The sequence below is a fragment of the Pseudomonas sp. PF05 genome (assembly GCF_056521845.1).
This window is the reverse complement of the sequence record NZ_JBWLPW010000003.1, coordinates 57,672-113,323: the sequence shown is the minus strand read 5'-3', so window position 1 is coordinate 113,323 and position 55,652 is coordinate 57,672. Positions and strand designations below refer to the sequence as shown.

Below are 55,652 nucleotides of genomic sequence, written 5' to 3'. Positions count from 1 at the left end.
GGCGCCGGCCGGCCCGGCTCGCGGCGGTTTGTATTGCAGTGTATCTGGCGCGCGACGGATACACAGCGATGCAAAAAGCCACCTGGCTCGATACAGGCGCGATACCTGCGCGGCATTCAATGGCGTCCATCGAGGCAACACGACAGGCCTCGGCAGATAAACCCATTGAATCGAGGAATCGCCATGAACAGCAAAGCCATCTACGCCGCCTGCCTTTTCGCTGCACTGAACATTTGCACGCTGTCGGCCCGGGCCGAAAGCACCGTGCAGGCACAGACCTACACCTACGGCACCCACCTGGACATCCAGAAGGTGCTGTCCCTTAGCGAAGACGCCAACCCTGTCTGCGGTGTGGTGAATGCCCAGATGACCTACCTGGATTCGGCAGGCCACAAGCAGGCGCTGGACTACCGCAAGCTTTCCGATAACTGCAATGACGGTAACTGAGTCGCCGTGGAAGCCAACTTGTGACAGTAAACCTGTGGGAGCAAAGCTTGCTCGCGATAAACGATGACGCGGTGATTGCCAGAAATCGAGGCGTCTGCATCGCGAGCAAGCTTTGCTCCCACAGAGGCGCTGCCCGATTGGGTGTGTTCTGTCTATCTACCTACCATTGAGGTGTTGCCATGCTTCTGATCGCTTTTCTCGGCGGGATTCTGACGATCCTCAGCCCCTGTATTCTTCCCGTGGTGCCGTTTCTGTTCGCCCGGGCCGATCGCTCCCGTGGCTCGGTGCTGCTGACCCTTGGCGGCATGGTGCTGACGTTTGCCCTGGTCTCCAGCCTGGCAGTGGTCAGCAGCGAGTGGGTGCTGCGTGCCAGCAGTGTTGGCCGGCAAGTCGCCTTGGTGGTGATGGTGGTGTTTGCCTTGTCACTGATTTTCAGTCGGGTCGGCATCTGGTTGGCGCGGCCACTGGTCAGCCTGGGCAATCGCCTGGACGCCGGCGCCGGGCGGATGGCCGGGCCTGTTGCGTCGGTGCTGATCGGGGTCGCCACCGGGCTGCTCTGGGCACCGTGCGCCGGACCGATACTTGGGGTGATCCTGACCGGGGCCATGCTGCAAGGCGCCAGTGCACAAACCAGCCTGCTGTTGCTCGCCTACGGCCTGGGCAGCGCCTTGTCCCTGGGGACGCTGATCCTGGCCGGGCGCGGACTGGTCGGGCGCCTGAAACTCTCGCTGCCGATCACCACCTGGCTGCGCCGGGGAACGGGAGCGGTGGTGTTGCTGGCGGCCGTGGCGATTGGCACCGGGGCGGATGACCGCTTGTTGGCGGCGACTTCCTCCCAACAATCGGCCACCCTGGAAAAAAGCCTGCTGGAGAACGTGCCCAAGGCCATCGACTATGTGGTGAGCAAAGCCGGCGCCAGTTCCATGCCGGCCCTCCAGTCCCAGGGCGCCATGCCTGCGCTGGACGGCGCGGTGCAGTGGTTGAACTCACCCCCGCTGAGCAGCGAGTCACTCAAGGGCAAGGTGGTGCTGGTGGACTTCTGGACCTACGACTGCATCAACTGCCAGCACACCTTGCCCTATGTGAACGGTTGGGCGAAGAAGTATGAAAAGGACGGGCTGGTGGTAATCGGTGTCCACACCCCGGAGTACGGCTACGAGAAGATCATCGACAACGTCCGCGAGCAGGTGCGCAAGCTGGACATCCACTACCCGGTGGCGATCGACAATCAGTATGCGATCTGGCGTGCTTTCAACAATCAGTACTGGCCGGCCCATTACTTCATCGATGCCAAGGGGCAGGTGCGCTACAGCCATTTTGGCGAAGGACGCTATGGCGAGCAGGAGCAGGTGATCCAGCAGTTGTTGCAGGAGGCGAAGGCGGGCCAATAACTCATGGCGAGGGGCTTGCTTGTGGTGGGCCCTGTAGGAGCTGGCGAAGCCTGCGATCTTTTGATCTTTGATCTTTTGATCTTTGATCTTTGATCTTTTGATCTTTCGCTTGGGATTCAAGTGTCTGGGGAAAGATCGCAGCCTCGTTGCACTCGACAGCTCCTACACGGCTCCTACACAGTTCCGGCATAGTTCCGGCATAGTTCCTACGCGGCTCCTACGCAACTTCAGCGGACTCGGAGGGAGTAGGGCTTGTGCAAAATGCTGGCCCCTTGCTCATTTACATAAGGTCAAACTTCTTTCTTTTCAGAAAGTTGGGCGACAAACCTATGCGTATTTCTATGTGGGTCGTGGCGACGTTTCTCTTGTTCGCCGTCTCGCTTGAGGCCCAGGCCAGGGCGCTGACGCAAAACCAGAAGTCGGTGTGCCGCTGGGGTTCGGACATCGCGGCAGGGGCGCAGGCGTCGAAGCTTTCCGGCGTAAGCCTGTATGGCGCGCGCAAGAGGCTGCAAGTGCGCAAGTTTCCTCGGCCCTGGATGCGCATGACCGCCCTGGGCATTACCGAGCAGACCTACAACAGCGCCTCGCGTCTCAAGCCGGTCGCGGTCAAGCAGACTTACTACGAACAATGTGTCCGTCATGAATTGGCGCGCCGATAGGCCTTCAGGCCGGGCTGCGGCCAGGCATTTCGATGCCATGCAGGTTTACCCGTCGATACAGGGTTGCCCGGGAAATGCCCAGGGCCCGGGCGGCGGCGGTGGGTTTCCAGCGGTGGCGCACCAAGGCATCGAGCAGTGCCTGGCGTTCCGGGCTGGCGCTTGGCTCCGGCCCGTGATCGGCGGCGTCCTTGCGGTGCATTGACTCGGGCAGGTGACTGAGCTGGACCACACTGGCTTCGCACACCGCGCACGCATAACGCAGCACATGGCGCAGTTGGCGGACATTGCCCGGCCAGTGATAACCGAGCAGGCATTCCAGGGCCGCGCTGCTCAATTGCACGGTTGTCCCGCACAGCGCCGACTCCTCGGCCAGAATTCGATTGATCAACGCCAGTCGGTCGCTGCGTTCGCGCAACGGTGGCAGTTGGAAGCGCGCGCCGCCCAGGCGGAAATACAAATCCTCGCGAAACTCGCCGGCGGCCACCAGTGTCTCCAGGTCGCGGTGGGTGGCGCAGATCACCTGGATGTCCACGGCCTTGCGCCGGGACGCGCCCAGCGGCGCCACTTCACCCTCGGCCAAGACGCGCAGCAGGCGGGTCTGCAAGGCCAGCGGCATGTCGCCGATTTCATCCAGGAACAAGGTGCCGCCATCGGCCTGTTGCAACAGGCCCTGCATGCCTTTGGCCGAGGCGCCGGTGAAGGCGCCGGCGACGTAGCCGAACAATTCGCTCTCGATCAGGCTTTCGGGAATCGCGGCGCAGTTCAATGCCACGAAAGGGCGATCACGGCGCTGGCTGGCCTGGTGCAACTGACGGGCGAACACTTCCTTGCCGGAGCCGGTTTCGCCCTGGATCAGCACCGGCAGGTTGCGATCCTTGACCCGCACCGCCAGGCGCAGGCTGTCGGCCAGGCGTGGATCGATTTCCAACGGGGTCATCGCCACCCGCGCACGTGAACCGGCCCGCTGGCGTGGCGCGCTCAAGCGCCCGTGCATGGCGTGATCGAGCGAGCAGAGGCTTTCGTCCCGGGCACGGTGCAGCAACTGCTGGTCGAACACCTGGCCGATGTGTTGCGGCAACTGCCCGTAATGTTGCAGCAGGTACTGGCGGGCGGCCGGGTTCAAGGCTTGCAGGCAACCGTCGTCGTCCCAGGCGAACAGGAAGTCCGGCTGGCTGTCGACGTAGCCGGCGTTGCGATGGGCCCGCAGTACCCAGTAGCCCTGGGCGCTGCTCATGAAAAACGCCTGTTCGATCTCCCGGGCGCTCTGCACCACCATTTGCCGGATCAGGTGCTGCGAGCGCCGATCATCCGGCGAGCGCACCGCCGAGACGTCCAGCACCCCGAGCAATTCACCCTGGGGGTCGAAGACCGGCGCGGCGGAGCAGGTCAGGCCAATGAACGCCGCCCGGAAATGGTCGCGCTTGTGCACCGTCACCGGGGCCTTGGCCGTGAGCACCGCCGCCACGCCGCAGGTGCCTTCTTCGCCCTCCGACCAACAGGTGCCCAGGTACAAACCGGCCTTGCGGCAGTCATTGCGAATCGTGGTTTCCACCCGGTAGTCGATGGTCTGGCCCTGGGCGTCGGTCAGTAGCACGCAGTAGTCGGCATCGCGGACCCGGCCATGCAGGCGCGCCACTTCTTCGCTGGCGATATTGAGGAACAGCTCGGAGCGCTCGCGGCATTGCTTGAGCACGTCCTGGGACAGGATGCGCGGGCCCTGCAGCGAACCGGGATCCAGGTGATGTTGCTCCATGGACCGGCGCCAGGAGTCGAGGATCAGGTCCGGGACGGGCAGTTGTGGCAATTGGTTCGCGTTTTTCACCACGCGACTGACGCAATCCACGTGCGCCCGGGAGTGAGCGGAAAGCATAGGGGCCTCCGATTCAGCTTCTTATCGTTGTGCGCACATTAAGCGCCGTTCGCCGGGTGCAGACAAGCTCGACGGGTTCTACGGGCGGTGTGAGACGCCACGTCTCAGGGTCTCGCCGCAACCTTGTGCAGGCTGACATGGGGCGTCTCACCGGGGCTCGCTTCGCTTCATCACAAATCCCATAGGGACCGCTCTGGCCCGGGCCTTGAGCAGGTTTTTTTCACAACTGGCACCGCCCTTGCTCTACCTCTGGGGCCCGCTCGACGGGTCATCCAATAATAACAACGAGGTGTCTATGGTTTCCTGCCCAGGCCGTGTGCCTGCCCCCTCCACGGTGGTGTCATGAGTCGCCGGCCATTGACCGTGGGCATCATCGCCAACCCCGCATCGGGCCGTGACGTGCGGCGCCTGACCGCCAATGCCGGGCTGTTTTCCAGCACCGACAAGGTCTCGGTGATCCAGCGCTTGCTGGCCGCTTTCGGCGCCACCGGCATCGAGCAGGTGTTGATGCCCACCGACATGATTGGCATGGCCGCCGCCGTGCTGAAGAACAGCCACAGCCGCCAGGCCCGCAGCAGCCACTGGCCGGCCCTGGAGTTTCTCGACCTGACCCTGCGCCAGACCGTCGAAGACACCCGCCGGGCCGCGCGTCTGATGGCCGAGCGCGAGGTGGCGCTGATCGCCGTGCTGGGTGGCGACGGCACCCACAAGGCGGTGGCCGCTGAAGTGGGGGACATTCCATTGCTGACCCTGTCCACCGGCACCAACAACGCCTTTCCCGAACTGCGCGAGGCCACCAGTGCCGGGCTGGCCGGTGGGTTGTACGCCAGTGGCCGGATCCCGGCGCAGATCGGCCTGCGTCGCAACAAGCGCTTGCTGGTCTGTGACGCCGGACGTGGCTTGCGCGAAGTCGCCCTGGTGGACGTCGCCGTGTCGCCGCTGCGGTTTGTCGGCGCCCGGGCCATCAGTCGCGCACAGGACCTGGCCGAAGTCTTCGTGACCTTCGCCGAACCGCAGTCCATCGGCTTGTCGGCGCTGTGCGGCTTGTGGTTCCCGGTGTCACGCCAGGCACCGGGTGGCGCCTGGATGCGCCTGGACCCGCGATCGCCCGAAGCGCTGCTGGTGCCGCTCGCGCCGGGCCTGCTGCAGGGCTGTGGCGTGCTTGCAGCAGGGCCCCTGGAACCTGGCATCGCCCACGGCCTGTCGCTGTCCAGCGGCACCCTGGCCCTGGATGGCGAACGGGAAATCGAATTCAACGCGCAGGACCGGCTCACGGTCACCCTCGATGCCGGCGGCCCGCTGAGCATCGACGTCAACGCGGTGCTGGCCTACGCCGCGCAACAGCGTTTGCTGGCCATCGGCCGCGAACACCCGCAGCACCCTCTGAATCTTCTAGAAGACACCCCAGGAGAATAAAAATGTCGACACCGCTCACCCACGATCAACTGCTGCACGCCTACCAGGTGATGCGCACCATCCGCGCCTTCGAAGAGCGCCTGCACGTGGAGTTCGCCACCGGCGAGATTCCCGGTTTCGTCCACCTGTATGCCGGCGAAGAAGCCTCGGCCGCCGGCGTCATGGCCCACCTGGGCGATGACGATTGCATCGCCTCCAACCACCGTGGTCACGGCCATTGCATCGCCAAGGGCGTGGACGTCTACGGGATGATGGCCGAGATCTACGGCAAGAAGACCGGCGTCTGCCAAGGCAAGGGCGGCTCGATGCACATTGCCGACTTCGAGAAGGGCATGCTCGGCGCCAATGGCATCGTCGGTGCCGGCGCGCCGCTGGTGGTCGGCGCTGCCCTGGCGGCACGGCTCAAGGGCACCGACAGCGTCGCCGTGGTGTTTTTCGGCGACGGCGGCTCCAACGAGGGTGCGGTGTTCGAAGCCATGAACATGGCCTCGGTGTGGAACCTGCCGTGCCTGTTCATCGCCGAAAACAACGGCTACGCCGAAGCCACCGCCTCCAATTGGTCGGTGGCCTGCGACCACATCGCCGACCGCGCGGCGGGGTTCGGCATGCCCGGGGTGACGGTGGACGGCTTTGATTTCTTTGCCGTGCATGAGGCCGCCGGGGCCGCCGTCGAACGCGCCCGTGCCGGGGAAGGGCCGTCGCTGATCGAGGTCAAGCTGACCCGCTACTACGGCCACTTCGAAGGCGACGCCCAGACCTATAGGGCGCCCGACGAGGTCAAGCATTTTCGCGAGAACCAGGACTGCCTGATGCAGTTCCGCGAGCGCACCACCCGGGCCGGCTTGCTCACCGTCGAGCAGTTGGACCAGATCGACAAGGAAGTGGACCTGCTGATCGAAAACGCCGTGTACAAGGCCAAGTCCGATCCCAAGCCTTGCGCGGCGGACCTGCTGACCGACGTCTACGTCAGCTATCCCTGAACGCCCTTCGAAAAAACAAGAATAGAGAATTTCATCATGGCGAGAAAAATCAGCTATCAGCAGGCAATCAACGAAGCCCTGGCCCAGGAAATGCGCCGCGACTCCAGCGTCTTCATCATGGGTGAGGACGTGGCCGGTGGTGCCGGCGCGCCCGGTGAAAACGACGCCTGGGGCGGCGTGCTCGGCGTTACCAAGGGGCTTTACGACCAGTTCCCCGGCCGCGTGCTGGACACGCCGTTGTCGGAAATCGGTTATGTCGGTGCGGCAGTCGGGGCCGCCACCTGCGGCGTGCGCCCGGTGTGCGAACTGATGTTCGTCGACTTTGCCGGCTGCTGCCTGGACCAGATCCTCAACCAGGCGGCGAAGTTTCGCTACATGTTCGGCGGCAAGGCCTCCACGCCGTTGGTGATCCGCACCATGGTCGGCGCCGGCCTGCGCGCCGCCGCCCAGCATTCGCAGATGCTCACGTCCTTGTGGACGCACATTCCGGGGCTGAAAGTGGTGTGCCCGTCATCGCCTTACGACGCCAAGGGCCTGTTGATCCAGGCGATCCGCGACAACGACCCGGTGATCTTCTGCGAGCACAAATTGCTCTACAGCATGCAGGGCGAGGTGCCGGAAGAGCTCTACACCATTCCCTTTGGCGAGGCCAATTTCCTGCGCGACGGTAAGGACGTGACGCTGGTGTCGTACGGGCGCATGGTCAACACCGCGATGGACGCGGCGCGCAGCCTGGCCGGGCGGGGCATCGACTGCGAAGTGATCGACCTGCGCACCACCAGCCCGCTGGACGAGGACAGCATCCTGGAAAGCGTCGAGAAAACCGGACGCTTGGTGGTGATCGACGAGGCCAACCCACGCTGTTCCATGGCCACCGATATTTCGGCGCTGGTGGCACAAAAAGCCTTTGCCGCGCTCAAGGCGCCGATCGAGATGGTCACCGCGCCGCACACCCCGGTGCCGTTCTCCGATGCGCTGGAAGACCTGTACATCCCTGATGCGGCGAAAATCGAACAAGCCGTGCTCAACGTGATCGAGTGGAGCAAGCGCTGATGAGCCAGATTCATACCCTGACCATGCCCAAGTGGGGCCTGTCGATGACCGAGGGCCGGGTCGATGCCTGGCTCAAGGAAGAGGGCCAGGCCATCACCAAGGGCGATGAAGTGATGGACGTCGAGACGGACAAGATTTCCAGCAGCGTCGAAGCGCCGTTTTCCGGAATCCTGCGTCGCCAGATCGCCCGGCAGGACGAAACCCTGGCGGTCGGCGCCTTGCTCGGCATCGTGGTCGACGGCGAAGCCAGCGATGCCGAGATCGATGCGGTCATCGAACAGTTCCAGTCGACCTTTGTGCCCGGCGATGCGGCCGACGAAGACAGTGGGCCGAAACCGCAGAAAGTCGAGTTGGACGGCCGGGTGATCCGCTATTTCGAGCGGGGCGAGGGCGGCACGCCGCTGGTGCTGGTGCATGGTTTCGGCGGCGACCTGAACAACTGGTTGTTCAACCATGAGGCGTTGGCGGCCGGGCGTCGGGTCATTGCCCTGGACCTGCCGGGCCATGGCGAATCTTCCAAAACCCTGCAACGCGGCGACCTGGACGAACTGAGCGGCGTGGTGCTGGCCTTGCTCGATCACCTGGACATCAACGCTGTGCATCTGGTGGGGCATTCCATGGGTGGGGCGGTGTCGCTGAACGCTGCACGCCTGATGCCCCAGCGAGTCCGGTCGCTGACCTTGATCGGCAGCGCCGGGCTAGGCGCGCAGATCAATGGCAGCTACCTGCAAGGTTTTGTCGAAGCGGCCAACCGCAATGCCCTCAAGCCGCAACTGGTGCAACTGTTCTCCAATGCCGAACTGGTGAACCGGCAGATGCTCGACGACATGCTCAAGTACAAGCGCCTGGAGGGTGTGGACGCGGCGCTGCTGCAACTGTCAGCGACGCTGTTCGCCGACGGCCGCCAACAGGTGGACTTGCGCGAAGTGGTGCAGGGCGGCGACGTACCGACCCTGGTGATCTGGGGCAGCGACGACGCGATCATCCCGGCGGCCCATAGCGAGGGGCTGAGTGCCCAGATCGAGGTGCTGTCCGGTCAGGGCCACATGGTGCAAATGGAAGCGGCCGAGCAGGTCAACCGGCTGATCCACGGGTTCATCGAGCAGCACTGATCAAGCGGGCGGCGACATGCGTCGTCGTCCCTATAAATTCTGGAGGCAACGTTATGAACGTTTCAATCAAGCCGACCCGCAGCATGCGCGCCGCTGTCTGGCATGGCCGCAACGACATTCGCGTCGAAGACGTGCCACTGCCGATTTCGCCGCCCGCCGGTTGGGTGCAGATCCGCGTGCAATGGTGCGGCATCTGCGGCTCCGACCTGCACGAGTACGTAGCCGGGCCAGTGTTCATTCCGGTGGACGCGCCGCACCCGCTGACCGGGATCAAGGGCCAGTGCATCCTCGGCCATGAGTTCTGCGGCGAGATCGTCGAACTGGGCGCCGGCGTCGAGGGCTTCAGTGTCGGTGAACCGGTGGCGGCGGACGCCTGCCAGCACTGCGGCACCTGCTATTACTGCACCCATGGGCTCTACAACATTTGCGAGAACCTGGCCTTCACCGGGCTGATGAACAACGGGGCGTTCGCGGAACTGGTCAACGTACCGGCCAACCTGCTCTACAAACTGCCCGCCGATTTCCCTGCCGAGGCCGGTGCGTTGATCGAGCCATTGGCGGTGGGCATGCATGCAGTGAAAAAGGCCGGGAGCCTGCTGGGCCAGAACGTCGTGGTGGTGGGTGCCGGCACCATCGGCCTGTGCACCATCATGTGCGCCAAGGCCGCCGGGGCGGCCCAGGTGATCGCCTTGGAAATGTCCGGTGCACGCAAGGCCAAGGCCCTGGAAGTCGGGGCCAGCCACGTGATCGACCCGAACGAATGCGACGCCCTGGCCGAAGTCCGCCGCCTGACCGCTGGCCTGGGGGCCGATGTCAGTTTCGAATGCATCGGCAACAAGCACACCGCCAAACTGGCCATCGACCTGATCCGCAAGGCCGGCAAGTGTGTGTTGGTGGGCATTTTCGAGGAACCGAGCGAGTTCAACTTCTTTGAACTGGTCTCCACCGAGAAGCAAGTGCTTGGCGCGCTGGCCTACAACGGCGAATTCGCCGATGTGATTGCCTTCATCGCCGATGGGCGCCTGGACATCTCGCCGCTGGTGACCGGACGCATCCAGCTGGAGCAGATTGTCGGCCAGGGCTTCGAGGAGTTGGTCAATAACAAGGAGCACAACGTGAAAATTATCGTGTCTCCCGCACGGATCTAAGAGCGCCTGACGTGGGCGATTTGGCGATGGCCGGCAGTGGCCATCGCATTTTTTTCCGGCCAGTGGAGACTGTCAGTCCGGCCGATAGTCTTGCCAGACGGTCCTTTCGTTGAGTTGCAGTGGCTGCTCTTCCTCTTGCCGAAACCTACGATCGCAGTCGAGGAAGAACTCATCGAGCTGCGGTGGCTTGATGCCGGTTCCGCTGAGCATCGAATGCACCTGGCCGCGGTGATGGATCTGATGTTCGAACAGGTGCAACAGCAGCCGGTCGATGCGCTCGCGCACCACATCGTCGACCCGCACCAGCTCCACGGAGCGGGCGAGGTCTTTCTCCCGCAGGGCTTCGCAGAACGCCACCAGCCGCTGGTCGGTCTGGGTTTGGCTTTGCTTCAGTGGGGCAAAGGCCAGGGTTTCGGAAAAGTCCTTTATCTGCCCATCGCGGTCGCCTTCCAGGGCGGTGAGGTAATAGCGGTCCACTTCCAGGATGTGGCAAAGCGTGGCTTGGATGGACGGGAAGAACCCCGTGCGCGACGCTTCGTATTCGGCCTCGCTCAACTGCGCGCAAGCGCCGAGTAGCCTGTGGTTGGCCCATCGGTTGTTCAGGGCCTGGGCCAGGAAATAATTCATGGGAAGCCTCATCAAAACGGTGTGGGAGCGAGCTTGCTCGCGAAGACGGCGGTACATCCAGCATAGTCATGTCAGACAGACCGCTTTCGCGAGCAAGTCGGATCGCCGCACCGCCGCTCCCACAGGGGGTTCTTCATCTGCCTTGCGGGTTAGGTCGGACCTTAAAGCCCCACATCCGGCAACATCGGCCGATTCGCCAGGGCCTTGGCCATGATCTGCTCCACATACGCCCGGTCCGCTTGCGGCAGGGCCAGGCGCGGTGGGCGGGTGAGGGCGCTGCCGCGGCCGGCGATGGCTTCGCACAGCTTGATGCATTGCACCAGGTCGGCGCGGGCGTCCAGGTGCAGGATCGGCATCAGCCATTCATAGATCGGCATCGCCTCGGCAAAGCGTCCGGCGCGGGCCAGGCGGAAAATGGTCTCGCCTTCCTTCGGGAACACGTTGGACATGCCCGAAACCCAACCTTCGGCCCCCACGGCGAGGCTTTCCAGCACCACGTCATCGAGGCCGGCGAACAACACAAAACGGTCGCCGACTTCGTTGCGCACGTCGATGAAGCGCCGGGTGTCACCGGAGGAATCCTTGAAACACACCACGTTGTCGCAATCGGCCAGGGAAATCAGGATGTCCGGTGTCACGTCATTCTTGTAGATCGGCGGGTTGTTGTAGACCATCAAGGGCACGTCGGCATGCCGGGCTACGTAGCGGAAATGCTCGGCGGTCTCGAATGGCTTGGAGCCGTAGACCAGCGCCGGCATCAGCATCACCCCGTCAACCCCGACCTTGCGCACCGCGTTGGCCACCTTGGCGGCTTGCACGCTGGTGAATTCGGCCACGCCGCAGATCACCGGCACGCGGCCACGGGAGGCGTCTACCGCCACTTCGGTCACGGCGATTTTTTCCTCGGCGCTCAGGGAAGTGTTTTCCCCCACCGACCCGCAGACCACCAGGCCGGAAACACCGTCACGAATGACGTTGGAAATCACTTCGTGGGTTTTTTCCAGGTTGATGGAAAAGTCATCGTTGAATTGGGTGGTGACGGCAGGGAAGACGCCGCTCCAGTTGATGCGTTTGCTCATGGGTTGTCTCCGGTTATGGTATGTGGCGAGGGGATTTATCCCCGTTGGGCCGCGAAGCGGTCCTGAAATCTGGCGACTCGGTTTGTCAGTTGGCTCCAGGGGGCTGCTTTGCAGTCCAGCGGGGATAAATCCCCTCGCCACAGGGGTTGTGTGTGAAAATCATGCACCCGGCCAGGTATCCGAAAGCCGATAGCCCTCGGGCCACGGATCGGCCGGGTCGAGCAACAGCTGATGGGTGCCGGTAATCCACGCCCGTCCGGCAATGCACGGATAAATCGCCGGGCGTCCGGCCACCTCGGTCAGTGAGTCGATGCGGCAGTGGAATTCGGAACCGATGATCGAGCGGCCGATAAACCGTTCGCCGACCTGCATCAAGCCCTTGGCGTGCAGCACCGCCATGCGCGCCGAACAGCCGGTGCCGGTGGGCGAGCGGTCGATCTTGCCAGGCTGGATCACCACGGCATTGGCACCGGTGGCGATGCCGTTTTCCTGGACGATGGGCGCGGCAATCTGGCAGAACGAGATGTGCGACCAGTCGGGGTTCAGCGGATGCATGAAGCCCAGTTGTTCGTTGGCGGCGCGGGTGATCTTCAAACCCACGGCCACCAGCTCGGCGGCTTCATCAGGGCGGATGGCAAAGCCCAGGCGCTGGGCGTCGACGATGACAAAACTGTCGCCGCCGTAGGCGGTGTCCACCTGCAACGAGCCCAGCCCCTCGACTTCGATCCAGGCATCGAGGCGATCGGCGAAGGAGGGCACGTTCTTGATTTCGACCCGTTGCACCTTGCCGTCGCGGCAGTCGGCCACCGCTTCGATCAGGCCGCCCGGCGCTTCGAGCATCAGGCGGGTCTGGGGCTCGGTCATTGGCAGGATGCCGCTGTCCAGCAGCACGGTGGCGACGCACAACGAGTTGGAGCCGGACATCGGCGGAGTGTCGGCCGGTTCCATGATGATCCAGGCCATTTGCGCCCGCGGGTCCTTGGCTGGCACCAGCAGGTTGACGTGGCGGAACACACCGCCACGGGGTTCGTTGAGGACGAAGTTGCGCAGGGTCTGGTCCTGGGCGATCCAGCGTGACTGTTCCCACACGGTGGCGCCAGGGGGTGGGGCGACGCCGCCGACGATCACGTCGCCGACTTCGCCTTCGGCGTGGCAGCTGATGACATGGATGACTTTTGATGAGCGCATGAATCAAATCCTTGTGTTGTCTGGTTGGGCCTCATCGCGGGCAAGCCTTGCTCCCACAGGGTTCTGGGGTGGACACATGGATTGAGCTGTGTACACAAAACCAGTGTGGGAGCGAGCTTGCTCGCGATGAGGCCATCCGCTATTTCACCGACTTGAGAAACGCCGCCGTCTCCGGCTGCACCGGATTGCCGATCACCTGGTCCGGCGGCCCGATTTCATGGACCCGGCCATTGCAAAAGAACGCCACGCGGTCGGACACGTCCCGTGCGAAGCGGATCTCGTGGGTCACCAGCACCATGGTCATGCCGTCTTCGGCGAGCATGCGCATGGTGTCCAGCACTTCGCCCACCAGTTGCGGGTCCAGGGCCGAGGTGGCTTCGTCGAAGAGCATGTAGTCCGGCGACATCGCCAGCGCCCGGGCGATGGCCATGCGCTGCTGCTGGCCGCCGGAAAGCTTGCCGGGGAAGGCCTTGAGCTTGTCCCCCAAGCCCACATGCTCAAGCTGTTGCACCGCCAGTGCTTCGGCGTCCTGCCGGCTTTTGCCCAGCACCTTGCGCGGCGCCAGCATCACGTTTTCCAGCACGGTCAGGTGGGGGAAGGCGTTCCATTGCTGGAACACGATGCCGATCTTCTGCCGCAGGCGATTGAGGTCGGTGGCGCGGTCATGGACCTCGATGCCGTCCACGCGGATGCTGCCTTTCTGGATCGGTTCCAGGCCGTTGATGCACATCAGCAGGGTCGACTTGCCAGAGCCGGAACCGCCGATGATCGACACCACTTCGCCCTTGTCCACCGTCAGGCTCACACCTTTGACCACTTCCAGGTCACCGAAGGATTTGTGTACGTTTTCGATCTCAATCATTTTCCTGCCACCTTCTTTCCAGGCGTGCGCCGAGGCGGGCGACCACCAGGCTCATGACGTAGTAAATGAGGCCCGCGATGCACAGCACCAGCAGGGGTTCCTGAATGCGCGTGACGATGGTTTGCGACGCCCGCAGCAATTCGACGATGCCGATCCACATCACCAGCGCGGTGTCTTTCATCACGCCCAGTACCAGGTTCAGCCAGCCGGGAAAGGCCACCCGCGTGGCAATCGGCAGGACGATGAAGCGCAGGTCCTGCACATAGCTCAGGCCCAGTGACCGGCTTGCCCGGCGGGTGCTCAACGGCACCGCCAGCACGCCACCGCGCACGATCTCGGTGAAGTAAGCCGCGGCATAGACCCCGAGGACGATGCAACCGACGGCAAAGGCGCTGAGGTTCAGGCCAACGATGCTCTTGAGCGAGTTGAACAGCACGAACTGGATCAGCAGCGGCACGCTGCGAAACGCATCCAATACCCAGGCCAGGGGCAGGCTGGCCCGCGGCAACAGCGCCCGCAGCAGGCCGAACAGCAGCCCGGCCAGGGTGCCCAGCAGGATCGACCACGCGGTCAATTGCAGCGTGACCCAGGCGCCCTCGAGCAAGTACAACAGGTCGTTAACAGTGAGGCTTGTAGAAAACATGACCAGCCCTCAATAGCGGAACAAGCGCCAGGACAACAGCCGGGCCAAACCGACGATCAGCTTGGCGATCAGGTAATACAGCACCGCCGCAAGGGCGAAGTATTCGAAGGTGCGGAAGGTCTTGACGTTGTATTCCTGGGTGACACCGGTGAGGTCGTCGTTCAGGCCGACGACCACGCCCAGGGACGTCATCAGCACCGCCCAGACCATCTGGTTGGTCAACGGGTAGAACACGATGCGCAACAGTTGCGGGACGATGATCATCCGGTACGCCTGGAAAGCGCTCATCCCCAGGGAGCGAGCGGCGCGCATTTGCGTACTGGGCACGGCCTTGAGGCCGCCGCGAAAGTTTTCCGCCAGGTAGCCGGCGTTGTTGAAGGTGATCCCGGCCAGCAAGGCCAGCCAGGAACTGACGTGCAGCCCGAGGGAGCCGAGGCCGAAGTAGAGGATGTAGATCTGGAACAGCGAGGGCGTGTTGCGGGCGATGGACACCCAGCCATTGCCCACGCCCCGCAGCACGCGATTCGGGGCCTGGCGCATGACCGTCAGCACCAGGGCGATCAGCACGCCGAAAATCATCGACAGCGCGGCGGTTTCGAACGTTACCCAGGCTCCGGCGAGCATGTCGGGCAGGGCGCGCAAGGCCGGGCGCCATTGGAAGCTGTAGTCAAACATGAGTCGGGCTCCCCGTGCGGGCGGTGGGTTGCAGCCACGCCGGCGGCTGGCCGCGGGTCGAGGCGGTGCAGGCGGCCTCGACACATTCGGCGAGGGCGGCAAAGTGCACCCCACGCCCGACCAGGCCCGGTGCGTAGTGGGCGTATTTACCGGAGTTGGTCATCAGCGTGGTGGCGTGGGGTGGGATCACCGGTTCGCCCAACATGCACCAGCAGGTGTCGGTCACCAGTACCGCGCCGAAGGCCTCGATGGCGGCCAGATACCCGGCTTTGCGGGCCTGCTCCAGCACCGTCCGGCCGCAGGTGATCGCCAGCACCACATACGGATGCTTGACCCGCCCCGCGCACAAGGTCGCGAGGGTGGCGAATTCGCTGAGGGAGAAATGCGGGTTACCCAGGGACACCACGTCCACCCAGTTGTCCCGAGCGCTGTTGAGCTCACGCCAACTGGCAAGCAGGCCGGCGGCATCGACGCTTTCCTGCGGCAAGGTGACGTCGCTCTCCAGGACATCGGCCGGGTCGAGGGCTTCCGGCGTTACCCCGGCGATGTGGAACAACGGCGCGGCGCTGGTGGTGGCGAACGCGGCGCCGAAGGCCTTGAGGTCGTCCAGGGTGGGCGCGGCGTGTTCCAGCCCGCGTATCAGCGGTATGCGCCGGCCCGCCAGGCTGCCGATGTGATAGCCCAGCAGCGGATAGAAACTGTCATCCACGTGACCCAGCGCCGGTACGTCGACGATCAGTTGGGCCTTGCGTGGATCGTCGAGATGGCAGCCGCTCAGCGGTGCCCGTCCGCACAGGGCGATGCAGATATCGAGGAAGTCCGGATACTTCTGCGTCCGCGCCCCCAGCACGCTGTTGGCGTAGACCACCGCGTTGGATTCGGCCCAGACGATTTGTTCGCCGGCCTTTGGCGCGCTGTCCAGCAAGTAGGGCGCGCAGGTGAAACTCAGTTGGGCACCCATCGCCATGTAGGCATCGCCCAGGGCACTGGCCGGCTCGCCCAGGGCCGGATCGACCCCCAGTTCCCGCCAGCGACGCTGGTCCACGGAAATGGAATTGAGGGTGGTGGGGACGCGAACCTTCGCCCCCCACTGCACCAGTTGTTCGGCAAAGCGCAGGCTGGCCGGGCCGGTGTAGATACAGCCGTCGATGTGGGCCTGGGTCACGTCCAACAGTTGCGTGGCGCCCTGGATCTGGGCCATGCGCAGCACGATTTGCATCGCCACTTGGGCGGCCTTGCCGTGGCTGCCGTCGAGCAACGCCCGGTCCTGTTCGCTCAGCGCCAGGGTTGAGGGCGTGGGCGGCTGCGACGCTGCGTCAGAACCTTGCCAACCGTCGTTTGGCGGCTGGCCAGACAGTGTCAGGACCTCGCCTTCCAGACGCACGAAACCCTGGCCACGCAGCCCATTGAAGGCCTCGTGCCCCACGCACACTACCGGCAGCGAGCGTTGGAAAATCACCTGCGCCACCAGCACGCCCAGGGTCAGGATTTCATCGGCTTCGGCGAGCACCAGGGCGGCGGGCGCGTGGCCGTTGCTGATCAGTTCCATCAAGACGCTGCTGCCGGTGCAGGAGCCGCGTCCGCTGGGAATCGCCAGCACGCGCCCGGCCAGGCGCTGGCCACTCAAGGGATGGTGACGGTCGATGACCTCGCCGCTGGCTGGATCGACCCCGCCCCAGAAGCTCAAGCCAACATCGGCGAACAGCAGGGCGCCCTGGGCGGCACCCTCCACCAGGCTGCGGCCGTTCACACGGACAGGCGTGCTTGGCATGCGCCGATCCTCAGTAGTAGACCTGGGGAACGGTCAGGTTGGCCGGCGCAATGTCGGTGCCCACCCATTTGACGAACAATTCCTTGTAGCGACCCGTGCGTACCTGCTGGTTGACGAACAGGTTGAGGTAGTTGAGCAGGCCGTATTCGCTACGCTTGGCGCCGAGGGACACGTAGTCGATGACGTAGGGCGCGTCACCGGCGATCTTCAGGCCCTTGTACTTACCCGACTTGAGGGTCGCGGCGGCCACGGTGTTGGTCACCACGGTGGCATCGATGTGCCCCTGGGCGACGGCCAACAAGGTGTCGTTCTGCGACTGGTAGGCGCGGAAGCTGCCGCTGCCCCAACTCTTCTGGTCCTTCTCCAGGGCGATGGCTTCATAGGTGCTGCTGGTGTTGCCCAGGGCCTTGCCCTTGAGGTCGGCGTAGCTGTTGATGCCGGTGTTGTCGCGGGTCAGCACGACCATTTGGAAGGCGAAGTAGGGCACGGTCAGGCCCACGGTCTTGGCCCGCTCCAGGGTGTCGGATGTGGAGGCGACGATGACATCGGCGCGGCCGGACAGCAGCGCGGGGATGCGGTCGGAGAACGGCGTTTCCACCACTTCGGCATCGACACCAAGGACCTTTGCCAGATCGTGGCAATAGTCCACGTCGAAGCCCGCCGGCTTGTTGCTTTCATCGCGAAAGCCCATGGGTGGGAAGTCCAGGGTCACGGCGCAACGCAGCTTGCCCGAGCCGATGATGTCATCGAGCTTGTCGGCGTGGGCAGTGGCGATGAAAAGCGGGGTGAGGACAATGCCGAGGGCTACGGCCAATGCAGGGTTTTTCATAAATGCCTCGCTGTCGAATAAATGCGGTGAGATATCGTATTGAGGATTTCGTATACGATATTAGATAAGCAATCGGCGTGCCTGTTTCTGGTAGAGGCGCAGCAATGCCAGCAGAGGGCTGGTCTAGAGGCTTGCATACCAGGTGGTATCAAACAGGGTAAGGGGGCTGTGCGGGGCCGGGGTGTTACAGATGGGAGCAACCACGGGGCCCGATGCCCCATCAGGGAACAAGTATCAGCGCTGATTCTCGCGGTATTGGCTGGGGGACAGGCTGGTCAGGGCGCGGAACTGGCGGCTGAAAGCGCTGTGGTCGGTGTAACCGCAGCGCAGGGCGATCTCAGTGATCGGCAGGTTTCTGTCGAGTAACAGCCGTGAGGCTTCTTCCAGTCGTGCCTTGTGAATCATCTGCCGCGGCGTGAGTTGGAAGATGCGTTTGCAGTGCCGCTCCAGTTGCGCCACCGACAACTCGGCAATGGCGGTCAGCTCGGCCAGGCTGATGGGGCGGGCGAAATGCTGCTTGATATGGGCATCGACCGCCGCCAGTTTGTGGAACGCCGGATGGCTCGATTGCGGCAGTTGCAGGTCGCGGGAAATGCCCGCCAAGCCGACGACCTGGCCGTTTGGATCGTGCAGGGCGAGCTTGTGGGTCAGGCACCACACGGGCTGGTTGCCGTAATACAAATGCAGTTCGAGCTGGTCGGCCAACTCCCGCCCACTGGCCAGCACCCGGCGATCCTGTTCGGTGTACAGCGGGCCGAAGCGCTCGGGGAACACCTGGTCGGCGGTAAGGCCGAGCAGGTCGCCGCTGTGTTTGAAACCGCAGCGCCGGGCCAGGGTCTGGTTGACGAAGGCGTAGCGGGCCTGCTGGTCCTTGATGAAAAACACCACGTCCGCGAGGGTGTCCAGCAGCGGGGCGATGGGCTGCAGGCTGCGCAGCAGGGTGTCGAGGTCGCAGGGGGCGAGGGAAGTCAGCGAGGGATACATGGCCAGCGTCGTCTTTTTGGGGAAGCGAGTTTGCTCGCGATAGCGCAGTGTCAATCGAACATGTGGTGCCTGTCACTATGGGTTCAATCAGCACAGGCATAAAAAGCCCCTCGTCGTTGGCCGGCGAGGGGCAGGTCTCAAAGCGATCAGTCGGCCTTGATCGGCACGACCTTTTCCGCTTTCAGTGCTTCCGGTTTTTTTGGCAGTGTCAGCGTCAGCACGCCTTTGCTGAACTGGGCTTCGATCTTGTCGCTGTCGACGCCTTCTGGCAGGTTGAACACGCGTTCGAAGGAACCGTAATGGCGCTCGGACAGGTGATAACCCTTTTTCTTTTCTTCCTTGGTTTCTTTTTTCTCCCCCTTGATGATCAGGTTGCCGTTGGCCAGGCGGATTTCGATGTCTTTCTGATCCATGCCGGGCAACTCGGCGGTGATTTCAAAGCTCTTTTCTTTCTCGCTGATGTCCACGGCCGGCAGGCTGCTCATGGAGAACTCGCGACGCCAGAAGGGTTCGACATCGAACAACCGACGACTGAAAGGAGAAAGCGCTGTGCCCCGATTGAAGTCGTCGAACAGGTGGTCCACCTGCTGGCGGAGTCTTTCAAACGGATGCCAGAGGTCCGCCTTGGCGGGGGGCTGGGCGTTGTCTTCGGTGGTGACTGGCATTTTTTTCACTGAATTGGACATTTGCTTTTCCTCTTTGGTGAAGTCCGGACGGGTCTCGGCCCAATCGCCAGGCACCGTTGCCGAACAGGTCAATGCACGCTTGCGAAACTACAAGGACAGTTGGCCGGACCAGAGCATCCAGCCGGCGAAGATCGCTGCCACCCAGATCACCAGCAGCAGGCCCCAGCCGAAACCATTGAGGGCACGGTTCGTCCTGGCCCGTTGGGCGCTCAGATAGATCAGCGAGCCGGGGGCATAGAGCAGGGCACTGAGCAGCATGTACCGCGGACCGGCGGCGTAGAGCAGCCAGATGCAATAGCTCGTCGCGACCAGGGCGATGGCCATGTCGCGCAGTTGCAGGCCACGATGGCCGGCGTAGGTCTGGCCTTGCCAGGTCATCTTCAACGCATACAGGCCGCTGAACAGGTAGGGCAGCAGGATCATCGAGGTGGCGAGTGAAATCAGCGCCAGGTAGCTGGCGCTCGAATACAGGGTCAGCAACAGGAACAATTGAATGCAACCGTTGGTGATCCACAGCGCGTTGGCCGGTGCGCCATGTTGGTTTTCCGTGGCCAGCAAACGCGGCATGACTTTTTCCTTGGCCGGCGTGAACACCGATTCGGCCGCCAGCAGCGTCCAGGCCAGCAACGCGCCGCCCACTGACACGATCAGGCCGATGCTGATCAGCACCGCGCCCCAGGGCCCGGCCACCGCTTCCAGTACACCCGCCATGGATGGGTTCTTCAGGGCGGCCAGTTCGGGTTGTCTGAGGATGCCCAACGACAACAGGGAAACGGCGATCAGCAGCAACAAGGTAAGGACGAAGCCAATCACGGTGGCGCGGCCCACGTCGGCCCGTTCGGCGGCCCGGGCGGAAAATACGTTGGCGCCTTCAATGCCGATGAACACCCAGACCGTTACCAGCATGGTGCTCTTGACCTGGTCCAGCGTACTGCCCAGTGCCGGCGCGCCCCAGAAATCCACCACGAAGGTGTCCTTGGAGAAAGCGGCAATCACCAGCCCGATGAACAACAGCAACGGCACCACCTTGGCGATCGTCGTCAGGGCGTTGGCCTTGGCGGCGGTGCGCATACCGCGCAGGATCATCCAATGCAATGCCCACAGCACCACGGATGCACCGGCGATCGCAGCTTTGTTATTGCCTTCGCCAAACAAGGGGAAAAAGTAACTGAGCGCAGCGAACAGAATCACCAGATAACTGACGTTGCCGATCCAGGCGCTGATCCAATAGCCCCACGCCGAATTGAAACCGAGGAATTCGCCGCCCAGGGCTCGGGCGTAGGCGAACACTCCATTGTCCAGTTCCGGTTGGCGGTTGGAGAGTGTCTGGTAGACCAGAGCCAGTGAGAGCATGCCCACGCCGGTGATGAGCCAGCCGATCAGGATCGCGCCGGCGCCGGCACTGGCCGCCATGTTCTGGGGCAGGCTGAAGATACCGCTGCCGATCATCGAACCGACCACCAGGGCGACCAACAGGCTCAGCGACAGGCGCCGGGGTTCGACCTTTCGCAAACTGCCGGCCAAAGGGTGAGGTTTGACGGTCGGGATGACCGGTTCTGTACCTTGCAGGTGCGTTGCCATGATCAAAGTCTCCATGAGACGGGAGGTCCGGTAACCTTCGTCGATACAAAGGTTCGAACGCCGAGTCTTAATGTCGACCTGTAGGCATTGGGGGGTATTGATGTAGATCAGATGTCATGCAGGGCAGGCATCACAGTTCCGCATGACGATGACAACCGGCGACCTTCTGCCTGAGGCCGGGCAAATCCAGGATCGTGACATTGCGCCCGTGCATGTCCACCAGTTCTTCCAGACGCAGGTGGGCGATGCCCCGGCAAATCGTTTCCAGGCGCAGGCCCAGGTAGGAACCGATGGCCTCGCGGCTCATGCGCAGGACGAACTCGCGCGAGGAATAGCCGCGCATACTGAGCCGTTGCGACAGGTTCAACAGGAACGCCGCCAGGCGTTCGTCGGCGTTCATGTTGCCGAGCATCAACAGCATGCCGTGGTCGCGCACGATTTCCTGGCTCAGGAGTTTGTTCAGGTTGTGTTGCAATGACGGTAGATCGTGGGCGAGTTTTTCCAGGAGGGTGAAAGGCAGCGGGCAGACTTCGCTGTCTTCCAAGGCAATGGCATTACAGGCGTAATGATCGGTGCTGATAGCGTCCAGGCCGAGCATTTCGCCTTGCATCTGGAAACCGGTGACCTGTTCGCGACCGTCTACCGAAAGGACGCTGGTCTTGAAGAAGCCCAATCTCACGGCATACAACGAGCGCAGTGGGTCGCCGGTGCGATACAGCGCGGCGCCTTTCTTGACCTTCACCCGCTGGGCGATCAGGGTGTCGAGGCGCTCGACTTCGCCGCCCGTCAAGCCAATGGGCAGGCACAGTTCAAGCACACTGCAGTTCGAGCAAGCGGTCTTGAGGGCGTGCACCTGCAGAAGTTGCGATTGAGGCTCGACCATGGGGAAAATTCCTTTAGTTGGAGCAAGCATAGAAGACCAGCTCAGCCGTGCCTGTTTTTTGTCGCCCAAAGCACTACCGACTGTCGATAAGCGCAACGTGGGTACAAATGATGGGGGGCAAACCTACACGAAGAAGTTTGCAAGACGACGCTGGTTGCATCGGGGGGCGGGCGCGCAGGGGGGGCGCTGGAGCCGCTCGAACCGTGACGGTCCGAGCGGCGGTCAAATGGCTGTCAAACCAGTCGCAAAGCCAGCGTAGCGTGTTTAAGCGGCAGCAGTGGGGCAAACTCTTCAGGTGTCAGGGTTTCTTTTTCCACCAGCAGGTGGGCCCCGGCGTTCAGGTCTTCCCGATGGCTTTCCAGCAGTGTCCTGGCGCGTTGATAGGCTTCATCGAGCAAGGCGCGAATACCCAGGTCGACTTCCCGGGCGGTTTGTTCCGAATAGTCCTTGTCACCGATGTCCATGCGTTCGCCCAGGTAGGTCGCATTTTTACGTTCCAGCACCGCCAGGCCAAGCTCCGCGCTCATGCCAAAGCGGGTGATCAACTGGCGGGCGATATCGGTGGCGTGGGCCAAGTCATCGGCGGCCCCGGTCGAGACCTGACCATAGGCCAGGAATTCGGCGGCACGTCCTGCCATCAGGACCACCATGCGGTCCTTGAGCATCTGGTAGCTGACCAGAAAATGATCTTCCGTGGGTCGCTGCAAGGTATAACCCAGCGAGCCAATGGCGCGCGGCACGATCGAGACCTTATGGACCGGGTCCATGTTCGGCAGGTTGCTGGCCGCCAACGCATGTCCCATTTCGTGATAGGCCACCACTTGGCGTTCATCGGGGTGCAGCAGGCTGCTCTTGCGTTCGATCCCGGCAACGATGCGTTCCACGGCTGCCGTGAAATCGTCGAGGCTGACCGTTTCTGCACCGCGTCGGGTGGCGATGATGGCGGCTTCGTTGACCAGGTTGGCCAGGTCTGCGCCAGTAAAACCAGTAGTGATGTCGGCGATACGCTCGCTATCGAGGTCCTGGCCGGTGACGATTTTTTGCAGGTGAACCTTGAGGATCGCCTGCCGGCCTTTACGGTCGGGGCGATCGATCAGGATCTGTCGATCGATCCGGCCGGCTCGCAACAGCGCCGGGTCCAATACCTCGGGGCGGTTGGTCGCCGCGAGCAGCACGACCCCTTCACGGGGGTCGAACCCATCCAGTTCTGCCAGCAGTTGGTTGAGGGTCTGCTCCTTTTCGTCATTGCCGCCCAGAACGCCGACGCCGCGCATCTTGCCCAGCGCATCGAGCTCATCGATAAAAATGATGCAGGGCGCGGCCTGTCGGGCCTGTTCGAACAAGTCATGCACGCGAGCGGCGCCGACACCGACGAACATCTCGACGAACTCCGACCCCGAGATGGAAAAGAAGGGCACGCCGGCCTCTCCAGCGATGGCTTTGGCAACCAGGGTCTTGCCGGTGCCCGGCGGACCGACCAGCAATGTACCTTTGGGGATGTGTGCCCCCAGACGTGAATATTTCGCCTTGTCCTTGAGGAAGGAGACGATCTCCACCAGCTCGACCTTGGCTTCGTCGATGCCGGCGACATCGGCAAAGGTCACGCCGGTATCGCGCTCGACGAATACCTTGGCGCGGGACTTGCCGATGTTCATCAAGCCACCCATGCCCTGTTTTTCCGCCAGCCCACGAAACAGGAAATACCAGATCACCATGATCAGCACGAAGGGCAGCAACCCGCCCAGCAGCCCCCCCAGGAAGGTGTTTTCGTTGGTGCCTGTGAACCCGACACCCGAGTGGGCAAGGTCCGCCGCCAGCGCCGGCTCCACCCTCACGGTCGAGAACTGGGTGTGGCCGTCGATGGGTTCCTGCAACTTGCCGCTGATCTGGTCTTTCTCGACCCGTAGATCGCTGACCTTCTGATTGTTCAACAGCTGCAGGAACTGGCTATAGGGGATGACTTGCACATTGGGGCGTTCGAAAAACAGAAACTGCACGAGGCTGAACACGGCCAACGCAATGAAGAAGTAGGACAGGTTCCACTGGTGAGTTTTTTTCATGGCCATGACTCATCAAAAGACGCCGATAGGGGCTGCGTTGATGTCAGGTTGCAATTCCAGCTCATCCAGGACGGTCTTGCGCAAGGTCCAGTCATTCATCACCGCATCCTCTGCGTCAGGAAAAGACGCGGGCACACGTACCCGGTTCGTTGTTTCTACACCAGAGGCAGGCCAGCACATTGAGCTACATCAACAACGCTTAAGTGGACCTGCGCCTGGCCGGCCTTGTAGTTGATCGAGATCAGAGTGGGTGGATGCGGGCACTGGATACTCGGGGCAGCTGTCGCACGCTTTTTTCAGTCGCGGTCAACCGAGGAAATGATCATGAACAGGTACTTGTCTTTCGCCTTGTTGAGCCTCTTTTTGGCAACCAGTGGCGGATGCACTCACAAGCTCGACCAGGAAGTCGAGGCCCGGTTGGATTCGGCGCAAAACAACGCCGCAACGGCAAGGCTCAGGGCGGATGAGGCCTACAGGAAGGCTGAACAGGCCGAGATAATGGCCGAGCAGGCGCAACGTACCGCCGCAGAGGCGAGCATACGTGCCACTCGGATGACCGATTAGGCCACGCGCAAGTAATCAGCGGGTGGACGGGAGATGGGCAAGGGGCCTGGCGCTGAGCGTGTTCGTCGACCTTCGGTTTCCTGACACTTCAGAAAACCGGGTCGTGCCGTTTCAGTGGCTTGGATTTCAGCCGATCTTCAACGTCCGAAGGCGCGCGGCGTCAGTTGTGCCAGGGTCAGAACGGTCCCAGCTTGAGTGGGTACTGGATGACGATATACAGCCGGTCGATGTCATCGCCGCCCTGGCTGCTGTTGGCGCGATGGGTGACGTGGGACAGTTGCAGCGACAGGTCCTTGGCCGGGCCTGACTGCACGATGTAGTGCAGGTCCAGGTCGCGCTCCCAATGGCGCCCACCGTCCCCTTGTTGTGGACGGTAGCCGCCGGTATCCATATCGAACGGGTTGTAGGCTCCGCCTTGGGGGGCGTGGCTGCCGTCGATCCCGCGTCCAGTCACATAGCGGGCCATGAAGCTCAGGCCGGGGATGCCCAAGGTGCCCATGTCGAGATCGTAACGCGCTTGCCATGAGCGCTCGCCCGGGCCGTTGAAGTCGGCATATTTGATCGAGTTGGCCAGGTAGATGGAGTCGCCGCCGACGAAATCGAAGGGCGTGTCGCCGTTGATTTTCTGATAGGCCAGGGTGAACGCCTGGGCATTGAGCCGGTATCTGCCACTCAGGCTATAGGCAGTGGTGTCGATGGCCCCGGCGTTGGCCTTGCCATAGTCGCGGGTGTGATACAGGTTGCCGTCAAGGAACAGTTCGCCAAGGGTGGTATGCAGGTTGGCATAGTACTGGCGCCAGGTATCGCTCAGTTCGGAGGCGTAGAGCGCACCACCCAGGGCTTGGTCGGTGAGCAGGTCGGCGCCGATGAAGTCGATGGCGCCGTTGCGCGTCGTCGCCCCATACCCGGAAAAATCACCCTGGCTGGTCGAGGCGTCCTGATTCTTGAACGCGCTGAAGTGACCCGCTTGCAGCTCGACCCCTTCAAGCTCGTGGCTGGAGAGCAGCAGGCCGCTGGCGTACTCCGGTTGCAGGCGCTTGTCTGCGGTGTCGAATACTGGGCTCTGAACGGTCATTTCGCCGACCGCCAGGGTGGTGCGTGAGGTGTTGAATTTCAGCGCGCCGCCTGCGCTGGAGTAATGGTCCTCGCTTCGCCCGTTCTCATCCAACGGCAATAATCCCGTTCCGGAATGCCCCTTGCCCCCGTCCAGTTTCAGCCCCAGGAATGCGTGGGCATCGATGCCTACGCCGATCGTGCCGGGGGTGAAGCCGGACTCGAACGAGGCGATGAAGCCCTGGGCCCATTCCTGTTTGTAGCTTTTGCCTGCCGGGGCCGCGGTGCGATAGTCATTGTTGAGGTAGAAGTTGCGGCTGAGAACTTCCAGCGTCGCCCCTTCGAGAAAGCCAGGCGTGCTTTGCGCGAGTTCCGCTGCCATCGCCGGTGCGGCGCTGCCGGTGAGCAGGGCAAGCAGCCAGAGCGGCTTCAGGGCGGCGGTTGAGTGGTGTGGTGCAGGCAACATGCTTCGTTTCCGTGTGAGATTGGGCGGGCGAAGGGGCGGTACTACTTGCAACCAGGTGTGTACGGCTGAGCGCGCAGTTCCCGGCACCGCCAGGCAAACGGATTGATGCCTTCGCTGTGGGTGAAGATGTGACAAAAGTGCGCCTGGTCGCAGAACCCGCATTCCAGGCTGATTTGCGTCAGGGTCAAGTCGGTCTCCCGGATCAGTTGTTTGGCCCGGTCGATGCGCTGGCTACGGATCCAGGCCTGAGGGGACTGGCCGGTGCTGCATTTGAACGCGCGGGAAAAATGACTGCGGGACAGGGCGCAGGCCTTGGCCAGTTCGGCAATTTCCAGCGTGTCGCTCAGGCCGTCGAGAATCACTTTCTTGACCAGGCTTTCGCGCCAGGGCGACAGGCCGCCGGTGCTGGTTTTTCGCGTTGGCTCGATGGGCGCCCTGACGGTGGTGTGTGATGCATGAGCCATGACAAAAACTCCGTGTCAGTGGGAAATGCCTGGCGCACCGCACGGTGGGCGGGCCGCTTCCCGCTTGAGAAAACAGGTCTGGGCAGAGGGCTTTATTCTTGGGCGTGGGGCGCGAGCGTGCGAGTTAAACGTTGTTAATTGCGTTCAGGTGCAGCATCGGACGCTGCACTCACTCAGCACATGGCTGCAAGTTCTGCGGTGCGAGACGAGTGCATGATGAGCTTCTCCGGCTGGTGTATGAGTGGCCGTTCTTCTGACTCGATCAAGGTGAAGGTATGAAGCAATCTTTGGTGTGCACACTGCGCGGGGCGGGCCTGGCATTGGCGCTGACATCGCTGGGTGCCCTGGCCCAGGCGCCGCTCCAGGTCACTCAAGTACCCGGTTACTACCGCTTGGCGGTGGGCAACTACGAAGTGACGGCGCTGTTCGATGGCTACAACGATCTGTCGCCCAAGCTGCTCGAAGGCTTGAGCCAAAGCCAGATCCGCGCCTTGCTCGCCCGTCGCTCGATTGAAACGCCAGGGGTGCAGACCGCGTTCAATGCTTTTCTGGTCAATACCGGCAAGCAGCTGATCCTGGTGGACACCGGTGCCGGCCAATGCATCGGCGCCACGGCTGGAATGCTCTCGGCGAACATGCAGGCCGCCGGTTATCGCCCGGAGCAGGTCGATGCCATCTTGCTCACCCATTTGCACCTGGATCACGTGTGCGGGCTGGTCGACGACAAGCAGCAACCGCTGTTTGCCAACGCTACAGTCTATGCCGCGAAAGCAGAAGCCGATTACTGGCTCGATCCCCAGGCGCTGGCGAAGGCGCCGGCCGGTGCCCGGGAATTTTTCAAGATCGCTCAGGATTCCACCGCCCCTTATGTGGCAGCCGGCCGCTTCAAGACCTTCGCCAGCGGCCAGTCGCCGGTGCCCGATGTCGATGCCGAACTGGAGCCTGGGCATACGCCTGGCAGCACCACGTACCGTTTTACCTCCCAAGGCCAGAGCATCCTGTTCATGGGGGACCTGGTGCATAACCTGGCGGTGCAGTTCGAGCATCCTGAAGTGTCGATTCGTTTTGATGTCGACAATCAACAGGCGATCAAGAGCCGGGCCAAGGTGTTCAATGCCGCGGCCACTACCAAGACCTGGGTGGCAGCGGCGCATCTGCCGTTTCCGGGGATAGGGCATATCAGTGCAGTGGGCGGGCACTTCCAGTGGGTACCGATCGAGTACGGGCCTTATCAACGGGCAGCCAAGGTGCCGATGATCGAGTGAAATCCAAGCGCTTGCGCCGTTAAAACAGGCGTAGCCTCGCTGCTGGAGGCCTCAACACCCGAGCGTCGGCGTCAGCGCGTTTGAACCTGGGCCTGCAACTGTCCGCCGACTATGGATATCTCCTTGAGCTGCAAACCGTCGCGCACGACGAACAATGCGTCCATCCTGCGTTCTTGGGCCAGGCGAGGACCTTCGGTTTCACCCAGCACCATCAGCGCCGTGGCCCAGGCGTCGGCGAGCATGCATGAGGATGACACCACGGTCACGGCGGCGAGTCGATTACGCAGCGGCGCGCCCGTTTTCGGGTCCATGGTGTGGCTGTAGGACTGGCCCTCGATGTCCAACCAATGCCGGTAATCCCCGGAGGTGGCGATGGCCGCGTCACTGAGCTCCATCACACCCATGACTTCACGCGCGCCCCGACAGGGTTTTTCAATGGCCACGACCCAAGGTGTTGCATCAGGTTTAAGCCCACGGGCACGCATTTCGCCGTCTATGCCCACCAGGTAGCGCGTGATGCCAAAACTTTCCAGGCAGCGGGCCAGTTCATCGACACCAAACCCCTTGGCGATGCCGTTCAACGTGAGCTTGAACGGTGCGCGTTTGCGCACTTGCCGATGCCTTGGGTCAATGATAAGTGTCCCGCGGGTCGATAGCCGGACTTGCGACGCGAGCGCCGAGGGGGGGAAAGTGGTCATGGACCGTTCGCCGGGGCCAAACCCCCAGGCGTCTACCGGGTCGCCGACGGTGATGTCGAAAGCGCCATTGGACTGCTGATTGACGCGCAATGCGGCTGCCAGCACCGTGACCAGTTCATCAGGAACCGATATCCAGGTGTGCAAAGGCGCCGCATTGAGGCGATTGAGGTCCGAATCGGGTTTCCAGGTCGACATTTGCCGGTCCACCCGGGCCACGGCGCTGGCCAGGGCGTGGCTGATGGCGGGGACATCGGGTTCGCCCTGGGCATGGAACAGGGCGGTGTAGCGCGTGCCCATGGTTTCGCCGTTCAGGCTGTAGCGTCGCCAATCAGTAGACATCTTCACGGTAGCGTCCCTGTGCCTTGAGGGTCAGCACATTCAGGTTGAGGGGGGCGAGCACTTCGTCCAGCGCCAGCATCACGCCCTTGGCCATCTCGCGACCGCCGCACACCAATACCTGGGCGCCTTTTTCGATCAGCCGACGTAACACAGGGGCGTCGCTGATCAGCCGGTCTTGCACGTAGGAACGGTCCGTGACCTGGGAAAAGGCCGCGTGCAATGCCGTCAGGCGACGGTCTGCCAGGTAATGGTTGAGTTCGGCTTCGTAGAGGAAGTCCGAGGTCGGGTTGCGCCCGCCCCAATACAAGTGCATGGGATGGTGGGCCTTGTTGTTGCGGATGAAACCGGCCAGCGGTCCGATGCCGGTGCCGGCGCCGATCAGGATCACCGGATGAGCGCCCGATGCCGGGCGAAATTGTGGGTTCGGTTGGATAAAGGCTTCGATGGGGGCCGCGATGTCCAAGCTGTGAAGAAATGACGAGCACACGCCACCCTTGTGCTTGCGTACGCAGATCTCCAGCACGCCGTCCTGTGAGCTGCTGGCCAGGGAATAGAAACGCGGGATGGGGTTGCCGGGCGGCAGGATGCCGACCAAATCACCGGCTTCAAAGGTGGGTAATGTCCCTGAAGCTTTGAAACGCAATACGTGGGTGGGAGCGTCGGCCTGTTCACCGTAGACAATGCGCTCGGCCAGGATCAGTTGATGGGTGCGTGGCGGCTGCGCGGTGTGGACCAGCGTCAGCTCATGCCCCAGCACTTCACCCACGGCGTGGCCCCAGCGAGCAAACTCCTGGGCAGACTGGCGGTTGATGGTTTCCAGGCCGATCAACGGCGTGCCGCCGGCCTGCAACAAGGCGTCCTGCACCTGGTGGGCAAACTGACAGAACCGGGAAAACTGTCGATCACCAAAGCCCAGCACGGCAAACGCCTGGCCGGGTTTCAGGCCGTTGCTGGCCAGCCGGGCAAGGAACTGCGAAGCCGAAGCCGGGGCGTTGCCGTCACCGTGGGTTGCAGTGAGGATGAACACCCGTTGCGCGTTGATGCAGGCGTTGGCGTATTGATTCATTGGCGCGCTGTGAACGCGGTGACCGGCTTGATGCAAGGCTTCATGCAATGTGTTGGCAAAGCCCCAGGTGCTGTTGGTTTCGCTGCCTACCAGGATCACGGTGTCGGCCGATTGCGCGCTGCTGTCATGATGGATGTTCGGCGCGGCTTTGCGGCGACGCCACCACATCAGGATGCCGGTGATGCTCATCACGGGTACGCAGAGTGCACTAAGGCCGAGCAACAGGCCGAGCCACCACAGTCCTTCACCGGTGTGCAATCGATAGATCCATTCGTAGACGGTGTGCATCCCGTCATGGGCTTGATAGGACAGCAGGGTGCCGCTGGCCGGGTCCACATAACCGTCACCCTGGGCCGTGCGCAGGGAAAACACGTCTTGCGGGTTATTGGGGCTGGGGTAGACAAGCTCGCGCAGGTCATTCAGATCGATTGAGGCCAAAGCGTGCAGGTTCGCCACCGGCAAGGCCGGGGCGGAGCTGACGCTGTCGGGAAAGGCGGGCTCGACCTGGCTGCCGTCGGCGATGAAGTCGAACGTCACGGCGCACAGATAGAGACCGCTCAAGGCCGACAACAGCAGCCCCCATAACGCCAGGCGACCGAGCTCAGCATGCCAACGCTGGCTGAAGTTGCCCCGCAGTGGACGCAGCAGGTTGCGCCAGCCGCCGACACGCCGGACCAGCAACAGTGCCCCGGACACCAAGAGCATCAGCATGACCAGCGCGCCGGCACCCGCGACCCCATGGCCCGGTGTCCCGAGGAATAGCGAGCGGTGCAGGTCTTTCATCCAGCGCGAGAAGGCGCCGGGCTCGTACGGTGCCAAGCCTTGACCGGTCAACGGGTCGACCTCGTCGGCGCCGACCTGGCCGTCACGGTTGTAGTAGACGATGACCGTGCCGGACGCCGTACGCTGGATCTGCTCCACCGCTGGAAAGTGCTCGGCGACGCGTCCGGCCAACTGGGCGACATTGACCTGCCCGACCGCAGTGGACGTATTGTTCAGGCGTTCGAGGGCCGGATCGACAGACAATGTCGCGCCGCTGATGGCCAATAGCATGACCAATAGGGCGGCAATCAAACCGGGCAGGGCGTGGAGCTGGCGAAGCATGTTCGGCCTCCGCAGATGGCAGGTGCTACAGATCGTAGGTAAAGGATTGGACGAAGGTATTGCCCGCCACTGGCTTGCCTGCGCCTTGCGAAGTCAGGGCCACGCTGACGTCGGCCCGGGCATCACGCTTATCCTCGACGGCGCTATCGATACGGATCTGATACCCGGCATCGATCAGGGTGTCAGCCAGCTCGACGCTGACTTTGAGTGTGTCGCCGCTGCCAACGCTGGCGCCGCTGACGCCGTCGTACTCGCTCGGGCTCATCTTGCTTCCACGGGCCCAGTCGGCCAGGTGCTTGTAGTACTTGGCCTTTTTGCCGGCCACCCAGAGGGTTTTCTGATACTGGCCGCTGGCATCGGTGACGTAGATCGCCAGGTACGCATCGTTGCCGCTGTAGCGCTTGAGCTGGGTGGTGAGGGTTATTTCACGGGCTTGAGCCAGCCCCGGCAAGGCGATGGCGCCGACGAGGCAGGTTGCAGCGATGATTTTTTTCATGGGGTTGTCCTTTTGATCGTTGGGGCGAGAGCCTGGACCTGCTTGCTGACAGCAACCTGAACGGCAGGGCCAACGCGTCGAAATGTCACGGTGCGGGGGCTGGGGCTGGGGTGAGGTAGGCGGTGGCATCGTCATCGTCCCGGAAGTAGACCTCGAGTTTGCGCAGGTGCAGCGACGCCGGTGCGTAGCGGGCTTCGATGACATTGCCCTGGCGGTCCAAGCCCTTGAGCTTGTAGCAGCCGTCGTCGACCTTGATGCGCTGCACCGTCCAGCCGTATCGCTGTTGCACCTGCAGGCGCAGGGTTTCCCGTGGCTGCCAGTCGTTGACCGGTTCGCTGCAGTCGTCATCGGCCAAGGCGTGACCGTTGGCCAGCACACTTATCAGCGCAGTGCTGGCAATAAAACCTGATTTCATGATCTGTCTCCTGCCGGGGTTTCGTTGTGGGCATACCCTACGGTGTATTCCTGACAGCCAGCTGAATCTTCAGATTCACGTCAGGTAAGGCCGCTAAGGTGCGGCACAACCACGATCACAGGAGCTGCCCGATGCGGGTTTTATTGGTTGAGGACTCGCCAAGGTTGGGGGAGGCGGTGCGCGAGCAGATCGCCGATGACGGCCATGCCGTTGATTGGGTGCACAACCTTGCCCATGCACGCAGTAGCGTGAGCACGACCGCTTATGACCTGATCCTGCTTGACTTGATGTTGCCGGACGGCCGAGGGCTGGACTTCCTGCGCCAGCGGCGCAGCGCAGGTGACGTGACCGCGGTGATCATCCTGACGGCCCAGGACCAGATATCTGATCGAATCGCCGGCCTCAATGCCGGCGCCGACGATTACCTGGTCAAACCCTTCGATCTGTTTGAACTGTCGGCCCGTGTGGCAGCGGTGGCCCGCCGTTACAGCGGCAACCCCAATCCCCAGATCAGGCTCGGTGAGCTGCACATCGACATGAGTGCCCGTACCTTGCATCGGGCTGGCATGGCCGTGGACCTCACTGCCCGGGAATGGGCGCTGTTGGAGGCGTTCATCCAGCGTCCCGGCGCGCTGTTGTCCAAGGGGCAACTCGAGGAGCGGTTGTATGCCTTCGGCGCCGAAATCGAGAGCAATACGATCGAGGTCTATATCAGTCGATTGCGCAAGAAACTGGGGCGCGACCTGATCGAGACGGTGCGGGGCATGGGGTACCGGATGGTGTCGGCATGAAGACGACTTTCAGCCTGCAAAAGCGTCTCGGCCTGGGACTGACGCTGGGCATGACATTGCTCTGGCTGGTGGCGACGGTCGGCGCTTGGCGCGGGGTACGACATGAGTTGAACGAGGCCTTTGACAGCGCACTGGAGGAGACTGCCCAACGCATCCTGCCCCTGGCCGTGCTGGAAATCAGCAACCGGGAAAATCCTGCCGAGGCGCAACAGGTTGCCACCTTGAAGATGCACAAGGAGTACCTGACCTATCTGGTTCGCGATGCCGGGGGCAAGGTCCTGATGCAGTCCCACGATGCCAACCCGAGGATCTTCAGCAAACATCCGATTGAAGGTTTCTCCACGACTGGAAAGTACCGTCTGTATGGCGCCAGTGCGCTGCGCGAGACGGTATTCATCGAAGTCGCCGAGCCGCTGCGCAATCGCCGCGAGGCCGCACGGCAAGCCTTGTTTGCCCTGTTGTGGCCGTTGTTGGCGCTGGCCCCCATCAGCCTGTTGGGGACCTGGCTATTGGTGCGCATGAGTCTGAGAAGTGTGCTGGCCTATCGGTATGCCGTGGAGGCCCGTGGCGTGGGTGATCTGTCGCCGATCAAGGTGTCGCGCCTGCCGGCAGAAATCAACCCATTGGCCGATGCGGTCAACCGCCTGCTGGAACGCTTGCGCAAGGCCCTGGAGGCCGAACGCAGCTTCACCGCCAATAGCGCGCATGAGCTGCGTACACCCTTGGCCGCGACATTGGCGCAGGTCCAGCGGCTGTATCAGGAGGCTCCTGAAGGTCCGTTGCGGTTGCGTGCGAAAAAGATCGAAAGCGCTTTGCGCGAATTGGCCCGGTTATCGGAAAAACTCATGCAATTGGCCAAGGCCGAAGGGGGCGGGCTGCTCTCGCAAACGCCCCAGGACCTGGTTCCATTGTTGGCTCACGTGGTGGATGAGTGGCGACGCAACAGCCCCCGCCAGATCACGCTGCAACTTCCTGCCCAGGCCCATGTGTATTCGACCGTCGACCCGGACGCCTTCGGCATTCTGTTGCGCAATCTGATCGAAAATGCATTGAAGTACGGCGCAAAGGATCAACCCATCGAAGTCACCCTTACGGGCCAGGCGCTACTGCGGGTGATCAATGCCGGAGCGGTGGTGCCGGTGGCCGTCCTGCAGCGGCTGACCGAGCGTTTCGTGCGCGGCCAGAGCGAAACCAGTGGGTCGGGATTGGGGTTGGCGATCGTCAAGACGATCGTGCAGGGGATCGATGGGCGAATCGAACTGTTGTCCCCGGCAAAAGACCGGCAGGAGGGGTTCGAGGTGCGGGTCTGGCTACCGCTTGCCACCGTTGCCGCCGGCCATTCGTCAGCCAGCTAGCCCGGGCATTCTTGACAATCTGCCAACCTTGAGCAAATACTCGCGTCAATATTCATATATATGACTAGATAACAAGGTGAATAAGGTCGATGAAATCTCTCGCCAGTGATACCCGCCTACCGCTTTATCAACGTTTACGCGACCAATTGGCTGAACAGATCGCCAATAACCGCTGGCGTCCAGGGGAGGCGATTCCTACTGAGGCGGCACTGTCAGCCGAATACCAGTTGTCTACCGGCACGGTGCGCAAGGCCATCGATGCGTTGGTCAGCGAGGGCGTCCTGGAGCGTCAGCAGGGGCGCGGCACCTTTATTCGCCGACCGCAATTTCAATCGTCGCTGTTCCGTTTTTTCCGCTTTCAAAGCGCTTCGGGCGAACGCCGGGTTCCCGAGAGCCGGATCTTGTCCGTGGAACCGGTGGCCGCGCCTTCGGCGGTGGCCCAGGCGCTGGGGTTGCCGATGGATGCGCCGGTGATTCGCATCGTGCGGGTGCGTCTGCTGGAAGTGGAGCCGGTGCTCGCCGAAGAAATCTGGTTGCCCCGCAGCCGTTTCCAACCGTTGCTCGAAATCGACCTGAGTCAAAAAGGGCCGCTGCTTTATCCCATCTATGAAGAAACCTGCGCTCAGGTGGTCGCCTATGCCGAAGAAACCCTCACCGCCGAGTCGGTGAATGAAGTCCACGCGCGACTGCTGCAGGTGCCGGTCAACAGCCCGGTGGTGGTGATCGAGCGTCTGGCGCGCGACTACGCCGGCAATCCCCTGGAGTGGCGACGTTCGCGCGGGCATGCCGAGCATTTCCGCTACCGCGTGGAAATCCGCTGACCCTACCTGGCTAGCGGCGAGTCGGTCGCCGCAGCCCTTATCGTTTTGTTTGCCATGACTGGCCCTGTAGCGGCGCGGTTCGCTCTCGGCTGCCTTTCGTTCCACCTATAAGGATAAAAATCATGTTCAGTTGGTATCGCCAAGTCACTGCGCGGGAGCGTAAAACGTTTTGGGCCTGTTTCGGCGGATGGTCGCTCGACGCCCTGGAAGTACAGATGTTCGGCCTGGCGATACCGGCGCTGATCGCCGCGTTCGCCCTGACCAAGGGCGATGCCGGGCTGGTCAGCGGCGTGACCCTGGTCACTTCGGCCCTTGGCGGTTGGGTCGGCGGCACGCTGTCGGACCGCTACGGTCGGGTGCGTACGCTGCAGTGGATGATCCTGTGGTTTTCGTTCTTTACCTTCCTGTCGGCGTTCGTCACCGGTTTCCACTCGCTGTTGATCGTCAAGGCGCTGCAGGGCTTCGGGATTGGCGGCGAATGGGCCGCCGGTGCGGTGCTGATGGCCGAGACCATCAACCCCAAGTACCGCGGCAAGGTCATGGGCACGGTACAAAGCGCCTGGGCGGTGGGTTGGGGGCTGGCGGTCGGCGTCTTCACGCTGATCTACTCCTTTGTGCCGCAAGACATGGCCTGGCGGGTGATGTTCATCGTGGGCCTGCTGCCGTCGTTCCTGATCATTTGGGTGCGGCGCAACGTCGAAGAACCCGACAGTTTCCAGCGCCTGAAAAAGGAAAATGTCATCCCGCAGAGTTTCTTCAAATCCCTGGGCGGTATCTTTCGCCCTGAGCTGCTGCGCGTGACCTTGTTTGGCGGGCTGTTGGGGTTGGGGGCGCACGGCGGTTACCACGCGGTGATGACGTGGCTGCCGACCTTCCTCAAGACCGAGCGCAACCTGTCGGTGCTCAACTCCGGCGGCTACCTGGCGGTGATCATCTTTGCCTTCTGGTGCGGCTGCGTGGTCAGCGGCCTGTTGATCGATCGCATTGGCCGGCGCAAAAACATCCTGCTGTTCGCGCTGTGCTGCGTGGTGACCGTGCAGTGTTATGTGTTCCTGCCGTTGAGCAACACCCAGATGCTGTTCCTGGGGTTCCCGCTCGGCTTCTTCGCGGCCGGTATTCCGGCCAGCCTCGGGGCGTTTTTCAACGAGTTGTACCCGGCGGATGTGCGCGGCGCTGGCGTGGGGTTCTGCTACAACTTCGGCCGGGTGCTCTCGGCGGTGTTCCCGTTCCTGGTCGGGCACATGAGCGATTCCATGTCCTTGGGCTCGGCCATCGGCATCGACGCCGGGATTGCCTACGGCGTGGCGGTGATCGCGGCGCTGTGCCTGCCGGAGACCCGCGGCCGCAGCCTGCAAGCCACTGCTGCATCGGCGCCTGGGGTAGAGAGTGACAGCCAGGGCGCCCGGGCCTGATTTCCCTTATTTCGATAGATGAAACCCATGGTTGATACCTGTTCTACACCGATCACCGGCATTGACTGCCACGCCCACGTGTTCAGCCGTGCGCTGGAACTGGCTGCTGGCCGGCGCTACACACCTGGCTATGACGCCACGCTCGCCCAGTACCTGGGCCACCTGCGCGCCCACGGCTTGAGCCATGGCGTGCTGGTGCAGCCGAGTTTCCTCGGCACCGATAACCGCTACCTGCTGGCTGCATTGCGGCAGGCGCCGGAGCAATTGCGCGGGGTCGTGGTGGTGGAGCGAGACGTCAGCCGGGCCGAGCTGGACGACATGGCCCGGCTGGGCGTGGTCGGTGTTCGCCTTAATCTGCTGGGCAAGGCCATGCCCGACTTTCGCGAAGCCGCCTGGAAAGCCTTTCTGGGGCATCTTGCCGAGTTGGACTGGCACCTCGAACTGCACGCCCCGGTGGAGCAACTGCCAGGATTGATTCGTCAGCTGATGCCGTTTGAGGTCCGGTTGGTGATCGACCATTTTGGCCGCCCGGACGCCCGCCTGGGCGTCGACCAACCGGGTTTTTCCGAGCTGCTGGCGCTGGGGCTCAGTGGGCACGTATGGATGAAAATCTCCGGCATCTATCGCCTGGCGGGAACGGATCAACAGAACCTGGCATTCGCCCGGACCGCGCTGGCCTTGCTGGAACAGAGTTTTGGCCGCCATCGCCTGGTGTGGGGTAGTGACTGGCCGCATACACAACATGAGGCAAGCGTTGGTTTCGATAGGGTAATTCAACAGCGGCAGGCTTTGGAGGGGGCGGCGCCGCTGATGCGCGCGCTCATGGTCGAGACCCCACGCGCCTTATTCAGATTTTGAGATCGACGTACCGTGGCGGCGAATTTTCCTGAACTCGCCCGTTGAATAGGGATCTAGAATCCATTGCAGCTGCATGTACAGTCCGCGCCGGCATATTTAAGGAGTTATACGGGCCGGGATCGCGACTCAGGGTATGACCGGGTCGTTGTGTAGCTGGCGCATTCAGCCAGGCGGATCGAGGAAGAGCAATGTCCAATATTGAAGCGTTTCCCCAGGGGACGCGCACGCCGAGCGACTACGAAAGTCTTTTGGCGATGGGCGCGAACGCGCTCGATGCCTTTCCTGGTGCGGTTTACGTCTGTGACCACCAGGGCTGGCTGGTTCGCTACAACAGCGAGGCGGCCAAACTGTGGGGGCGTGCGCCAATACTGGGGGAGGGCGGCGACCGTTTTTGCGGCTCTTATGGCCTTTTGCGGCCCGACGGCAGCCCGCTTGCCTTTGAAGACTGTCCGATGGCCGCGGCGCTCGAGCAAGGAACGGCGGCGCGCAATCAGGAAGTGCTCATTGAGCGTCCCGACGGATCACGGGTCATGGCGTTGGTGAATATCCGGGCCCTGAAAGACCATCAAGGAATCATCCAAGGGGCCATCAACTGCTTCCAGGACGTCTCGGCGCACCACGCCATGGCCCAAGAGCTTCGGCGCAGGAGTGCCGACTTGGAAGACTTTTTCGAAAACAGCGCGGTGGGCCTTCATATCGTCAGTGGCGAGGGCATCATCCTGCGCGCCAACAAGGCAGAGCTGGCCCTGCTGGGGTATCCGGCAGAAGAATATATTGGCCGCAACATCACCGACTTTCATGTCGATGAGCCGGTGATCTGCGACATTCTGGGTAAGTTGAGCGGCGGTGAATGCCTCGAAGGTTATCCTGCGCGCTTGAGGGCCAGGGACGGTTCGATCAAGCATGTCACCATCACTTCCAACGGACGGTTTGAGGACGGCAAGCTGTTCAACACGCGGTGTTTCACGGTGGACATGTCCTGTGTCCACGCGGCCGAGACAGCGCGCCAGGAAAGCGATGACAGGCTGGCGGCGACGTACGAAGCGGCGACGATCGGCATCGCGGAGTCCGATGCGGCAGGTCGTCTGCTGCGCGTCAACGACGCCCTCTGCAACATGCTGGGCCGCACGCGCGAAGCGTTGCTGAACATGACTTTCCTGGACTATACGCACTGCGACAGCACCGACGAGGATGCGGCCCTTTATGCGCGCCAAGTGGCCGGTGAGCTGGACAATTACGTGCTACGCAAGCGTGCCTTCAAGCCTGGCGGCGAGACCGTTTACCTGGACATCCACAGCTCTTCCGTCAGGGCCGCCGACGGAACGTTTCGCTACGGCGTGCGGATCCTCCAGGACGTCACGCAGGCGCGACGCATGGAAAACCAGATCCGCGAAAGCGAGCGGCACATGCGCAACCTGCTCGAGGCATTGCCCGCCGCGGTCTATACCACCGATGCCGAGGGGCGTATCACCTTTTTCAACCGTGCTGCTGTCGAACTGTCCGGGTGCACACCTCGGCTGGGCGACCAGTGGTGCGTGACCTGGAAACTGTTCAACACCGATGGCAGTTTCCTGCCCCACGACCAATGCCCCATGGCAGTGGCCCTGAAGGAAAACCGGCCGATACGCGGCGCCGAGGCCGTTGCAGAGCGGCCGGATGGCAGCCGTGTTCCGTTCTCGCCTTATCCCACGCCTTTGCATGACGCCGATGGAAACCTGGTGGGCGCCATCAACATGCTGGTGGATATCTCCGAGCGAAAGCAGGCGGAAAATCGGCAGAAAACGTTGATCGATGAGCTCAATCACCGGGTCAAGAACACCCTGGCCACGGTGCAATCGCTGGCGGCCCAGACGGCACGCAACGCAGAGGATGCCAAAGACGGCTACAGGCGTTTCGAGGCAAGGCTCCTGGCGTTGTCACGAGCACACGATCTCTTGACGAAACGGCATTGGGGGCAGACGCCGCTCGATACCCTGGCCCACGAAGTGCTCAAGCCGGTGTTTGGGCCTGAGCCAGGCCGCTTCGTGATTGAAGGCCCTTCTGTAGACGTCGGCACCCGCGTGGCGCTCAACCTCACGATGACCCTCAATGAATTGGCGATCAATGCGCTGAAATATGGGGCGATGTCGGTCGAGACCGGGACGCTTGCCGTCACCTGGCACCTGCAAGCCCAGGCGGACGGAACGTTGCTGACCCTCGACTGGCGCGAACAAGGAGGACCGCCCGTGTCACCGCCGGAGCGCGAAGGGCTGGGTTCACGCCTGATGCAGCGTTGCATCGAGCGCGACCTGGCCGGCAGGTTCGAGTTCACCTACGCTGCGCAAGGTGTTTGCTGCCGCTTTTCGTTCCTGATTGGGGTGACCGGGGCATGACCCCATTTGATGGCGTCAGGGTGCTGCTCGTCGAGGACGAAGGCGCGGTTGCCCTGTTGATCGAGGACATGCTCGAGGCGTTCGGATGCGAAGTGGTGGCCTCAGTCGCCCGGCTCGCTGCAGCACGTGACATGGCCGGCTCGGTGCAGGTTGACCTGGCGATCCTCGACGTCAACCTGGCTGGCGAGCGCGTTTTTCCGGTGGCCGAAATCCTTCGCGGTCGCCACATTCCCTTCCTGTTCAGCACCGGATACGGCACCAGCGGGCTGCCAGCCGAATACGCCGGGTGCCCGGTCCTGCACAAGCCGTTTTCGCAAAGCGAGCTGCAGCAGAAAATTGCCGTTACGCTGATGGGGGCTCGTGAAAGCGGCTTGGCATCCAGCACCGATGTCGACTGACCCGCCGCCATCGCGAGCAAGCCCGCTCCCACAGGGGAGTTAGGCCAGACATGACTGTTATGAACAGCTCGAAAAACTTGTGGGAGCGGGCTTGGCTTCAAGTAGGCCTCTGACTGTGCTAAATCTCTTACCGGCAGTCCACCACCTCTCTAAGCCCATTCAAGGAGTGATCATGAGTCTCCACGGTCATTACGATCCGCAGAACATCTTTGCGCTGATCCTTCGCGGCGATGCGCCGTGCTACAAGATTTACGAAGACGCCGACGTGTTGGCCTTCCTGGATCTTTTCCCCCAATCGCGCGGGCATGTCCTGGTCATCCCCAAAGCCTCCCAGGCGCGAAATATCCTCGAGGTCGAGCCCGCGGTCCTGGGCGCGATGATGTCAGCCGTGCAGCGCCTGACGCGGATCATCGTGGACGAATTGCAGCCGGACGGGGTTCAGGTCGCGCAGTTCAATGGTGCTGTGGCCGGGCAAACGGTCTACCACATTCACATGCACATCATTCCTCGCTGGGACGGTGAAGCACCCGGTATACATGGCAGGGGCAAGGCCGATCCCGAGGAGCTGGAAGCACTCCAGGCGCGTCTGGTCGAGCGCATTCGCTCGGAAGTCTGACGCTGGGCAGGACGCCGTAAGGGGCACAGGGCGTGCCCCACTCATCAAAATGCTCGACAACCTTGCCACAACGTCCAAGGTTGTGAATCCCGCCACAGAACCCAACAACAGTTCGCCACCCAATCCCTTGGCAGCCGCTACCATTGCGCGCAGACCTCCCGACACCCCGGACTTCACTTTCATGAAATTGCGCCTGCTGACCGCTGCCTTGTTTTTCACCTGCACCCTGACTCACGCCGCTGAATCGAAACCCGTTCCGAAAGCCTTGGAAGAACAGATCGGGCACCTGGTCGCGCTCATCAAGGACAGCTACGCCACCGGCTATCCTGAAGCGACGCTGGTGCAGACGCTGGACACCGGTGAGGACAGCCAGGTCACCCTTGCGGTCTTCACCATCGAGGGTTTCGGTATGGGCAACAACTACAGCCAATACCTGGCGGCCTTTACGCCCGAAGAGAACGAAGAAGGTGTGCCGCACTACAGCCTGTTGGACGTGATGCGCATCGGTGGCGACAGCTGGCGGGCCATCGACAAACTCGATGCCAAGCTGGTCAGCGACCCGACCGGAGAGCAGACCCTGATCGACATCCCCGTGATGGAGAATACCGACGAGGACGCGCCGAATTTCCCAAGCAGGGCCGCCGTGATTCACCTGTCCCTGGACGGGTCACAGGCAGTGCGGTTGGTTGAGATCAAGTAAAGCGGTACGCCTGATCGGATTTATGCGATTGCGATAGGAGTTGTGATCTCTCTGGAAAGGGCGTTAGAGCTGGACAAACGTTGCAACCTGTTTCGGTGGTGGGACGGTTAAACGAGTTTGTAGGAATCGACGGAGCGAATATTCCCCATTGACTTGCAGGACATTTCCTAGAAAATTCCAACCTCTTGCGCCTGCTGATTTCGGTGCCTAGTCTTTGCTCACCGCTGCCAATTCAGCGGTCGGGTTTAGTCGCTCGGTATTTCGTTAGGCGCAAGGTCTCCTTGAAGTCAGGCTACGGTTTTCTCGCTGATTTTATGGTGGCTGTGCGCAGGGCACTTTCGGGTGCGCCGGTTTCCTAACGTCCCGGTCGACTAACCTGCGCACAGCCGCCACCCCACTTCGTTTAGTCGCGAACAGTGGCGGATCTGACTGACGTTAGGAGGTCCATATGGACAAACTCATCCCCGACCCACCCGTTCCACCGCTGCACCTGGACATCGCAGCCGACGCCAACGCCGAACGCGTTATCGATTCCTATCTGAACCCCAAGCCCGCCCAGCCTGACAAGAAGCCACCTCCGGAGCAGCTATTCACCGTCGTGGAGGATGTCGATGCTGAAAGCCTGTTGGCCAACCTCAGCGAAACCTTGGCCTCCGCCAATGCCATGGCCGGCGATTTGGCGTTCGACCTGGAGGATTCTCGACGGCATGTTGCACTAGGGTTGCAACAGTTGATCGAGTTGGGTCAGCTATTGGCAAACCGGGCGCTGGATGTCATCGACCCTAGATAGACGTTCGTAACTGGCGTGGGATAGACCCCATTTTTCCAAGATAAATCGGGTCGGAAGCAGGGCAGCTTCCGACCCAAAACACCCGCTTGCAGATCATCCCCAAGCGCTCAGCGCTCATACCTGATCCATGTCCTCCGTCACCCCCCGATCCTCACCCAGGAACCCACCACTCTGATGGTGCCACAGCCGCGCATAAATACCGTTCTTGGCGAGCAATTCAGCGTGAGTACCCTGTTCAATGATGCGTCCATCATCCATGACAATCAGTCGATCCATCGCCGCAATCGTGGACAGTCGATGAGCAATGGCGATGACAGTTTTACCCTGCATCATTTCATCGAGGCTTTCCTGGATGGCCACTTCGACTTCCGAATCCAGGGCGCTGGTCGCCTCGTCGAGGAGCAGGATCGGGGCGTTCTTGAGCATCACACGAGCAATCGCGATGCGCTGGCGCTGGCCGCCTGACAGCTTGATGCCGCGCTCGCCCACCAGGGTGTCGTAGCCACTGTGACCCTGGCGGTCGCTCAGTTGGCTGATGAACTCATCGGCCTGGGCGTTGGCCGCGGCACGGCGGATTTGTGCGTCGCTCGCGTCGGGTCGGCCATAGGCGATGTTGTCGCGAATGGAGCGGTGCAGTAGGGACGTATCCTGGGTGACCATGCCGATGGCGCTGCGCAGGCTGTCCTGCGTCACGTGGGCAATGTCCTGCCCGTCAATGCGAATCTGCCCGCTGTCGACATCATAGAAACGCAGCAGCAAGTTGATGAGCGTGGATTTGCCCGCGCCGGAGCGGCCTACCAGGCCGATTTTCTCGCCCGGGCGAATGTTCAGGCTCAAGCCATCGAGCACCTGGCGTTCACCGTTGTAGTTGAAGCTCACATTGTCGAAGGTGACCGCTCCGCCAGAGGTCGCCAGCACCCCGGCGTCCGGCGCATCCTGCACCTTGGGGCCGCGGGTCAGGGTGGCCATGCCGTCCTGCAAGGTGCCGATGCTCTCGAACAGCGAGGTCATTTGCCACATGATCCAGTGCGACATGCCGTTGATACGCAACGCCATGGCGGTAATCGCCGCCACGGCACCGGCGCCGACGTCGCCCTGGTGCCACAGCCACAGCGCATAACCGCCTGCAGCCATGATCAACCCCACCACCAGCGCTTGGTTGACGATTTCGAACTGGCTGACCAGGCGCATCTGGCGAAAGCCGGTCTGCTTGAAGTCCTCCATGGCCGCGCGCGCGAAGTGCGCTTCACGGTTGGAATGGGAGAACAGCTTCACGGTCGTGATGTTGGTGTAGGCGTCCGAGATACGTCCGGTCATCGAGGAGCGCGCATGGGCCTGTTCCTGTCCGACTTTGCCCAGGCGGGGCACGAAGTAGACCATGGCCAGCCCGAACAACAGGATCCAGGCAAGGAAAGGCAGCATCAGTTTCAGGGCGAAGCCGCCGGCCAATGCGATGATCGCAATGAAATACACGCCGATCCCGGGGGCGATCTCGATCAGGGTGAACAGCACGTCACGCACGGCCAGCGCAGTCTGCATCACCTTGGTGGTGACCCGGCCGGAGAACTCATCGGAAAAAAACGACAGGCTTTGCCGCAGCATCAGGCGGTGAAAATCCCAACGCAGCCGCAGCGGCAGATTGATCGCCAATACCTGGTGTTGAACCATGGTGCGCAACGCCACCAGCCCGATGCTGGCCACCATGACGATGCCCATGCCCCACAGCACGCGACTTTCCTGCGCCGCCGCCTCACCACCGGCTTGCCAGGTCGAGAGCAGATCCACGACCTGACCGAGGAAGGAAAACAGCCAGGCTTCGTAGATCGACACACCGGCGCTGAGCAGCGCAAACGCAAGGATGTAACCGCGGGCGCCCCGTGTGCAGGCCCACAGAAACCGTGCCAGGCCTTCGGGTGGCGGCGGTACCTCGTCGGGTGGGAAGGGGTCGAGTCTTTGTTCAAACACGCGAAGCATGGTGCTCTCCAAAACGATCAATTGGGAGATTCTGCCATTTAAAGGTGGCTTTGAGGGTTATATGACGTTGTGGCCCGAAGGCGTGGGCGCCTTTCCTTTGCCCTTCGCAGCACCCACGACGACTCACTCCGCACTCAACTCCCACAACACATCCAGCACATGTTGCGTAGGTCGTTCGATGTCCTGGCTGCGGTGTGCAATCCCCAGTTGACGCCACAATAAGGGCTTCAATGGCCGCATGATGATCCTGTTATCGAGCAATGGCGTGGCCGCCTCATGGGGCAACAACGTCGCACCATATCCTGCCGCCACCAAGCTTTTGATCGCGTCGTTGTAGTTCAGTTGGATACGCGGCGCAGGCTGCTGCCCATCGCTGGCGAACCACTCCGCAGTCAAGCGCGAAAGGCGCGTGGTGGCGTCATTCAAAATCAATGGTTGAGCGCACAGCCAGTCGGGGGTCACAACCTGCGGGGACTCCCAGCGAGCCGGCAGGAAGGCCATGACTGGGTCACGTCGCCACGGCTCGATCCGCAAGCCCTTCACCGGAGACTGCGGCAGCGCGACCAAACCAACCTCCAAAGAGCCCTCGGCGAGCTTCTTCAAGGTTTCCTGGGAGGTGAGCACCGCGACTTGTACATCGATCGCGGGGTGGCGTTGGCTCAATGTCTCCAACGCATGCGGCAGCAACTGTGCGATGGCCCCTGTGGAGGCGCCCAGGCGCACACGCCCGGCCAATCCCTGTACTTGACGTTCCACGTCTTCAAGCGCCTGCTCTGCGTCTGCCAATAGGCGCCGCGCGCGTTCCACCAGTGTGTTCCCGATTGCTGAAGGCTGAACGCGCCCACGTGTGCGCGACAACAGCTTGCCGCCCACACGTGACTCAAGGTCGGCGATATGCAGACTGACGGTGGGCGGCGCAAGGTGCAGCACGCGGGCCGCTTCGGCAAACGAACCCAGGTCGGCAATCGCTACCAAGGTGCGCAGACGGTCGAGGCTGATTTCGCGCATGAGAGATTCCTTGTTCAGAAAAACTGAATTTTATCGTTTATAAATTCAACTTTTCCTATCTTAGAGGTTCGCTGAAGATTGGGCTCCTGATTTCCAATGTCCGAGAGCATTCCATGGCAAGTCCCCTTGTATTCATCGATGGCGACCAAGGCACCACCGGGCTGCAAATCCATCAACGTCTGCGCGAGCGCAGCGATCTTCGGCTTTTCACACTCAATCCCGAACATCGCAAGGACCCGCAACGTCGCGCCGAAGCCATCAACCACTGCGACATCGCGATTCTCTGCTTGCCCGACCAAGCCGCACGCGACGCGGTAGCGACCATCGAAAACTCCGCCGTTCGGGTGATCGATGCGAGTTCGGCGCACCGTACCGATCCAGACTGGACCTATGGTTTCGCAGAGATGAACCCGCAACAGGCCCAACGCATCGCCGCGGCGCGGCGGGTCAGCAATCCCGGCTGCTATCCAACGGGGGCGATAGGGTTGCTGCGCCCATTGCTGGAGGCCGGATTGGTGCCCAGGGATTACCCGCTGAACATTCATGCCGTGTCGGGTTATTCCGGAAAAGGGCGCGTCGGCGTGCAAGAGCATGAGGGAGCAGGCGCAGCACAGGTGTCGGCGTTTCAGGTCTATGGGCTGGGGCTGGCACACAAGCATATTCCGGAGATTCAGCAGCAAAGTGGACTGACGGAGCGGCCGATGTTCGTACCGGCCTATGGCGCTTTTAGGCAGGGGATTGTGCTGACCATACCCTTGCACACCCGATTGCTGGCGCCCGGCGTGAGCGCGGTGCAGTTGCATGCGTGTTTGATGCAGCACTATGCCGATGCGCGCCATGTACAGGTGATGCCGATGCGGGAATCAAAAGAGCTGACGTCCCTTGATCCTCAAGCGCTTAACGGGACAGATGATTTGCGATTGTCGGTGTTCGAGAATGACGAGACCGGGCAGGTTTTGCTGGCTGCGGTGTTTGACAATCTTGGGAAGGGTGCTGCTGGCGCGGCCGTGCAGAATCTGAACTTGATGCTTGCAGGCGCATGACCGCACAAATCAGCCCGATGCCCTGGCCTTAATGGGTAGCGGGAACATGCTGTCTGGGCATGAAGAATCGAGCAAACAGCTCGGATTGTGACTTGATGTTTAATTTTGCGTAAATATTGCGGCGGTGAACTTTTATGGTCTCCGCCGAGAGGGACAGCTTTCCGGCTATCTCCTTATTGGAGAAGCCGCTGAGTAATAAGCGAAGTACGTCACTCTCGCGTGCTGTTATTTGTGTGCCAAGCTGATTGACCGTTTCCGGCCACAGAGGCGGCTCAGTCAGGGTTTTCTCTACGTCATTTTCAAAACCCATGCGCTGATGCATCAAGGCAGTTACCCAAGGCTTGATGATGTCAAGCAGGGTTATTTGTTCTTGGCTAAAGTGAACTTTGCTGCCGATGGAAATGCACAACGTTCTGTCGCGGTCGAGTTGGACATTGTACTGTGCCTCATCCATGGAGATGTATTGTGCAAAGTACTGATGGTAGTACTCGGTTTCAAGAAAGTACTCTGGTGCAATATCCAGTAGATGAAAGAAACCGCTCTGTGGATTCTCTCGGTTGGCTATATAAAATGGATCGAGTAGATAAAGCCCTTTTACATAGCGATGAGTGAATGCGTCAATCTCTTGCGCATCGGCTATCTCGGGAAGACTAACAACCTGTACCTGTTGATTGCTGAAAATCAATACAACCCAATTATCGATCTGTACATATTCATTTAAGGTACGAACAAGTGAACTCCAGAAATCTGGACGGTTCAGCTGCATGATCAGCTTCCCAATCGATCGATGCCAAGCCAGGCTATGGAGGTCAAACGGCATTTTCTACCCCTTTTGGGTTAGGGATTCTCAGGTCAAAGGTAAGTATTCGTGGGTATTTACTATTCGCGAGCACCCGGTATATTCGCTGGCAGGGTTTACGATGGCCATGAGGGCATATCGTCTTGACAAGGATGTTGCATGAGAAAGTCACATTTGCGAACCATTTTTTCCGCCTCGCTTCTCTGTGCAGGGATAAGCACATCAGTAGCGGCTGTAGAGCCCGGGATGTATCTGTATAACTGGTTCGGGTTGCTTGCGCCGGAGACGCCAAAGGAGTTTGAACAGGAAACTGGCACGAGCGTGCATATGGATGCGTTCGACAGCGCCGAAATCATGCAGAGCAAAGTCATGGCCGGGCGCACCGGGTATGACGTGGTTGTGGCGACCTCCAATGTGTTGCCCAGCCTGATCCAGGCGGGAGTCCTTCAGCCATTGGATCGTAATCAACTGAGTAACTTTTCACACATCGATCCTGATCTCTTGTCCCAGCTCGCGGTCAATGATCCTGGTAACCGCTATGCCGTGCCCTATTTGTGGGGCACTACCGGCATTGGCTATGACGTTGACAAAGTCAAAGCGGCATTGGGTGATGATGCTCCGGTGAATAGCTGGGATCTGATCTTCAAAGAAGAGAACATCAGTAAGCTCCAGTCGTGCGGCGTGGCAATGCTTGACTCTCCCAGTGAGATCGTTTCGATTGCCTTGAATTACCTTGGACTTCCCAGCAACAGCAAGAACCCGGATGATTATCAGAAAGCCCAAGCCTTGCTGTTAAAGATCCGTCCTTATGTCCTCTATTTCGACTCGTCCAGAATCGACGCCGACCTGGCTGACGGCAATATTTGTGCAGTTGTGGGGTGGGCCAATGGTGCCCTTGCTGCACAGGCCATCAATGAGAAGGCCAACACTGGACGCAAGATTGCCTACAGTCTACCTCGCGAAGGCGCGCTGGCCTGGTCGGAGAATCTGGTCCTGCTAAAAGATGCCCCTCATCCCACGGAGGGCATGGCGTTCATTAATTACATGTTGCGGCCAGAAATTATTGCCAAGACCTCAAACCACACGTTATATCCCAACGCCAATAAAGATGCCGCTGAGTTTGTCGAGCAGAAGCTGCGAGACAATCCTTGGGTTTATCCAGACAAAAAGACGATCGCAACACTTATTCCACTTGAGCCACTGCCATTGAAATTGGAGCGAATCCGCACGCGGATCTGGACCAAAGTGAAGAGTGGTGTGTGATCTGACTTGATTGTATGTCTGGAAAGCAAGACGTAAACGCCGATATACAGGGATGCTGGGCGGGTGGATGAGAACCTTATAATCCATCAGCCCAGTAGTGCTCGGGGTCTTCCGGTCATTGCGCCGCCTTATGTAAGAAGAGAACAGCGGATGTTCAGCCCAGCCAATCAAACGTACTTCAGTTTGACCATCGACGGTTTTGAGCAAGGTTTTCAAGTGCTCGCGTTCACAGGAGAGGAGGCGATCAGCAAGCCTTACCTCTTCAGCGTGGAGTTTGTTAGCGAGCAGTCTGACCTGGATCTTGAAAGCCTCTTCGATGTAGAGGCCTTTCTGACCTTCGACTCGAAGGGCAACGGCATTCATGGACGGGTCTATCACATCGCTCAAAGCAGCAACGGTCAGCGGTTGACGCGCTACAAACTGGCCCTCGTACCGCACCTGTCCTACTTGCGTCACCGCATCAACCAGAGGATCTATCAACAGTTCTCGGTGCCGGAAATCGTCGCGTTGATACTGCAAGAGCACGGCATTCTGGGCGACGCCTGTCGGTTTCATCTGGGGGCGACCTACCCCGAGCGTGACTACTGTACCCAGTACGACGAAACGGATTTGCACTTCATTCAGCGCTTGTGCGAAGAAGAGGGTATCCACTTTCACTTCCAGCATAGCGCTCATGGCCACGTGCTGGTCTTTGGCGATGATCAGGCGGTTTTTCCCAGTATTGGCCAACCCACTGCTTATGGGCATGAGAGCGATAGGGTGGCCAACGAGCCATTGATCAAGCGCATCAACCTGCGTCTGGGACAGCTCACCAGGCGCATCTCGCACCGCAACTATGATTTCGAGCAACAGCTGGACATTGAAAAAGATGACAGGCCGGAGCGTTTCACCGGTCATGAGCACGGCAAGCAGATACGCCTTCGGACTATGGAGCGCCGCCATGCGGCCTATCGACAAGCCGAGGGGCAAAGTGACCAGACTCGGTTAGTCAGCGGCCACGTGCTGGAAATCTCAGGCCATCCGCGCCAAGAGTGGAACACCCGATGGCTACTGACCCAGGTCATCCACGAAGGTCGGCAACCACAGGTGTTGGGTGAGGACGTCGCCAGTGACAACACTGGGAACGACGATGACTTTCATCAGGGTTACCGCAACCGCTTTGTCGTTCTTCCGTGGAATGTTTCCTATCGTCCGCCGTTGGCTCACAAGAAACCTCAGGTACCAAGCCTCCAGACCGCCGTAGTCGTCGCTTTGGAAGGCGAGGGGATCCAGAGCGATCGGCGCTTCGGGCGGATCAAGGTCAAGTTCCCCTGGGACCGCGAAGATAGATTTGACGACAAGAGTCATTGTTGGCTGAAGGAAGCCGCCGATTGGAGTTGTGAGATGGGTCCGCCCCGGACGGGCATGGAAGTCGTGGTTACATTTCTTGAGAACGAACCTGATCAGCCAGTGGTCAGCGGTTGTCTGTGTTGTCGCTAAGGGGGACAGACCATTACATTGATGTTGCTGAGCGCCAGTTTTTGGCCGATTGCTGCCAGTCACAAGTGACTGCAATCGACTTTGGTGACCTTACGAACTGCCTTCGCTACGGATCACTCTATAGGCGCACATCAAAGAGGTTGCCTATACCGCAGAGCGGTCTGCGCGGGTTAATCTGCGACCACAAACGATCATATCGCAGCGTCGGTCGGGTGCCTTTACTGTCTTCCCGAGCCGACATCACACAGACATTCGTCAGGATTTACCATGGGCGAAATACAAATGATCCGCCAAGCAGTTGCAGACGATGAAGTAGCAGTGCGTGCTTGTGCCGAGAAAGCGTATGCCCAGTATGTTTCGGTAATAGGACGAAAGCCTGCACCGATGTTAGCGGATTTCGGTGCTCAGATCGCAGCCGGTTTTGTGCACCTTTCAATCGGAGAACAAGACGAATTGCGAGGCTTCATCGTCTTCTTTCCTGTGGGTCAGCAGATGTTTCTCGAAAATGTAGCCGTGTCCAAAGAAGGTCGTGGGAAAGGGATCGGCAAAGCACTCATTCAATTTTGCGAGGCGCAGGCGACGCGCTTGGGCTTTGGTAGTGTTTGTCTCTATACGAATGTGAAGATGACCGACAATCTGTCAATTTATCCTCGACTTGGTTACGTCGAAGTCCAGCGGCGCTCGGAGGATGGATTTGATCGTGTCTACTTTGAAAAACGTTTGGGTTGACACTTTTTCAAGATCAAAGTCGTGGTAACCACTGACTGCACATGGCCGATTTCTGCCTGCCGCGATTGCCATGGATGCCCGCTTCAGCGCCCTCGCTGCCGGAGCCAAGGCAGACCTCATTGATGCAACGAACCGGGTTGTTCGATGAGTCGAGTCACGACGAGCATTGTGGTCGCTGTCATGCCTCAGACCGGCGGCAGCGCCGCAAGGTGTGGAGAGTCGCCGAAGTACTCGATCAGGAGTTCGGTGAGGACCCGTATCTTGCGTGCGGGATGCTGGCCTGAAGGGCGGATGACATAGGCACCTGCCGGGGGCGGTGGATGACGCGTCATGATCGGCACCAGTGCCCCCGAGGCCACATGTTCAAAGGTGAGGCAATCGGGCAGGTAAGCGATCCCAAGGCCTGCTGTTGCCGCAGCGACTAACGCGATGCCGTTGTCGGCCTTGAAGCGGCCCTGCGGACGAACCGTGATGATCTTGTCCCCATCCATGAATTGCCAGGCTTCGGTGCTCTGCATCAGGGCCTGATGGGCGACAATCTCCTCCGGCGTCTCAGGTGATCCGTGCGCCTTGATGTAGTCCGGACTGGCGAGGAGCTTCCCATAGATCGGGCCGATGCGCCTTGCGATCAAGTTGGAGTCCTGAAGGTAGCCAACCCGTATCGCACAATCGTAACCCTCCGTGATGAGGTCAACGAAACGATCGCTGTAGCAGGTCTGGATATGAAGCTGGGGGTGGCGTCGTGCCATTTCCGCGAGCACGGGCGCGAAATGCGTCGGGCCGAAAGAGAGTGGTACGGCGACTCGCAAACGGCCACGAAGGGCTCCGGCGGGCAGGATCGTTTCCTTGGCTATGTCGATCTCGGCGCAGACTCTGGCGGCGTAGTCGCGGAACGTAGCCCCGGCTTCTGTGAGAGCCGCCCCGCGTGTGGATCGTGCAAGCAGCTGGACGCCAAGTTCCGTTTCAAGCCGAACGAGCCTGCGACTGACGATCGATTTGGACACGCCAAGCCGAAGCGCGGCAGGTGAAATGCCCCCCGCATCAGCCACTTCGACGAAGGTCTGCAGCTCTTCAATGTCCATTCCAGCGTTCCCCATTTTGCGACACAGCTCGCCTCGCAATGCTACTACTGCACCGAATAGGGGAACAGCACAATGCTGCTTCCGGGCAACGTCGCCGCTGGTGCATGTCTCCCGGAAAATCATTTCTCCGACAAGCGTGGATTACCCATAAAAGGATTTGCCAATGGCAAGCGAGAATATCCGCAACCCGCAGACCGACCAACTCCTGTCCCCCGAGAACTCGGCATTGATCATCATCGACTACCAGCCGATCCAGGTCTCCTCGATTCGCTCGATGTCCCGTGACGAGCTCGTCTTCAACATAACGAGCGTCGCCAAGGCGGCGGTCAATTACAATCTTCCGATTATTCACTCGACCGTCAACGTCGCGACCGGCCGCAACAAACCACCGATCCAGGAGCTGCAGGACGTGCTCGGCCATCTGCCAACCTATGACCGCACCTCAATCAACAGCTGGGAAGACACAGAGTTCAAGCAGGCGGTCAAAGCGATCGGCCGCAGGAAGCTCATCATGACTGCGCTCTGGACCGAAGCATGCCTGACGTTCCCGGTACTCGACGCGATTCAGGAAGGTTATGAAGTCTATGTGCCGGTCGATGCGGTCGGCGGCACGTCACTGGCCGCGCACGAGGCGGCGTTGCGCCGAATGGAACAGGCGGGCGCGAAGCTCATCAGCCGCGTGCAGATGTACTGCGAACTCCAGCGCGACTGGGCGCGAGCGTTGACCGTTCCCGGCTTCATGGGTGTCTTCGATAACTTCGATGGTTTCAACGCCGAAAAGGCCCATGGAGGCACGCGCTAAGAACGCCTGACTGATACGTGATGAAAGTGGCGTTCGCGAATGCGGCCGCTATTTTCATTTCCATAATCGGCGTTGATGGTCTTGCATTGGTGCTCAAGTAAAACAACAAGGAACCCTCAAAAATGCCCACCGCCCACGTCTTCATCGCCACCAGCCTGGATGGCTTCATCGCTCGCCCCGACGGTGACATCGACTGGCTTCTACAACGTGACGACCCATCCGAAGACCACGGCTATTCAGCCTTCATCGCCGACAAGGACGTGATCGTGATGGGGCGCGGGAGCTATGAAAAGGTGCGGACCTTCGACACCTGGTTCTACGACCGGCCCGTGGTGGTGTTGTCCGAGCAGTTGGCCGGTTCGCCAGTGCCCGAGGCGTTGAAGGGCAAGCTGCGTTTCTCCGATCTGGCCCCCAAGGATTTGATGGCTGAGCTGGCGAGCCAAGGCGTGCAGCGCGTCTATGTGGATGGTGGGCGGGTGGTGCAGTCGTTCCTGCGCGAGGGGTTGGTCACCGATATGGTGATCACCACCGTTCCTGTATTGATCGGCTCGGGGCGGCCGTTGTTCGGTGGGCTTGAGCGGGATGTGGATTTGAAACTGGTATCCAGCCGCAGTTTTCCTTCGGGGCTGGTGCAGTCCACTTACCGACTGGTTCCATGACTGGTGACTCAATGCCACACAACCGGTAGGGCTTGACAGCCCTGGGATACTCAAAGCGTAGCCGCATCCATTGCGGCTTCATCCCATCACGACGCAAAGGAAGGTGCTCTCCATGCGCAATGAAGAACTCAAGGCCCTATTCGACCAGCAGGCCGCCGGCTACGACAAACAATGGGCGGGAATGGCGTCTATTCGTGACGCCCTGTACACCCTGCTCGACGCCGTGTTCGCTGACTTACCGGAAGATGCCCGGATACTCTGTGTCGGCGTAGGCACCGGTGCGGAGCTGGCCCACCTGGCCAAGCATAACCCCTGCTGGCATTTCACCGCCGTTGACCCCTCGGGCGCCATGCTCGATGTCTGCCGGCAGAAAGCGGTACAAGAAGGCTTCCTCTCGCGTTGCAGCTTTCACCAAGGTTACCTTGACGCGCTGCCTGCCGAGCCTGACCACGACGGCGCTACCTGTTTTCTGGTTTCTCAGTTTTTGCTCGAGCCACAAGCCCGTATAGCGTTCTTCCATGAGATCGCCCGCCGGCTTAAGCCGGGGGGAATATTGGCAAACACCGACCTCGCTGCTGACACCGAATCACCAGCCTATGAGGCACTACTGCGCAACTGGATGACGCTGATGTCCTCTGCCGGTGTACAGCCGCAAATGCTGGTCAGGGCTCGTGCCGCCTACGCCCGGGACGTGGCTATCCTGCCGACACAGCAGGTCGCCGGTCTCATCGAGACTGCTGGATTCGAGGCTCCGGTTCAGTTCTACCAGGCGGGCCTGATGCATGGATGGTTTTGCCCGCGCAAGGCAGACATCGTCTTGAGTTAGACGTGCCTTGACTTTCAACGCACGCGGTCGCGGCTTTGTGCGGCCAGGTCCAGGGCTTTTTGCATGTCCAGCCGCGCGGAGCGGCCGACGTCTTTGTCGTTGAGTTGGTAGCGGCGCTCCGATGGCAGGATGGGCGCAGTGAGGTCTTCGGCGTCCATCTGTTCGAAGTCGTGATTGTCACCGATGGTCATGGCGCTGCGGCGTAGCAGCATGCGCAGTTGCTCGGGTTGCAGTTGCGGGTTGATGGACAGCATTGCCGCCAGCAGGCCTGCGACCATGGGCGTGGCGTAGGACGTGCCGCAATGCACCGCGCTGTCCTGGCCGGCGTTGGTCGTCGAAGCGTGGGCGCAAGCGGCGGCGGTGATGTCGACGCGCATGTCGATGTTCGAAGAACTGCGCTTGACTGCATAGGCCGGGTCGTCGACGGCGACGCCGGTGCGCTCACTGCGCTGGTGCCCGCCGACCACCAGCAATTGTTCGGTGATGAAGGAGGAGGGCAGGCGGTATTCGTCGCTGCCCGAGAACGAAGATCCATTGCCGGCGGAGTTCACCACGATGACGTCGGGATGTTCCTTGCGCAGCCAGAGGAAGAACTCCTCCAGCAGTTCCTCGTACCCGCCCATGGCGATGCCCGAGCGCAGCAGCGAGTCGACGTCATCGCCCTTGATGTCTTTGGCGCCGACGCGGTGGATGCCCCAGCTCCAGTTGAGCACGCGCACACCGTCCTCCACGAGGTTGACCGAGGCGGCAATGTTGGCGGTGATCCCGGCATCGGAATTGCGCTCGACGATAACTTCGAAGCCGCCACTGGCCTTGTCCAGGCCTCGGAGAAAACCAGTGTTGCCGCTGTCGTCCCAGCGTGCGGCGAGGATGCCGGCGACGGTTGTGCCGTGGTTGTCCGGCTTGTCTGCATCGCGGGCGTAGACGCAGGTGCGGGGTGGTGAGCAGGCGCCGAGGTAGTCTGCGAAATCCGTCGTGTCGAAATCGACATCGCGCTCGATCAGGCCGATGCGCACCGGTTGCGGCTGGATGGGCGGCTGTCGTCCGGAGATGCGTCGTTGGTAATAATTCACCGCGTCGAGAAAGCGATTCGCGGCCCACTCATCGGAGTCCAGGGCTGGCTTCTTCGGTTCTTCAGTATGGGCGGCGGCCTGTTCGGTTTCTTCGGCCGAGGACTCTTCGATGACCACGGTGTCCACGCTGGTTTCGCTGCCCAGGCGCAGCACCAGGGCGTCACGCTGCACCAAGTCCTTGGCCGGCAGGCGAAGTTGATACAGGTTCAGCGGCGCGATGCTGCCGACCACCGTTGCCCCGTACTTGCGGGCCAGGCGCTCGGCTTCCTGGCGGCCATCACGGTCTTCCTCGATCAGCACACTGACCAGGTCGACGTAGGTGTTCAGGCCATCCATGTTCTTCGCTACTTCGTCCGCTCCGGCGGCCAGTACGTGACTGTTGCGCAAGGTCAGCCAGGCGGCATTGCTGGCGCGTGGGCCGTCTTGCAGCCAGAGCGGGCCGCTCTGGTACTCGGCGTTGTCCAGGCGCAAGCGCAGGTTGTTCCCTTCACGCTGGACCGTGTCTGCCGATATTGCTTTCGTGCCCAGCTTCAGTTGCGGCGTTGCGTTGCCCAGTCCGCGTACGGTCAGGCACCAGTCCTGCTGCTGGCTTTGCAGCAGGCCGCCGCAGCGTTTCAGGCTTTCCAGGCGCAGCGGTTCAGGCACAGCGGCCGCCGTGCTGGCAGCCAAAGTGAACAACGTAGCGAGGGCAGTGGATCGCAGGGGCATGGGCCAGGTTTCTTTGCCGAGGGTCTTGTTGCTCCGACTGTTGCGTTGCTCGCTTCGTTCAGCGCAATAACGCTACCCAGCGATGACGCCTCTTCGTTCAGAAGCTATCGAGGCGCACTTCAATACCTGCTTGCCGCGCGAGTTCGATCATGGCTTCAACCTGCTTGGCGTCGGCGATGAACCCCACATATTCGTCGCCACCGGAGTCCAGGTGCAGGTA

The 55,652-nt window shown here is 61.2% G+C and carries 54 protein-coding genes (1 of these 54 only partly in view); 27 read left to right on the top strand and 27 right to left on the bottom strand.

Going from position 1 to position 55,652, the window contains the following annotated elements; translation table 11 throughout:
* The first annotated feature begins 183 nt into the window (after nucleotides 1-183).
* The 3 genes from AC09SL_RS08205 (at nucleotide 184) to AC09SL_RS08195 (ending at nucleotide 2,497) form a co-directional block, all read left to right on the top strand.
* Entirely contained in the window at nucleotides 184-447 is a 264-nt protein-coding gene (locus AC09SL_RS08205) for a DUF2790 domain-containing protein (protein WP_058545554.1), read from the top strand.
* Nucleotides 448-626: 179 nt separating this feature from the next.
* Nucleotides 627-1,838: a cytochrome c biogenesis protein DipZ gene (locus tag AC09SL_RS08200; protein ID WP_058545553.1), complete on the top strand. Its 1,212-nt coding sequence runs from the start codon at nucleotides 627-629 to the stop codon at nucleotides 1,836-1,838.
* A gap of 329 nt (nucleotides 1,839-2,167) precedes the next feature.
* On the top strand, nucleotides 2,168-2,497 hold the full coding sequence (locus AC09SL_RS08195; RefSeq protein ID WP_058545568.1) for a hypothetical protein: 330 nt from the start codon (nucleotides 2,168-2,170) through the stop codon (nucleotides 2,495-2,497).
* A 4-nt stretch (nucleotides 2,498-2,501) separates the two neighbouring features.
* Here AC09SL_RS08195 and AC09SL_RS08190 read toward each other — a convergent pair whose 3' ends face one another.
* Nucleotides 2,502-4,367, bottom strand: coding sequence for a sigma-54-dependent Fis family transcriptional regulator (locus AC09SL_RS08190; RefSeq protein WP_058545552.1), 1,866 nt, complete (start codon nucleotides 4,365-4,367; stop codon nucleotides 2,502-2,504).
* 342 nt (nucleotides 4,368-4,709) lie between these two features.
* Here AC09SL_RS08190 and AC09SL_RS08185 point away from each other — a divergent pair, with 342 nt between their 5' ends.
* The 5 genes from AC09SL_RS08185 to AC09SL_RS08165 all read left to right on the top strand — a co-directional run bounded on the left by AC09SL_RS08185 (nucleotide 4,710) and on the right by AC09SL_RS08165 (nucleotide 10,076).
* Nucleotides 4,710-5,783 (top strand): ATP-NAD kinase family protein, encoded by a 1,074-nt coding sequence (locus AC09SL_RS08185; protein WP_058545551.1) that lies wholly within the window; start codon nucleotides 4,710-4,712, stop codon nucleotides 5,781-5,783.
* 2 nt (nucleotides 5,784-5,785) lie between these two features.
* Entirely contained in the window at nucleotides 5,786-6,763 is a 978-nt protein-coding gene (locus tag AC09SL_RS08180; protein WP_058545550.1) for a thiamine pyrophosphate-dependent dehydrogenase E1 component subunit alpha, read from the top strand.
* Nucleotides 6,764-6,799: 36 nt separating this feature from the next.
* Nucleotides 6,800-7,816, top strand: coding sequence for an alpha-ketoacid dehydrogenase subunit beta (locus AC09SL_RS08175; protein ID WP_058545549.1), 1,017 nt, complete (start codon nucleotides 6,800-6,802; stop codon nucleotides 7,814-7,816).
* Complete coding sequence (locus AC09SL_RS08170) at nucleotides 7,816-8,928, top strand: acetoin dehydrogenase dihydrolipoyllysine-residue acetyltransferase subunit (RefSeq protein ID WP_058545548.1); 1,113 nt, start codon at nucleotides 7,816-7,818, stop codon at nucleotides 8,926-8,928. The genes AC09SL_RS08175 and AC09SL_RS08170 overlap by 1 nt, the downstream gene beginning before the upstream one ends.
* An 83-nt stretch (nucleotides 8,929-9,011) precedes the next feature.
* Complete coding sequence (locus AC09SL_RS08165) at nucleotides 9,012-10,076, top strand: 2,3-butanediol dehydrogenase (protein WP_226921177.1); 1,065 nt, start codon at nucleotides 9,012-9,014, stop codon at nucleotides 10,074-10,076.
* A 72-nt stretch (nucleotides 10,077-10,148) separates the two neighbouring features.
* Here AC09SL_RS08165 and AC09SL_RS08160 read toward each other — a convergent pair whose 3' ends face one another.
* The 14 genes from AC09SL_RS08160 to AC09SL_RS08095 form a co-directional block, all read right to left on the bottom strand.
* Nucleotides 10,149-10,703, bottom strand: a complete 555-nt coding sequence (locus AC09SL_RS08160; RefSeq protein WP_058545546.1) for a DinB family protein — start codon at nucleotides 10,701-10,703, stop codon at nucleotides 10,149-10,151.
* A gap of 161 nt (nucleotides 10,704-10,864) precedes the next feature.
* Entirely contained in the window at nucleotides 10,865-11,782 is a 918-nt protein-coding gene (locus AC09SL_RS08155) for a dihydrodipicolinate synthase family protein (protein ID WP_058545545.1), read from the bottom strand.
* A gap of 159 nt (nucleotides 11,783-11,941) precedes the next feature.
* Entirely contained in the window at nucleotides 11,942-12,970 is a 1,029-nt protein-coding gene (locus AC09SL_RS08150) for a trans-3-hydroxy-L-proline dehydratase (protein WP_058545544.1), read from the bottom strand.
* A gap of 139 nt (nucleotides 12,971-13,109) precedes the next feature.
* Nucleotides 13,110-13,832, bottom strand: a complete 723-nt coding sequence (locus AC09SL_RS08145; RefSeq protein ID WP_058543020.1) for an amino acid ABC transporter ATP-binding protein — start codon at nucleotides 13,830-13,832, stop codon at nucleotides 13,110-13,112.
* Nucleotides 13,825-14,475: an amino acid ABC transporter permease gene (locus AC09SL_RS08140; RefSeq protein WP_058543019.1), complete on the bottom strand. Its 651-nt coding sequence runs from the start codon at nucleotides 14,473-14,475 to the stop codon at nucleotides 13,825-13,827. Before AC09SL_RS08140 ends, AC09SL_RS08145 begins: the two co-directional genes overlap by 8 nt.
* Before the next feature lie 9 nt (nucleotides 14,476-14,484).
* The gene (locus tag AC09SL_RS08135; protein WP_058543018.1) at nucleotides 14,485-15,150 is read right to left on the bottom strand and encodes an amino acid ABC transporter permease; all 666 of its coding nucleotides are present in this window, start codon (nucleotides 15,148-15,150) and stop codon (nucleotides 14,485-14,487) included.
* Nucleotides 15,143-16,921 carry a cis-3-hydroxy-L-proline dehydratase gene (gene lhpI, locus AC09SL_RS08130; protein WP_058543017.1) on the bottom strand — a complete coding sequence of 593 codons (1,779 nt, stop codon included), beginning with the start codon at nucleotides 16,919-16,921 and terminating at the stop codon, nucleotides 15,143-15,145. The genes AC09SL_RS08135 and lhpI overlap by 8 nt, the downstream gene beginning before the upstream one ends.
* A gap of 10 nt (nucleotides 16,922-16,931) precedes the next feature.
* Nucleotides 16,932-17,750 (bottom strand): ABC transporter substrate-binding protein, encoded by an 819-nt coding sequence (locus tag AC09SL_RS08125; RefSeq protein WP_058543016.1) that lies wholly within the window; start codon nucleotides 17,748-17,750, stop codon nucleotides 16,932-16,934.
* A gap of 234 nt (nucleotides 17,751-17,984) precedes the next feature.
* Nucleotides 17,985-18,734 carry an AraC family transcriptional regulator gene (locus tag AC09SL_RS08120; RefSeq protein ID WP_058543021.1) on the bottom strand — a complete coding sequence of 250 codons (750 nt, stop codon included), beginning with the start codon at nucleotides 18,732-18,734 and terminating at the stop codon, nucleotides 17,985-17,987.
* 146 nt (nucleotides 18,735-18,880) lie between these two features.
* Nucleotides 18,881-19,420, bottom strand: a complete 540-nt coding sequence (locus AC09SL_RS08115; protein WP_058543015.1) for an Hsp20/alpha crystallin family protein — start codon at nucleotides 19,418-19,420, stop codon at nucleotides 18,881-18,883.
* Between the two features lie 87 nt (nucleotides 19,421-19,507).
* Nucleotides 19,508-21,001, bottom strand: a complete 1,494-nt coding sequence (gene arcD / locus AC09SL_RS08110; RefSeq protein ID WP_058543014.1) for an arginine-ornithine antiporter — start codon at nucleotides 20,999-21,001, stop codon at nucleotides 19,508-19,510.
* 130 nt (nucleotides 21,002-21,131) lie between these two features.
* Entirely contained in the window at nucleotides 21,132-21,884 is a 753-nt protein-coding gene (gene fnr, locus AC09SL_RS08105) for a fumarate/nitrate reduction transcriptional regulator Fnr (RefSeq protein ID WP_058543013.1), read from the bottom strand.
* A 233-nt stretch (nucleotides 21,885-22,117) separates the two neighbouring features.
* Nucleotides 22,118-23,944, bottom strand: a complete 1,827-nt coding sequence (ftsH, locus tag AC09SL_RS08100; protein ID WP_058543012.1) for an ATP-dependent zinc metalloprotease FtsH — start codon at nucleotides 23,942-23,944, stop codon at nucleotides 22,118-22,120.
* Nucleotides 23,945-23,956: 12 nt separating this feature from the next.
* Complete coding sequence (locus AC09SL_RS08095) at nucleotides 23,957-24,079, bottom strand: hypothetical protein (RefSeq protein WP_264295891.1); 123 nt, start codon at nucleotides 24,077-24,079, stop codon at nucleotides 23,957-23,959.
* Between the two features lie 189 nt (nucleotides 24,080-24,268).
* Here AC09SL_RS08095 and AC09SL_RS08090 point away from each other — a divergent pair, with 189 nt between their 5' ends.
* Nucleotides 24,269-24,508 (top strand): Lpp/OprI family alanine-zipper lipoprotein, encoded by a 240-nt coding sequence (locus AC09SL_RS08090; RefSeq protein WP_058543011.1) that lies wholly within the window; start codon nucleotides 24,269-24,271, stop codon nucleotides 24,506-24,508.
* A 175-nt stretch (nucleotides 24,509-24,683) separates the two neighbouring features.
* Here the strand turns inward: AC09SL_RS08090 and AC09SL_RS08085 are convergent, their stop codons facing one another.
* Nucleotides 24,684-26,027: an OprD family porin gene (locus AC09SL_RS08085; RefSeq protein WP_058543010.1), complete on the bottom strand. Its 1,344-nt coding sequence runs from the start codon at nucleotides 26,025-26,027 to the stop codon at nucleotides 24,684-24,686.
* Nucleotides 26,028-26,068: 41 nt separating this feature from the next.
* On the bottom strand, nucleotides 26,069-26,491 hold the full coding sequence (locus AC09SL_RS08080) for a helix-turn-helix domain-containing protein (RefSeq protein ID WP_058543009.1): 423 nt from the start codon (nucleotides 26,489-26,491) through the stop codon (nucleotides 26,069-26,071).
* A 275-nt stretch (nucleotides 26,492-26,766) separates the two neighbouring features.
* Between AC09SL_RS08080 and AC09SL_RS08075 the strand changes: the two genes are divergently transcribed.
* Nucleotides 26,767-27,756 carry an MBL fold metallo-hydrolase gene (locus AC09SL_RS08075; protein ID WP_058543008.1) on the top strand — a complete coding sequence of 330 codons (990 nt, stop codon included), beginning with the start codon at nucleotides 26,767-26,769 and terminating at the stop codon, nucleotides 27,754-27,756.
* A gap of 71 nt (nucleotides 27,757-27,827) precedes the next feature.
* On the opposite strand, the gene AC09SL_RS08070 is transcribed toward AC09SL_RS08075, so the two are convergent.
* From AC09SL_RS08070 to AC09SL_RS08055, 4 genes are all read right to left on the bottom strand, one after another.
* Entirely contained in the window at nucleotides 27,828-28,793 is a 966-nt protein-coding gene (locus AC09SL_RS08070) for an FAD:protein FMN transferase (protein WP_058543007.1), read from the bottom strand.
* Nucleotides 28,783-30,963, bottom strand: coding sequence for a PepSY domain-containing protein (locus AC09SL_RS08065; RefSeq protein WP_058543006.1), 2,181 nt, complete (start codon nucleotides 30,961-30,963; stop codon nucleotides 28,783-28,785). The genes AC09SL_RS08070 and AC09SL_RS08065 overlap by 11 nt, the downstream gene beginning before the upstream one ends.
* 25 nt (nucleotides 30,964-30,988) lie before the next feature.
* On the bottom strand, nucleotides 30,989-31,459 hold the full coding sequence (locus tag AC09SL_RS08060; protein WP_058543005.1) for a DUF2271 domain-containing protein: 471 nt from the start codon (nucleotides 31,457-31,459) through the stop codon (nucleotides 30,989-30,991).
* Between the two features lie 85 nt (nucleotides 31,460-31,544).
* Nucleotides 31,545-31,874 carry a PepSY domain-containing protein gene (locus tag AC09SL_RS08055; protein WP_058543004.1) on the bottom strand — a complete coding sequence of 110 codons (330 nt, stop codon included), beginning with the start codon at nucleotides 31,872-31,874 and terminating at the stop codon, nucleotides 31,545-31,547.
* 131 nt (nucleotides 31,875-32,005) lie between these two features.
* On the opposite strand from AC09SL_RS08055, the gene AC09SL_RS08050 reads away from it, so the two are divergent.
* From AC09SL_RS08050 to AC09SL_RS08005, 10 genes are all read left to right on the top strand, one after another.
* Complete coding sequence (locus AC09SL_RS08050) at nucleotides 32,006-32,665, top strand: response regulator transcription factor (protein ID WP_058543003.1); 660 nt, start codon at nucleotides 32,006-32,008, stop codon at nucleotides 32,663-32,665.
* Nucleotides 32,662-34,020 (top strand): sensor histidine kinase, encoded by a 1,359-nt coding sequence (locus AC09SL_RS08045; protein WP_058543002.1) that lies wholly within the window; start codon nucleotides 32,662-32,664, stop codon nucleotides 34,018-34,020. The genes AC09SL_RS08050 and AC09SL_RS08045 overlap by 4 nt, the downstream gene beginning before the upstream one ends.
* An 89-nt stretch (nucleotides 34,021-34,109) precedes the next feature.
* A complete protein-coding gene (locus tag AC09SL_RS08040; protein WP_058543001.1) occupies nucleotides 34,110-34,841 on the top strand; it encodes a GntR family transcriptional regulator in 732 nt (243 codons plus the stop codon).
* Between the two features lie 122 nt (nucleotides 34,842-34,963).
* A complete protein-coding gene (locus tag AC09SL_RS08035; protein ID WP_058543000.1) occupies nucleotides 34,964-36,253 on the top strand; it encodes an MFS transporter in 1,290 nt (429 codons plus the stop codon).
* 27 nt (nucleotides 36,254-36,280) lie between these two features.
* Nucleotides 36,281-37,111 (top strand): amidohydrolase family protein, encoded by an 831-nt coding sequence (locus tag AC09SL_RS08030; protein ID WP_058542999.1) that lies wholly within the window; start codon nucleotides 36,281-36,283, stop codon nucleotides 37,109-37,111.
* A gap of 188 nt (nucleotides 37,112-37,299) precedes the next feature.
* The gene (locus AC09SL_RS08025) at nucleotides 37,300-39,483 is read left to right on the top strand and encodes a PAS domain-containing sensor histidine kinase (RefSeq protein ID WP_058542998.1); all 2,184 of its coding nucleotides are present in this window, start codon (nucleotides 37,300-37,302) and stop codon (nucleotides 39,481-39,483) included.
* Entirely contained in the window at nucleotides 39,480-39,881 is a 402-nt protein-coding gene (locus AC09SL_RS08020) for a response regulator (protein ID WP_058542997.1), read from the top strand. Before AC09SL_RS08025 ends, AC09SL_RS08020 begins: the two co-directional genes overlap by 4 nt.
* A 172-nt stretch (nucleotides 39,882-40,053) precedes the next feature.
* Nucleotides 40,054-40,497: an HIT family protein gene (locus tag AC09SL_RS08015; RefSeq protein WP_058542996.1), complete on the top strand. Its 444-nt coding sequence runs from the start codon at nucleotides 40,054-40,056 to the stop codon at nucleotides 40,495-40,497.
* A 181-nt stretch (nucleotides 40,498-40,678) separates the two neighbouring features.
* Nucleotides 40,679-41,197, top strand: coding sequence for a hypothetical protein (locus AC09SL_RS08010; protein ID WP_058542995.1), 519 nt, complete (start codon nucleotides 40,679-40,681; stop codon nucleotides 41,195-41,197).
* Between the two features lie 448 nt (nucleotides 41,198-41,645).
* Nucleotides 41,646-41,987, top strand: a complete 342-nt coding sequence (locus AC09SL_RS08005) for a DUF6124 family protein (protein WP_013693177.1) — start codon at nucleotides 41,646-41,648, stop codon at nucleotides 41,985-41,987.
* A 114-nt stretch (nucleotides 41,988-42,101) separates the two neighbouring features.
* On the opposite strand, the gene AC09SL_RS08000 is transcribed toward AC09SL_RS08005, so the two are convergent.
* Nucleotides 42,102-43,961 carry an ABC transporter ATP-binding protein gene (locus AC09SL_RS08000; RefSeq protein WP_058542994.1) on the bottom strand — a complete coding sequence of 620 codons (1,860 nt, stop codon included), beginning with the start codon at nucleotides 43,959-43,961 and terminating at the stop codon, nucleotides 42,102-42,104.
* A 123-nt stretch (nucleotides 43,962-44,084) separates the two neighbouring features.
* Nucleotides 44,085-44,969: a LysR family transcriptional regulator gene (locus AC09SL_RS07995; RefSeq protein ID WP_058542993.1), complete on the bottom strand. Its 885-nt coding sequence runs from the start codon at nucleotides 44,967-44,969 to the stop codon at nucleotides 44,085-44,087.
* 113 nt (nucleotides 44,970-45,082) lie between these two features.
* Between AC09SL_RS07995 and argC the strand changes: the two genes are divergently transcribed.
* On the top strand, nucleotides 45,083-46,012 hold the full coding sequence (gene argC, locus AC09SL_RS07990) for an N-acetyl-gamma-glutamyl-phosphate reductase (RefSeq protein WP_058542992.1): 930 nt from the start codon (nucleotides 45,083-45,085) through the stop codon (nucleotides 46,010-46,012).
* A 28-nt stretch (nucleotides 46,013-46,040) separates the two neighbouring features.
* On the opposite strand, the gene AC09SL_RS07985 is transcribed toward argC, so the two are convergent.
* A complete protein-coding gene (locus tag AC09SL_RS07985) occupies nucleotides 46,041-46,832 on the bottom strand; it encodes a response regulator transcription factor (RefSeq protein WP_058542991.1) in 792 nt (263 codons plus the stop codon).
* A 138-nt stretch (nucleotides 46,833-46,970) separates the two neighbouring features.
* On the opposite strand from AC09SL_RS07985, the gene AC09SL_RS07980 reads away from it, so the two are divergent.
* The 3 genes from AC09SL_RS07980 to AC09SL_RS07970 all read left to right on the top strand — a co-directional run bounded on the left by AC09SL_RS07980 (nucleotide 46,971) and on the right by AC09SL_RS07970 (nucleotide 50,282).
* A complete protein-coding gene (locus tag AC09SL_RS07980; protein WP_058542990.1) occupies nucleotides 46,971-48,074 on the top strand; it encodes a polyamine ABC transporter substrate-binding protein in 1,104 nt (367 codons plus the stop codon).
* 150 nt (nucleotides 48,075-48,224) lie between these two features.
* Entirely contained in the window at nucleotides 48,225-49,553 is a 1,329-nt protein-coding gene (gene tssI / locus AC09SL_RS07975; protein ID WP_058542989.1) for a type VI secretion system tip protein TssI/VgrG, read from the top strand.
* Between the two features lie 267 nt (nucleotides 49,554-49,820).
* Nucleotides 49,821-50,282, top strand: a complete 462-nt coding sequence (locus AC09SL_RS07970; protein ID WP_058542988.1) for a GNAT family N-acetyltransferase — start codon at nucleotides 49,821-49,823, stop codon at nucleotides 50,280-50,282.
* 185 nt (nucleotides 50,283-50,467) lie between these two features.
* Here AC09SL_RS07970 and AC09SL_RS07965 read toward each other — a convergent pair whose 3' ends face one another.
* The gene (locus AC09SL_RS07965) at nucleotides 50,468-51,364 is read right to left on the bottom strand and encodes a LysR family transcriptional regulator (RefSeq protein WP_003201254.1); all 897 of its coding nucleotides are present in this window, start codon (nucleotides 51,362-51,364) and stop codon (nucleotides 50,468-50,470) included.
* Nucleotides 51,365-51,527: 163 nt separating this feature from the next.
* Between AC09SL_RS07965 and AC09SL_RS07960 the strand changes: the two genes are divergently transcribed.
* The 3 genes from AC09SL_RS07960 to AC09SL_RS07950 all read left to right on the top strand — a co-directional run bounded on the left by AC09SL_RS07960 (nucleotide 51,528) and on the right by AC09SL_RS07950 (nucleotide 53,651).
* Nucleotides 51,528-52,166: a hydrolase gene (locus AC09SL_RS07960; protein ID WP_003201256.1), complete on the top strand. Its 639-nt coding sequence runs from the start codon at nucleotides 51,528-51,530 to the stop codon at nucleotides 52,164-52,166.
* A 122-nt stretch (nucleotides 52,167-52,288) separates the two neighbouring features.
* Nucleotides 52,289-52,825, top strand: a complete 537-nt coding sequence (locus tag AC09SL_RS07955) for a dihydrofolate reductase family protein (RefSeq protein ID WP_058542987.1) — start codon at nucleotides 52,289-52,291, stop codon at nucleotides 52,823-52,825.
* Nucleotides 52,826-52,937: 112 nt separating this feature from the next.
* Nucleotides 52,938-53,651: a class I SAM-dependent methyltransferase gene (locus AC09SL_RS07950; protein WP_058542986.1), complete on the top strand. Its 714-nt coding sequence runs from the start codon at nucleotides 52,938-52,940 to the stop codon at nucleotides 53,649-53,651.
* 14 nt (nucleotides 53,652-53,665) lie between these two features.
* Here AC09SL_RS07950 and AC09SL_RS07945 read toward each other — a convergent pair whose 3' ends face one another.
* Complete coding sequence (locus AC09SL_RS07945; RefSeq protein WP_058542985.1) at nucleotides 53,666-55,432, bottom strand: S8/S53 family peptidase; 1,767 nt, start codon at nucleotides 55,430-55,432, stop codon at nucleotides 53,666-53,668.
* A 97-nt stretch (nucleotides 55,433-55,529) separates the two neighbouring features.
* Nucleotides 55,530-55,652 carry the 3' end of a DUF6630 family protein gene (locus AC09SL_RS07940; protein WP_058542984.1) on the bottom strand. The gene runs 438 nt beyond the window's last position, so only the last 123 of its 561 coding nucleotides appear in the window; its start codon lies beyond the right edge, outside the window; its stop codon occupies nucleotides 55,530-55,532.

Bases quoted from the DNA above. Each gene is read 5' to 3' on its own strand.
- AC09SL_RS08205 (WP_058545554.1), top strand. From the start codon at position 184: ATGAACAGCAAAGCCATCTACGCCGCCTGCCTTTTCGCTGCACTGAAC.
- AC09SL_RS08200 (WP_058545553.1), top strand. From the start codon at position 627: ATGCTTCTGATCGCTTTTCTCGGCGGGATTCTGACGATCCTCAGCCCC.
- AC09SL_RS08195 (WP_058545568.1), top strand. From the start codon at position 2,168: ATGCGTATTTCTATGTGGGTCGTGGCGACGTTTCTCTTGTTCGCCGTC.
- AC09SL_RS08190 (WP_058545552.1), bottom strand. From the start codon at position 4,367: ATGCTTTCCGCTCACTCCCGGGCGCACGTGGATTGCGTCAGTCGCGTG.
- AC09SL_RS08185 (WP_058545551.1), top strand. From the start codon at position 4,710: ATGAGTCGCCGGCCATTGACCGTGGGCATCATCGCCAACCCCGCATCG.
- AC09SL_RS08180 (WP_058545550.1), top strand. From the start codon at position 5,786: ATGTCGACACCGCTCACCCACGATCAACTGCTGCACGCCTACCAGGTG.
- AC09SL_RS08175 (WP_058545549.1), top strand. From the start codon at position 6,800: ATGGCGAGAAAAATCAGCTATCAGCAGGCAATCAACGAAGCCCTGGCC.
- AC09SL_RS08170 (WP_058545548.1), top strand. From the start codon at position 7,816: ATGAGCCAGATTCATACCCTGACCATGCCCAAGTGGGGCCTGTCGATG.
- AC09SL_RS08165 (WP_226921177.1), top strand. From the start codon at position 9,012: ATGCGCGCCGCTGTCTGGCATGGCCGCAACGACATTCGCGTCGAAGAC.
- AC09SL_RS08160 (WP_058545546.1), bottom strand. From the start codon at position 10,703: ATGAATTATTTCCTGGCCCAGGCCCTGAACAACCGATGGGCCAACCAC.
- AC09SL_RS08155 (WP_058545545.1), bottom strand. From the start codon at position 11,782: ATGAGCAAACGCATCAACTGGAGCGGCGTCTTCCCTGCCGTCACCACC.
- AC09SL_RS08150 (WP_058545544.1), bottom strand. From the start codon at position 12,970: ATGCGCTCATCAAAAGTCATCCATGTCATCAGCTGCCACGCCGAAGGC.
- AC09SL_RS08145 (WP_058543020.1), bottom strand. From the start codon at position 13,832: ATGATTGAGATCGAAAACGTACACAAATCCTTCGGTGACCTGGAAGTG.
- AC09SL_RS08140 (WP_058543019.1), bottom strand. From the start codon at position 14,475: ATGTTTTCTACAAGCCTCACTGTTAACGACCTGTTGTACTTGCTCGAG.
- AC09SL_RS08135 (WP_058543018.1), bottom strand. From the start codon at position 15,150: ATGTTTGACTACAGCTTCCAATGGCGCCCGGCCTTGCGCGCCCTGCCC.
- lhpI (WP_058543017.1), bottom strand. From the start codon at position 16,921: ATGCCAAGCACGCCTGTCCGTGTGAACGGCCGCAGCCTGGTGGAGGGT.
- AC09SL_RS08125 (WP_058543016.1), bottom strand. From the start codon at position 17,750: ATGAAAAACCCTGCATTGGCCGTAGCCCTCGGCATTGTCCTCACCCCG.
- AC09SL_RS08120 (WP_058543021.1), bottom strand. From the start codon at position 18,734: ATGTATCCCTCGCTGACTTCCCTCGCCCCCTGCGACCTCGACACCCTG.
- AC09SL_RS08115 (WP_058543015.1), bottom strand. From the start codon at position 19,420: ATGTCCAATTCAGTGAAAAAAATGCCAGTCACCACCGAAGACAACGCC.
- arcD (WP_058543014.1), bottom strand. From the start codon at position 21,001: ATGGCAACGCACCTGCAAGGTACAGAACCGGTCATCCCGACCGTCAAA.
- fnr (WP_058543013.1), bottom strand. From the start codon at position 21,884: ATGGTCGAGCCTCAATCGCAACTTCTGCAGGTGCACGCCCTCAAGACC.
- ftsH (WP_058543012.1), bottom strand. From the start codon at position 23,944: ATGAAAAAAACTCACCAGTGGAACCTGTCCTACTTCTTCATTGCGTTG.
- AC09SL_RS08090 (WP_058543011.1), top strand. From the start codon at position 24,269: ATGAACAGGTACTTGTCTTTCGCCTTGTTGAGCCTCTTTTTGGCAACC.
- AC09SL_RS08085 (WP_058543010.1), bottom strand. From the start codon at position 26,027: ATGTTGCCTGCACCACACCACTCAACCGCCGCCCTGAAGCCGCTCTGG.
- AC09SL_RS08080 (WP_058543009.1), bottom strand. From the start codon at position 26,491: ATGGCTCATGCATCACACACCACCGTCAGGGCGCCCATCGAGCCAACG.
- AC09SL_RS08075 (WP_058543008.1), top strand. From the start codon at position 26,767: ATGAAGCAATCTTTGGTGTGCACACTGCGCGGGGCGGGCCTGGCATTG.
- AC09SL_RS08070 (WP_058543007.1), bottom strand. From the start codon at position 28,793: ATGTCTACTGATTGGCGACGCTACAGCCTGAACGGCGAAACCATGGGC.
- AC09SL_RS08065 (WP_058543006.1), bottom strand. From the start codon at position 30,963: ATGCTTCGCCAGCTCCACGCCCTGCCCGGTTTGATTGCCGCCCTATTG.
- AC09SL_RS08060 (WP_058543005.1), bottom strand. From the start codon at position 31,459: ATGAAAAAAATCATCGCTGCAACCTGCCTCGTCGGCGCCATCGCCTTG.
- AC09SL_RS08055 (WP_058543004.1), bottom strand. From the start codon at position 31,874: ATGAAATCAGGTTTTATTGCCAGCACTGCGCTGATAAGTGTGCTGGCC.
- AC09SL_RS08050 (WP_058543003.1), top strand. From the start codon at position 32,006: ATGCGGGTTTTATTGGTTGAGGACTCGCCAAGGTTGGGGGAGGCGGTG.
- AC09SL_RS08045 (WP_058543002.1), top strand. From the start codon at position 32,662: ATGAAGACGACTTTCAGCCTGCAAAAGCGTCTCGGCCTGGGACTGACG.
- AC09SL_RS08040 (WP_058543001.1), top strand. From the start codon at position 34,110: ATGAAATCTCTCGCCAGTGATACCCGCCTACCGCTTTATCAACGTTTA.
- AC09SL_RS08035 (WP_058543000.1), top strand. From the start codon at position 34,964: ATGTTCAGTTGGTATCGCCAAGTCACTGCGCGGGAGCGTAAAACGTTT.
- AC09SL_RS08030 (WP_058542999.1), top strand. From the start codon at position 36,281: ATGGTTGATACCTGTTCTACACCGATCACCGGCATTGACTGCCACGCC.
- AC09SL_RS08025 (WP_058542998.1), top strand. From the start codon at position 37,300: ATGTCCAATATTGAAGCGTTTCCCCAGGGGACGCGCACGCCGAGCGAC.
- AC09SL_RS08020 (WP_058542997.1), top strand. From the start codon at position 39,480: ATGACCCCATTTGATGGCGTCAGGGTGCTGCTCGTCGAGGACGAAGGC.
- AC09SL_RS08015 (WP_058542996.1), top strand. From the start codon at position 40,054: ATGAGTCTCCACGGTCATTACGATCCGCAGAACATCTTTGCGCTGATC.
- AC09SL_RS08010 (WP_058542995.1), top strand. From the start codon at position 40,679: ATGAAATTGCGCCTGCTGACCGCTGCCTTGTTTTTCACCTGCACCCTG.
- AC09SL_RS08005 (WP_013693177.1), top strand. From the start codon at position 41,646: ATGGACAAACTCATCCCCGACCCACCCGTTCCACCGCTGCACCTGGAC.
- AC09SL_RS08000 (WP_058542994.1), bottom strand. From the start codon at position 43,961: ATGCTTCGCGTGTTTGAACAAAGACTCGACCCCTTCCCACCCGACGAG.
- AC09SL_RS07995 (WP_058542993.1), bottom strand. From the start codon at position 44,969: ATGCGCGAAATCAGCCTCGACCGTCTGCGCACCTTGGTAGCGATTGCC.
- argC (WP_058542992.1), top strand. From the start codon at position 45,083: ATGGCAAGTCCCCTTGTATTCATCGATGGCGACCAAGGCACCACCGGG.
- AC09SL_RS07985 (WP_058542991.1), bottom strand. From the start codon at position 46,832: ATGCCGTTTGACCTCCATAGCCTGGCTTGGCATCGATCGATTGGGAAG.
- AC09SL_RS07980 (WP_058542990.1), top strand. From the start codon at position 46,971: ATGAGAAAGTCACATTTGCGAACCATTTTTTCCGCCTCGCTTCTCTGT.
- tssI (WP_058542989.1), top strand. From the start codon at position 48,225: ATGTTCAGCCCAGCCAATCAAACGTACTTCAGTTTGACCATCGACGGT.
- AC09SL_RS07970 (WP_058542988.1), top strand. From the start codon at position 49,821: ATGGGCGAAATACAAATGATCCGCCAAGCAGTTGCAGACGATGAAGTA.
- AC09SL_RS07965 (WP_003201254.1), bottom strand. From the start codon at position 51,364: ATGGACATTGAAGAGCTGCAGACCTTCGTCGAAGTGGCTGATGCGGGG.
- AC09SL_RS07960 (WP_003201256.1), top strand. From the start codon at position 51,528: ATGGCAAGCGAGAATATCCGCAACCCGCAGACCGACCAACTCCTGTCC.
- AC09SL_RS07955 (WP_058542987.1), top strand. From the start codon at position 52,289: ATGCCCACCGCCCACGTCTTCATCGCCACCAGCCTGGATGGCTTCATC.
- AC09SL_RS07950 (WP_058542986.1), top strand. From the start codon at position 52,938: ATGCGCAATGAAGAACTCAAGGCCCTATTCGACCAGCAGGCCGCCGGC.
- AC09SL_RS07945 (WP_058542985.1), bottom strand. From the start codon at position 55,432: ATGCCCCTGCGATCCACTGCCCTCGCTACGTTGTTCACTTTGGCTGCC.